The sequence below is a fragment of the Nocardia carnea genome, from assembly GCF_029869215.1.
Classification (GTDB): domain Bacteria; phylum Actinomycetota; class Actinomycetes; order Mycobacteriales; family Mycobacteriaceae; genus Nocardia; species Nocardia carnea_B.
Window position 1 is genome coordinate 1 of the sequence record NZ_JARWPM010000348.1, and the last position, 50,804, is coordinate 50,804.

Below are 50,804 nucleotides of genomic sequence, written 5' to 3' on the forward strand. Positions count from 1 at the left end.
TCGTCTTGTTCGAGAGCACCGTGGAACCTTCGGGAAGACTCCGATCGGCGTCCGGACCAAGCGACGGAACCGTGTGCGGCGAGACCCGAGCCAGTCCGCGATCGAGCTGTCCATCGGCCCGGGTACCGTCGAACTCTGCCTGGGAGCCGCCCGGGCCGGCTTCCGCAGACGAACTCTCACCCTCACTCTGAAACCGAAGCGGATCGCTGACCACCGCCACAGTCATATTGTCGATCTTCCGCTTGGCCTTCCAGTCGGTGCCACCGCGAGCCTCTTCCTGCCGTCGCCCGCCCGCCTCGCTTGCACGATCCACGAGGGCGATGGCAATGGCATCGTCGGCATCGGCAGACTGCACCGTTTCGGCTATCACGGTTGGGGTCAGTTCGTCCGATATCCCATCGCTCATCGCAATGAGGACGTCGGATTCGCCTACCTGACAGTCGTATACATAGCTCGCTGGGGAGCCCAGAACACTGCCACCGATCTGGAGGTTGGCTCCTGTGCCTGCACCTCGATTCCCGGTGAGCTGTTGGATATCGCCGGGTGCGGCACCGATCCGAAATGCGGGACTGTCGCCGATTCCGCCGATGACCGCACGGCCCGGTTCAGAACGGTGCCGTGCCGGCTCACGAACGACCACGGTCAGGGTCGTCGCAGGTGAGCTCGGGAATGGCGAATCCTCCCACTCTGCCACGAGTTCCGCCGGGAACAACAGGTTGTTCGCGACCCACACCAGCTGATCGGCATACTTGATCGCGTCCTCGACAGCCTGTCTCGGGTCGGCGCCTCCCGACAATGAGCGATTCAGGCTCACCAGCGCCCCATGGGCAGCCAACTGTGCCGCGATATGTGAACTTGTCGCTCCACCCACACCGTCACACACCACCGACACGTTGATCGGCAGGTCGTCCGTGCGGTGAATCCGGCCGGATACCACCGCATCCTGGTTGTTGTCGCGCTCGCCGCGATCGGTGAGTGCCGGCACCGGACCGTCGATGGTCCGCCGGGCCTCGGTATCGTTCAGCACGATCGCCGCGTAGTTACGCATCGCCGTGCGCAGGCGCGCCCGTGGATCCGTATCCGCCGCGGCCGGTGCCGGTTCTGTGCCGACGTCGGGTGTATCCGGTTGTTCCAGCACCGACGCCAGAAATCGCAGTCCCTTTTCAGGGTCTTCCAGCAGACCCGGCAGCAGCAGTGGTTCGATGGCCTCCGAATCCAGTCCTAAATCTGCTGCGGCCGCCCGCAGCTCGAGTTCCGCCGCTTCCGGTGTGAGAGGGGAATTTTCCGCCGGTGCCGCGATGGGAGCGACGCCGTCGTTCGAGTACAGGTCATCGTCCGCGGCCGCGAACTCGAATTCCGGCTCCGGCTGACCGAACGCCGACGGTATGCGCGCGGTCACATCGCGTTGGGTGCGCTCGACAACCAACTCCTGGGGAGGTTCACCGGCCCGACCCGATTGATCGGATCGGTGAAGATCCAGCGGATCCCACAGCTCGTCCGCATCCAGCTCGGTGAGCGCGAACAACGCCGAATCCTGAAGGAACTCCTTGGCCACGAGCAGCAGACCGTAACCATACTCACCTGCCCATGGACGATCCCATGCCAGAGATATCCGCAAGGACAGCTTCTCCCCGTCGAACTCCATCGTCATCACCGGATGGCCATCGGCATCGGTGGCACTCACGCTGACTGCGGACCCATTCGGCCCCTCACCGACATCAACAGTCGCGGTCACTTCGGGCAGGCTCAGCGCGCTACGGACGGCAGCGCATACCGCCCGGATCCGAGCCGGCGCCACATTCCACCCGGACAGAATGTCCGGCAGAGAACCACCGATCTCGGCAACTGCAGCGTCACCGACCTCGACCCGGCGTTTCGGCGGCGGGTTCTCCCCGTCGGCTGCCTCACCACGCGCACCGCCCCAGCCGCCGACCGGCGGCAGCAAGGCCGCCGCAGCGGGAGCGAGGTAATCGGCGCCGAAATTGCCGGATTTCTTATCGGATTCCGGTGTTTCGCTGGAGGTCGACGCGGCATCGTCCGGCGGGCTGTCCGCAAGGTCGAGGAATGCTTCGGCGTCGGCGAGGAGGGCGTCCGTCACAAGAGTGACGCCTTCCGCATTGTCGAGATCCCCGTTCCGGATTCGGTGACCGATCTCCAGCTCGCCGTACTCATTGTCCGCCGCGGGATACAGTTCGGTGAGATGGCCGCCGATATCGTGGCCGGTAGCGTCCATTTCCGCTCGGACGATACCGAGGAATACCACACGTTCCGCGATCGGCTCGATTCGGATCTGCCGGAGTGCCTCGTCGGGATCGACGCGGGAGTTGGAAGGATCGAATACAGCTTGATCGGGCACACCTTGCTGTGCCTCCATGACGCTCATCGCCAGAACAGATACGGCCGCCTCCGGATTGCCAACCAGATTCGCGTCGATTTCTATTGCGGAACCGCCGAATTTCACCTGGCCCGCCGAACGCATGAAACCCTCGCGGTAACCGATCTGCCAGCCATCGGATTTCCGCGCTTTGATCGCCTCGACGAGTGACGGTGTGTGCAGCACCAGGGCATCGACTTCGTCGCCGAGACCGGTGTCCACACCGCCCACGAACTCATGCCACAGCTCTCGGTAATGGGGTTCGTATTTCGTGTAATAGTAGTTCTCGGGTTGCCGCAGCATCTCCTCGGCAATCGCCGAACACGCCTCGTCATTCGTCAGGTCCCCAGCGACAACCGCCTCGTACATCGTCTGGACGAAGCCCTCCACGCCGGCGGTGTGACCACCGTATCCGATATCTGTCTGACCGTCGGTGGCCTGCAGGATCTCACGTCGGACGCGGGCTGCGGCCAGACCGGCTCGGGCCTCCCGTACGAAGCGCTGGCGAAGCTGTCGCACTACCCAGTCGCTCTTGCGTTCACCGTCGGCCGGCAGCTCCACCTGCATATCACTGTCCGTCACCGTGACCGCATGGTTCAGTTCATGGGCCAGCACGGCCACCGTCTCATGCAGATCAACACCGAGGTGGCCTGTCAGGTCGATGACCTTCGGTCCATACGCGGCGGTCGAAACGCCGTCCGGTTCTCCGTACAGGATAGTCCAGCCCTGCTCCTGCGCCTGCCACAGCATCGCACGCAGGTAAGGAGACTTCTTCACCAAGGCGTCGACCTCGGGACCGAGGCCGGTCCGCACCGGCCGCATCTCGTCGGCAACGAAATCCGCGATGCTATTGAATCCGTAAGCGCCGGCCAGGGCGCCGACGCCGAGGGCGCCTATCATTCCCAGAACGCGTTTCCTGGTCTGTCCCTCCGCGCTACCAGCTCCGGTCGAGGTACCCTTCCCCGCTCCGCCTCGGGTGTTCCCCGGCGTGGTCACTCCGGTATTCGGCGCACCGATCTCTTCGTACGAAATCCCGTCGAGGTCGAGCACAGCAGAATCCGCCGCACGCTGCGCATTCCCCGGCTCGGCGGAAGCAGCATCGCGGAAACTTCGAGCGCAGGCCTCAGTATCGGCCACAGCCCGCAACGACTGCAGACGATCGGTATCCCACACAGCCGGTTCACCGAGAACATCCGCACGGAACAGTCCGCTCGACAGGAGAATTGCGACACCCTGGTCTCGGCGCACGGAGACCGTCAACCGCTGCCTGTCCAGGTCTTCCAGTTCGGCCGAGAGGCGTGCCTCGTCCGTGCGCAGTAGGTCGATTCTCGTCGGCAGGCGAGTGAGTTGCTCGTCTCCTGGGTCCACCCACCGCCGTCGGACTTCCGGCATGGCGGCGAGCCGGTCATGTTTCTTCTTTGCCGCGACGAGATCGGCGCGGACTTCGGACCGTTCTTCCTCGACCTCTCTGTAACGTTTGTCGAGAGCAGCCAGAACGGCGGGAGCGGAGTGGAACGCGTCGGCTGCCTCCACCGATTCGACCGCGGCGTTTACGGCGTCAGCGGCGTCAGCTGTCCCCGGTACCTTCTGCAGAACCTGCGCCACCAATACGTCCCGGACGGCGGCCGCGGTCCGGCCGTTTGCCTGCGGGTCCTCTTCCACAGCACTCCGGGTTGCCGCGACGTCCGACGGCGTACCGGACCCGACGTTCGTGCGCCGGACCCAGCCGAAGGGGGACAACCAGGCTTCCGAGACTGCGCCGTCTGCGGCGACCCGCCGCAGTTCGACCGGGATGTTCGCCTCCAGTAACGCCTGCAACTCGGCAGGTTTCAGGTCAGGGTCACCAGCAGCGCTGGTGAACAGAACCAGCCGGCCACCCGAAATCTTTCCCCATGTACCGATCGCAACTCCGCCGGTGCGGTCGAATCGGTTTCGAACCGTCTGCTCCTGCTCTTCGAGCGTGCGGTCGTATTCGGCGACGAGATCGAATATCGCCTGCACAGCGGGGTCTTCCAAATCCGCCGTGAGCGCCGACAACTGAGCCCGCGCCTCAGCCACCAGTTGGCTGGTGACCAGCCGCTCCGGCTCAGGTACCACACCGGCGAGCGCCTCGGCCAGTTCGCCGGCGATCCGCAGCTGTTCGGTGGTCGGGGCGACATCCGGCGCTTCGAACGATGCCCGAATACTGAGATCGACCGCTGCCGCGAGCGACTCGACGGAGACTCCCGTGGTGGTCACCGCCTGCACCCGGTATCCGATTTCCGCCAGCGCACCGTAATCGGCCGCGGAAACCGGCTTCGACCGAAGGACCAGTTCGCGTAGTTCCCGCACCAGTCGCCGGGCATACCGTCCGGCGCTGCCTTCCGGCAGCAGATCCGGCCCGCCTGCCTCATCCGCAGATCGATCGCGCGCCGGGTCCGCGTCGTTCGTCCGCTCGCGCCCGATCCGGTCCAGTTCCCCGAGGAGTTTCTGCGCAAGTGATCGCGGATCGTCCGGATCGAGCTCAGGCGAACTCCAGCCGGTATCCGGCACCTCGATAGTTGTGCCATAGCTGGCAGATCGAATGACACCCGTGCGGCGCAGGGCTTTTCCTTCGGCGTCGACCAGCCAGAACTCCACCTCGTGGTACTCGCCCAGCCCGGCACACAAGTCAGGGTTGTCCTGGAGGACGGTCGCCAACTGCTCACGCACCGTACCCGGCGACTGCCCGCGGTCGGCGATCATCACGAGTTTGGTGGTGCCGGAGGCAGATACCGTGCCCACCTGGTTCGGTCCGCGCACCACGAACGTGTGTTTCCCTACCCCGCCGGCGTTCTCGATGCCGAAGAGTTCGGTGGCGAGCAGTTTGCGCCGGCGGGCCCGCTGGAGTGGGTCGGTGACAGCAGTGTCGATCTTGGCCAGCTCACGATCGATGAGCGCATTCATACCCGCACATTGGGCGGCGGGGTAGGAATCCGCGCGCTGTCGCAGAAGGTTCTCCGTTTCCCGCGCTTCGGCCTCGGCCGCCGCGACCGCCAGGTCGTTGATCGCCCGCAAACGCTCCGTCGGCGGCGGTAGTGGCGTCGTTTCCGGGTTACCGGAGTCCGGCAGCTCGGGCATCAGCCCACCGGCCCGGTTCTGCCATTCGTTCCAGGCGCGGGCCCGTCCCGCCAGCAATGTTCCCCGCAGCTGCCGGGCCGTACGGAAAGTGGCGCGTTCTTCCGGCGACAGCGGCGAGGCGGTTTCATCGAAGGCAACCAGTTCCACCGACGACGGCTCTGCGGCACCTATGGCAGCACCCCCGCGGCGCAGCAAACGGTGCAGGGTGGCCATGTTCTCTGCCAGTCGCGCATCGTAGCGGTTCACCGTGTCGGCGGATTCGAACAACGCCATCACCGCGGCCGCGGTATCGCGTGTCTGCGAACCCGGTTTCGAGGGGAAGTGCTGCGTGGTCAACGCCTCGGCGGCCGTCCACAGGTCCTCGCTTGGTATGTCGGCCGACGACACCGGGTGCATGGTTTCCTCGACGACGGTCCATTCCCCGTGGGTATCCCGCCGTTCGGTCACCGGTCGGCCGAAACCATCGACCCGCACTCGCAGATACTCCGGCTCGACCGAACTTCCGGCCGCCAACCCAACCTGTTCGAATGCGCCTCCCTCGGTATCCATCCCCGGATCGGACACACCAGCAGGGGCCACCCACACCATCCGGCCGGGCAGCATCACCCCCCATTCACCGAATGGCACGCCACCCAATCGTTTCCGCTCGACCCGGGCGGCAGCACGTTGAAGGTCCGCGTGCTCGCTCAACACCTGCCGCAAGAGCAGCAGACTCCTGTCCGCTGTCCCCGCACCGGCCGGATCCGAGGCCGCCACAACATTGCGTGCCTCCGCCAGTAGCTCGTCGAGTGTCAACTGCTCGGGGTGGCGGTTCAGCGACCGAGCCGGATGATCGACGAACGCCTCCAACCCGGCGATCAGGCGGCGAGCCATTTCCTGGGCATCACTCGGCCCGAATACCGGCAAACTCGCCTCCACAGCCCCCGGGGCCGCGAGCACCGCCACAATCGGGCCCCACGCCGACTCCGGAAGGTCCGCCCGGCCGACGACCCGATACGCCGCTGTCCGCAATTCCTCCGACGACATGGTCTCCGGGTCCGGTACCGAGCCCCGCATTACTTCGACCAGCGAGGGCTCGGCCGGGGCCACTGGTCCGGAATCCGGCCGCTTCCACGAACGAATACCGATCTGGCTGAAGTAACCACCGTTCGGACGTGGTGCCGCCGAGTTCGGGCCCTCCCCCTCACTCCCGCCACCACGCGTCCGGCTACCGGGCACGTTCCGCGGAGCCGCTTCGCCGGCATCGGCCGCTCCCGGACCTGTTGCCGGCATCAGTGCTTCACCGACCTGCGGATCAGTCATCCTGCCCGCACGGTCGAACCATGCCCATGAAGAGTCACTGACCAGCAGGCTGCTACCGAAAACGCCTGCCCGGTAACCCGACACCTCGGTGATCGAGCCGTCCGCGCCGAGCTCGAGGAACCTGATCGGCATCTCGATCCCGGGGTCCAACGTGGGCCAGGAGTCGAGAGTGCCGAAGACGGCCGACCGATATTCGTCCAGGTCCAGGCCGGGCTCGACCACAAGGACGAGTTCGCCATTCCGCACCCCGAACCCGGCGGTCAGCGACACCGGCTTTGCACCGGCCTCCATCAGTGCCTGCACTCCGGACAGTGGATCGGAGGCAAGTGTTGTCCCGGCGTCCGGTCGACGCGGGGTTCCGGCCAGTGCCTTGTCGAATTCCGCCTCGCTCCGGCTCGCTTCGGTGAGCGCTTCGGCCCGCTCAACGGCTCTGCGCCACCGGTGATCCCGCTTCTCGAATCCTTCCGATACCGCGATCAGATCATTGAGGCACCGTCGCCGATCCCGAAGTTCCTTGAACGACTCCCGTGGCAGACGACCCGGACCGCGCTCCGGGTCGTCTGTCTCGCTGAGAAGTACGGCATCGATTTCGTTCCGCAATCGGTACAGCTCACGAGTGGTGGCTATCCCCGGCCTCGCCGGGACGATTCCAGGCTCCAGCCGTTCCCGAATCGCAACGTAAGCGTCGACGATACGCTCTCGATCGTGGTGGGCTGCCGCAAGCTCTCGGCCCGATGCGGTAAGTGCACGGACGCGGGAATCCATCCGATGGTAGCCTTGCGCGCCCTCGACCCGCGCTTTGCCGCGCTCAATCCAGCGGTTGAGTCTACGGTTGTTCGGGTCTTCGGATGCGCGACCGTCGCTCGCACGCTGGAGTTGTCTCCAACCGGCGAGCTGGCTCTGCTCGGCCGCCAACGCAGCTGAGCCGGGCTCCAACTCCTCGACCCGGCCACCATTACTGCTCACCTGGCTCCGGTATTCGTCGCTCGCCCACTTCGCCTCGATCAACGCCTCGGCCAGTTCGACCCCGAGCGTTCCTTCGTCGGATACCGCCGGGGCATTCTGGCCTATGGACTCCGCCACGACGTTCAGTGCCCAACCAGCCTCTTGCCGGATGCCTTCCGACTGTTGATCAGTAGCGGACGACCGTCGATCAGTAGCGGACGCTGCCTCGTCCAGGGACTTACCTTCATCGATGAGTCCTGTCACGATCTGCCGATGGTCGAGTCCTGTCACGATCTGCCGATGGTCCGGCAACGACAGCCCCAGCGACCGCAACGCTTGCTCCCGGACGCGGGGCGTCGCCGCGCGGACGAGGGTTTCGAGGCGCAACCACTTCGCCAACGCGAGGCAACCGTCGCTGAAAACCTCGCTTACTTCGGAGACGTTCCGGAAACCCAAGCGCGCCGCCGTATCGCTGGGGCTCGATCCTGCCAGTCGCAAGGACACTACGTTGCGCTGCTTATCGGTCAACATCGCCAGCCAGCGATCGAACCGAGGACGGGTGTCCTCGTCTTCATACACCGCCTGGATATCCTGGATCTCGTCGCGCCTGCTCAGCCGGCGACCGATACCGGCGTTCAGCCCGAACGCGACACACTTGACACCCGCCTGTTCACGTTGGTTTGGCGTAGGCTGAACCTCGGCTTTGTCCACGGCGAACGAGTCGAGCACATTGACCATACGGCCACCAGCGACCGCTGCCATCACGGATTCGGCGCCCGAACCGGCGCCTACGAGGTGAATCCGCGGCCTCCGCCTACCCGAGGCTTCCGCTTCCCGGCCCGACTGGACGGCAACCACCTGGGCCAACGCTGCCGTAGCCGACCCGTCGTCACGCAGGCTCCCATACCCCATAGCAGCGATGACCTGCACTCGACGGCCGTCTTCCGCGGCCCGCTTCTGGACCTCGGCCGCCGCCCGCAGAAAGTCGCCGGCATCGGTGGACAACGAACCTTCACCGGTGAAGATGATGATCGATTCGGGATCCGGATCGCCGAAGGCCGCCACCATTGTCGATTTTTCCGCGTTCAGCGACACCAACAGGGGTGCCGCGTCGTCGACCCCGTTCAGCGCGTCCCGCGCGCCGATCAGCTCACGCCGTTCACGCTGGTCCTGGACTCTTGCCAGCCGATTCGACAGCCACACCCGGTTCCAGAGATCCCGGTCGGTGAACGGCATACCCCAGGCGCACCCGACCAGGTTCTCCTCAGCAAGGAACTCGTCCGACTTGTGCGCCTCGAACAGTGCACCCCCCGGCACGAACCGGCCGGAGATCCGTTGCGAGCTCGCCAGCCGGCGTGACATAACCTCCGCCGTGATGCCGGCCGCGGATTCGGGGTCCCGGCCGGACTTTTCGAACGCCGATGCGGCCAGTCGCTGTGTGAGCGCCTTCTCCCGCCTCCCGCCCTGATCTTCCAGCCCCCGCGTGATATCGGTGCCTGCTTCGAGCGGTTCGCTGACAAATACCTGGACGTCGGGCAGCGTCGTCGCAATCTGGACGCTGAGATCGGCTGGGGTTTCCGGCGTGAGAGCTCCCAACGTGACCCGCGACAGCAGGCCCTCGGGTACCGCATCAGCGGCATCAGCCAGCAACTCGGCCGCAGAGCCGAACAGTACGACATTGTCGATTTCCGGTTCGGTCGGCGCAACCTCGAGGGGCCTTTCCACCCAGCTGCCGGACTCCCATGAACTACTGCTCGTGCCCGATGCCTGTGCGGGTAAATGGATTTCCGGCATCGAACCTTTCAGCCCCGCCAGATCCTGGACCAACCGCTCACCGCTATCGGTATCGCCGGTGCACATCCGGACGATCACCGCAACCGGGCGGCCGCGGGTCTCCGCGGCCAGCCGGCGGTAACGCGCCTCGGCCTCACGCAGAACCGCATACATGTCATCAATCTCGGACGGCGTCGCAACAAGCACTTCGACCACGGGCTTCTCGGTCGATTCAGCCCTGCGGAAATCCCCGAACTGGACCTCGACCTTGCCCGGCACACCAGTATCGGTGCTATCTCGAACATAGGATTTCAGATACGCCTTGTTGTTCTCCCGGACAGCCCATCGATCCAGTTCGCGTACCAGACCGGCCACCGGCGACCGCGCACCCTCGCTCTCCACGAGCGAGCGATTCAGCATGTCCCGGTCCTCCACCGGTACACCGTCCTGATGGCGAGCCCACTCGGGATTCCTCCACGCAATCCCGGCCCGCGCCTCCATTGCCCGGTCACGCAACTGCTCTTGGATGGACTCGTACCAGCGGCAAACCTCGTCGGCGAGATCCCATGCCGCATCTGCATCGTCGGGTGGCCGGTGCCCCACACCTCCGGCGTCATTCAGGGCCCGGGCCAGATCTGCGGCCTCCGACTCAGCTCGGGAGGGCACCCTCGTCCACGAGCGTCCCGAGTTCTCCACGGCTTGCCCTGCCGCGCCGCCCGAACGGTCCGGGGGCGGCGTGCCGTCAGCAGATCCCGCAACCCCGCTTGCGGAACCATCGCCCAGGGGAACGCCCTTCGAGTCGGTCGGCGGTGCGGAATCGCCCCCGTTCTGGTCTGTCGGCTCCGAACGTCCGAATCCCTCGATCGGGTTTGCCGGACCGTATGCGGAAGCCGGGAACCACCTGTCCTCCGAGGACGGCCCCTGTGCCGGTTCCAGGGTTTGGGCCGGGTCGCGCACGGCAGATGTAACCCGTTGGACTCCGCTCCATTTCGTATCGGCATTGCTCAGCCTCCGCCAAGCTGTTTCGAGAAACTTCGTGTTCCCCGTCAACAACATCGCTCGCTGATCGTCGGTGAAATCCCCGGTATCGATGTACTCCACACCGTCCTCACCGACCCGGGTGAGTACAAGGTGAGCTGTACCTCGCTGAGGACCCTCCCCCGGCTTTTCCAGGGCGAGCACCACAACAGGCGAGTGGCCTGTCGCCGGCAGCGACTTCGACCGATATTCCGAAGCCTCGCGCGTCGCCCGCTCCAGCACCGCCTGTACACTGCCGTCCAGAACCGGATACTCGGCTTCCTCGCCCTCGACAGCACCCCGCCAACGCCACCCCGACTTCGCCGCGAACTCACCCGCTTCGCACCCCCTCTGCCATATCGAATCCTGCCCCTGCCGATCAGGTGCTTCTACGGAGGGTTCCAGCGCTTTCAGTACGTGTAGCGAGTAGCCGACGCACTGGCCGCGACCCGACGAGTGCGGCAGCAGGCCTTCGGTTGCCGACCGCTGGTAATCGGAACGAAGGAAGTCGGCGTCGATGGCTTGCCAGAAGGCCTCCTCCCAGGGCAGTTCCGGATCCTGCCCCCGGGAAGCAAAAGCCGATAGCAGGGTGCGCAAGAAGCCTCGTGGACAACGAATCTCGGGCACTCCCGGCCGGTGGAAGGCAATGCCCGGGATATTAGGGTCGTGCTCCGGCCGCGGCCAGTCGGCGATCAGCGTTCGGATGCCGAAACTGTGCGGTTCGGTGTCGTACACAACGATCTCGTCGCCTTCATCGGTGCCTTCGTTGACCACGAGGACCGTTTTGTCGTCCAGGAAGGCGAATACGAAACCGCCGGGTTTGTCCTTCAGCCATTCTTCGATGGCATAGAAGGTGTGAAAGCCACCAGGATGAAGCCGACCCCCAGTGGCGAGTTCAGCGACCCGGTGGCCGGGTTCGGATGGTATACCCGGTAGCGGGGTCCGCATCCCCTGGCCGATCCTGAGATGGATTGCTGCCAGGACCCCGTTACGGACATTGTCCGACGACATCGGAACAGCCGATCGCGGTGCGATGTCGACAGCAGCGCGTGCGGGAGACCCGTCCATGACAGCTGATTCCCGTCGCACGATTTTATTGTTGACAGACAGCTCGATCAAGAAATCACGTGCTCGCGGGTTCGGTTCCGCTAGATCGGTGATGTCGTCGACGATCAACCGAACCGTCGCATGTCCGTCTTTCAGCCCGGAGTTCAGTGCCCTGGCCAGATCCGCGAGGATGGAGTCCACCGCCCGCTCGGGCAGGGTCCGGCGCAAGCGCTCGGCAACCAAGTCGGCGGGACGGGTGTAGGCGTCGGGTTCGTTGAGCGCGACCGATACCTCGACGGTATCCCGCAACCCGAGCAGTCTCGACAGCGGTTCGGCATTGCCATTGCCGACCAGGTCCATTACCGCGTGCAGTATCTGTTGGCCGACAGGCGGGACCCGATCCCCACCTACTCCATCGGCTGCGGCCCAGTTCTCCACGGCGGCAAAGGACGTGGCGAATGCTTCGCTTATCCGGAGCACACCCTCGGCGGTCACGCAGTCCTCGCCGAAGTGCTGGGTCATCCACGCTGCGATGGCCCCGCTTTCATGAGGGGTCCCCGACCGGACACACTGGCGAATCAGGGCGGACTGTGCGATCGGGAGCGCCCGCCCGTCGATGGACGCCAGTGCGGCAACCCGGCCCAGAGCTCGGTACAGCGCCTCGGCACGCGAGCGATCATCGGGCATCGCACGCAGTACATCACGATTGGCCGCGAGCGCCATCCCACCGCTGTCGGTCCGGTACACCCAGAAGGGGTCATCCGGGTTGATCGGCTCATTCTCTTCGAGTCTCCGAAGGAAGAAGCCGGCGTAATCGGTGAGGCCGAATTCGGTGATATCGATCCAGCGATGCCGGTCGATGGTGCCCCCGAACACCTCCAGCAGTTGCGCCATCAGGGAGCGGTTCTCGGTCTCACGTTGCCGGCACAATTCGGGATCGTCGATTGCTTCGGGCTGGCTCCAGATCTTCACACCGTGCGCAGCGGCCTTTTCCGCCTCCCGCAACAACACCACATTCGCCTCTGGGTCCCCAGGAAGCTGCTCCACGTCCGCAAGCCCCTCGCGAATTTCCTCTACGGACGCTTCGAGAAGTTCCGCCAGTTCCTGCCGGTCGGCCGTCACAGGAAGACCACCGCAAAGCAAGGCCGTAATGCCTTGGGGCTCGATCCGCTTCGCCCCAGGAATCCACGGTGCGACGGCATCATCATCCCCGCGCACCACCCACGTCGAGCGCGCCTGGTAATCGGCCGCGCACCAGATTGTTTCAGGCCATGGGGCTTCGGCCACCAGATGCGGAGCCTGGTAGACCAGCGATTCGACCTTCTCCGGCATGTCTTCTCGACCAGCGGCAGCGGCGAGCGTCCCGGCGCCCCGACCGTACCCGACCACATGGAACTGCGCAGATGAGTCTCCGCGGCACTGTTCGGATTCGGCGACCATCGACGTGAGCAGCTCGTTCAGACCCGCACCATCGGGGCCGAACTCTTCGTAACCGACCGCGATGACCAGCGCCGCCGAGTGCGGCTGGGAGCCTTGGATCACAATGTCCTCATAGGTGGCGCGAGCGGCCGCCACCAAATCCAGACATTTGTCAAACTCACCGTCCCCGACCAGCACTCCGACGGTATCGGCGTCGAATTCTCCCAGCACGAAGACCGCACGACCGCTGTGGGGATCCACTGAGTGCACCCGGAGCCGCGGCCGGCCAGGCAATGCATCCGACCAAGCATCACTTTCGTCCCGGATCTCGCGCAGGCGAGTGTACTGTTCGGGTTGTATCCGCGAGCGTGGGTCTGTGTCCGAATGCGCGTTCGGGCCGAACCAGTACTTCCTGTTCAGTTCGTCACGTACCGGTATCGGCAGGCCGGCGACTTCACGCAGGTCCATGGTGTCCACCAGCTGGGCACGAGCGGCATCCGACAGTGAATCCCACATCTGCCTGAGTTCGGACATCCGGGTGGGTAGGAGCGCTGCCCCGAGCCGCGCGTCCTCCCGCCATGGCGCGGAGAGGCGCAGCCATTTGCTCATGTTCCGGATCTTGTCCATGACAACCGCATCGCGCTGCCTCTCCTCGGCACGACGCTGTTCCGCCGCAGCCTGCGCCCACACCTCGGACGGTTTATCGATTTCTCCACCGGTCGGAGGGTTGCCTCCCTCGTTCCCGGTGAACAGTGCCGAGACGCTGGATTCGGTTTCGGGAGATTCCATCCTGATGGACAGGTGACGTTCGCTTGGTCCAGCCACCTGCATGGTCGAAACCAGGTGAGTTATACCGTAATTGTGGGCCGACTCCGCCGAGTGCAGTGCCCACCGGTGCGCGACCAGCGGGTCAGTGCAGTCCCAATTGTGGGTCAACAAACCCGGCAAGAAGGCATTCGCCAGAGAGAAAGCACTAGCGAGTTCCTCGGTGGACGCGTCACCGCCGCGCACATCTGTACTCCACACCCGGCTGCCGGCACCGCTGGAGATGCGCAGTGATGCAGTCAAACCGGATTCATAGACGATCTCGACAACGAGCGCGTCGCCCTCGATACGAGACTCATATGTACCGGCGCCCAGTCCCGACATCCCACGTGTCCATTGGAAGACCTCGTCCTCCACGTCGCGCCAGGAATCAGGCGAAGAACCGAGCAGCGACACCGATTCGAAGTCATCCGCGGCTACGGCCGCCAACGATCGCGACCGCGAAGCACCCGATGCCGCGGTGTAGAGACGGACCCCATCCGCAGTGTCATGAGCGCCGAAAAGGGGTCCGCCTTCGTGTTCACGCTCGATTGCCGGTTCGGAGCCACCGCCGTTCGAGGGATCCGTTCCTGCTTCACCCGCACGACCGTCATCGTCGTGGGAATCAAAGGAGTTGTCAGGCAACGCTGCGGCGCTCGCCTTCTGTGTGCCCCTGGGACCTCCCTCCCCGGACACACCCGCCGGACGCGCACCCTCAGCACCACTCCCGAATTGGTGCAACACTTCGCCGTCGGGGCCCTCGAAATGGAAGCCCTCCGGTTGGAAAACCCGGGCGCCCCGCGGAGCAGACTTGACTGCGTCCGCCTGATCGTCCGCTGCATCGGTTCCGGAGCCGGGGTCATCCTCCCCTGCCGTGCTGCGCGGAGCGTGCCGATCCGGTGGCGATTCGACGGCGGGGCCGGCTTTATCCGCGGATCGGCTCCCGGACTGGAGTGCTGCCGGTTCGAAGCCATCCCCGAGTTCCGCCGCCGTCACCTTCTGGAAGGTCGACTCCTCGAGCACACCTGTGTGGCTTTCCGGCGCGGACGCCGCCTCGACGGCGGGCTCGGCGTGCTCGGTCTCGAGGGTTTCCAGGCAGGTGGCTGCCTCGCGGAGGGCGGGGAGGGACAGCAGCTGGTCGGTATCCCAGATGATGCCGGCGTCGAGCTGGTCCGGGTTCAGGTGGCCGCGGCCGACGAGATATGCGACCTTGTCGCCGCGGCGGGTGGTCGCCGTCCACCGCTCGGTGCGCAGCTCCTCCTGTTCCACCGCCAGATGGCTGCGTGCGACCAGCAACGCACCGATCTCGGCCTCGCGATCGAGGGTGCTCTGCGCGTCGTGAGCTGCGGGATCGGGCGGCTCGTCGCCGGATCCGGTGGCCGGATCGCCGGCGGTGGTACGGGCGGTGGTGAGCTGGGCATCGATATGTTCGAGTTCGGCTTCGACCTCCGCCAGGTGGGCGTCTATCCGTTCGAGCGTGCCGTCCAATACCGCGATCTCATTCGCGGCTTTCCCTTCCGGCGAGCCCGGCACCTTGCGGAGAATCTGGGCCACCAACGCGTTGTGTATCGCGCGCGCAGTCGATAGTGCTCCGGGAGCCGGGCGATCGTTTTCGCCAGGACCGGCCGGTGGTTTCTCGGATACCCAGCCACCGTTGTGGAACCAGGTGACGGTGACCTCGCCGTCGGCATCGACAGTGTGTTGTTCGACGAGTACCTCGGCGAACTGCAATGCTCGCAGCTCACCCGGTTCGAGGGGTGGTGAGCTGGTGGCACTGGTGACGATCACCAGTCCCTCGCCGGTCACCCGGCCCCACGAACCGACCGGGGTTCCGTCGATCCGGTCGAATTCGGCGCGGACCGCGTCTGCCCAGCGCTGTTCGTATGCTTCGCAGTGTGCGTCGTATTGCTCGACCAGCAGCTCCAGCTCGAGCCACAGCCATTGCGTGCGGTCGGCGTTCTCCAGCGCCCTCCGGGCGGCGGATGCTGCGGATTCATTCGTGCCGATTTCCACACCCAGCGCCTGCAACAGTGTGGTGAAGCGGTCGGTGAACGTGTAGGAATCGAGTGGCTGCCGGTCGGATTCGGGCACCGGATCGATTCGGGATCGTGCGGAAACCCCGAAGGACTCCACCTCGGCCACACCGTTTTCGAGGATCCGGACCCGCTCGATCTCCGATGCCGGGTCCGCACCCCGCACCGCGTCCGCCGCAGCGATCGCGTTCTCGGAAGCCTGGCGAATCGGCTCGTACTCGGCCTTCGTACGATGCGGTTTCCGCTCCGCAGTGGACAACTCGATAGCGCCGCGCAGCCGGGTGCCGGTCGTACGAGCCGCGCCGGCCAGGTCCGCCGTACTCAGGTCGGCCTCCGCACACAGGGCGCGCAGCGGCATCAGCCGGGAAATGGAGTGCGCCAGCGCTTCGGGTTCGCTGGTTCCGAGCAGATCCCCGAGTTCGGAACGAGGCCTGCTGAGCCGGTCGTACTCGGACTGCAGGCCCTCCAGTGCTTCGCGCAACCTGGCGCGTTCGGCATTACGGCGCTCCGTTTCGGCAGCGGCCTGTCGCCTCGCGGCCTCGCGGTCTCCTCCGCGCCGCAATCGCACCGGCCCCAGCCCGTCCAGCCCGGCCAGCCGTGATTCGACCACGTCCAGTTCGGCCCGCACCTGCTCGAGGCGACCGGGGTCGTTATCGGCATCCGTCAGACCGGCCACCAGACCCACCGCCGGGCCGACGGTCTCGGCACTCCTATCGAGCTCGTGGCCGACGAGGGCCTCGGCCACAACGCGGACTGCGTATTTGTGTTGCAGATGTGCCCCGGTCGTCTCCGGATCCGGCGCGATTTCGGGGCGCCCGCGCTCCCACCGGCCCTTGTTCCACCGTTCGAAGATCGGCGTACCGTCTTCGTCGCTGCCGACACGCCACTGTTCGATCGGCACCCCGCGGTCGGACACAGCCTGTTGGACGTCGGCAGCCAGTACCGGATCGTCCGCTCCCGCCGGTGCGATGATCACCAGCTTCCCGCCACACACCCGCGCCCACGGCCCGGCCGGAGTGCCGCCGATCCGGTCCAGTTCCGCCTGCCGCGCCAGATCCGGGTTCGCACGCCACTGCGCCTGGGCCAGTCGCGCGCCTTCCAGCTGCAATTCGAAACACGGGAGCGCGCTCTCGGCCCGCTGGTATCGCTCGAGCTCGGCCGACGCGTCGGTGTTCTCGGCCGGTTCGCCGCCCGTGCTGCCCGGGAATACCTCGGAGAACTGTGCCAGCAGCACGGCGCGATCCTCGAGAAGCAGGTCGGCGCCAGTGATCTGCGCGCGAATCTGCTCGATGGTTTTGTCGGCTGCCGCGCACGCCTGTTCCACGAGTTCGGCACGCCGGTCGCCGATATCGCGCAGGGCGCGCAGGGAAGCCAGCCGGCCGGCGTCCCACACGGTCGGGTTGCCGTCCTGATCCTGGTGCAGCAAACCCTGGTCGGCGAGGAGTTCTACCAGATCGTCGCGACGGGTACCGGCCAGCAGGCTCGCGGTGGTCGCTTCGGTGTGTTCGATCCGGCGCGTCCGAATCTCCGCTTCCAGCCGCTGGACGGTTGCGCTGAGCTCGTCGAGCCGAGCCCTGTCGAAGTCCGTGACTTCCTGCTGGGCCCGGAGAGTCGCGGCCAGCACGTCCCGTTCGATTTCTGTCCTACGGTGCTGCGTCGCAAGCTCGTCGAGGTCTTTCTCGGCGCGCTTGCTCCGCTCGTTCAGTGCCGCTATGTCGGTGCCGAGCTGGACTATTTCGTCTGCGGCGGAAGGGACGGAAAGTGCCGTGTGCAGCGCTTCCTCTGTGTGTTCCGCACCCAGGATCCGGTCGGCCAGGGCCCGGTGGATCGCGTCCACAGCCGAGTGCTGCGACGCGAGGTGCGCGGCCGGGGTGTGAACAACGGCCGGTCTCCCGGTGATCGGCTGTGTCGTCGCAGCCCAGCCGCCATTGCGGAACTGTGTCACCGTTACCTTGCCGTCGGCTGCCACGGTGTGGAGTTCTACGGGTATCTTCGCCTGCTCGAGGGCTCGCAGGTCGTCCGGTTCCAGCGCCGGGAGCGCGGCCTCGGCGGTGACAATGATCAGCCCGCCGTCCACCGCTCGGCCCCACGAACCGATCGGCACACCGTCCAGCTGCTCGAAATGGTTATGTGCGGCCGCCGCGCACTTCCCGGGCAGTTGCGCGACAGCCCCTGCGTAGGCGCTGGAGGCCTGCGACAGAGCGCGCCACCCGGGATCCTCGAGATCCATCGCGGGGCTTTCGAGCGCGCCATCTGCTTGTTCGGCAAGTTCGGCCGCCGTCAGTCCGACGGGCACGTCGATGCCGACGCCCGCGAGGCCGGCACGAAGCTGTTCGGCGAATGTCGCGGCATCCGGCAATGCAGGCGCGGCGGCGTAATGGCCGGCCCGGGAGTACGCGGCGGCACCGAATTCCGTGAGCTGGGAATACCCGGTCTCGAGGATGCCCAGCCGTTCGATATCCGCCGGTGTTCCGATCTCGGGGACCGCGTTCGCCGCGTCGATTGCCGTGACCATGGTCTTGTGGATGGGCCGGTATTCCCCGGCAGTCCGGTGCGTCTGTTGCTCGGTGGTGTACCGGTGGATCCGGCGGCGCAGGCTCGCACTGTGTTCGCGGGCCGCGGTGGCCACCGCGGCCGGTCCGCGACCCGCCGCTCGGCACAGCGATTGCAGCGCCGCCAGCCGCGGCAGCCGGTCCGCCAGCTGCGCTGTGCTGAGTCCCAGGTGTCCGGCGAGCTCGGCGCTGCGGGCAGGGAGGTCCGAGCGCTGCTGTGCCAAGTGCTCCTGTTCGGTGCCGAGCCGTTTGCGCTCGGCGGTCAACCGCTCGCGTTCGGTCCGGCGCCGGGCGCTTTCCGCGGCGGCCGCCTCGGCGGCCACACGCCTGGTTTTCCGGTTCCCAGCGCTCGGCACCTGGACCGGAGCCTGGTTGTCGAACGCGGTCAATTCACGGTCGACCCGTTCGATTTCCGCTTCGAGTCGCGCGAGTTCGGTGTCGAGCGTGTCGAGCCGTTCCGGATCGAGGTCGGAGTCCGAGAGATCGGCCAGGGCGCTTATCGCAAGCCCCGCGGCCGATCCGATGATGCCGAATTCCTGTTCGAGCAGCGTTTCCGCAACCACCCCGGCGGCGTACTCCTGCCACAGCCGCGCCGCCATGGTGTCCGGCGTGGTGGTGGCAGGGGCAGGGGTGGTGCCGTCCGCTACCCACCGGGTGCCGTCCCACCGTTCGAACACTGGGGAACCAGCGTCGTCGACGCCGGCTCTCCACTGTTCGACGGCGATTCCTTTGGCACCGAGGGTTTCGAGGACATCGGGGTCGACTATGGGATCCACCGCGCCGACGGGTGCGATGATCACCAGTTTTCCGTCACTCACCCGCGCCCAGGGCCCCGCCGCGGTGCCCGGGAAAGGTGCCAGAGCGGTGAGGCACGCCGACTCGGCTTGCGCGGCGCGGGTGTCCTGGGCGTGCTCCTTATCGGACGTGTCCGCGGCCACGGTGACAACCTGGCCGTTGGGCGGTGCCCATTCCCTGGTCGCCTCGGTGCTCTCCGACGCGCCGAGATGCGGAAGCTCGCCGGGGCCGAGCCCACTCAGCTGCCATCGCACGGCAGGCTCCCCGGCACCGTCGGCGAACGACATGGTCATCGATACGGTCAAACCGTGCTCGTCGAGGTGGCCGACCGACGGTTGCAGAGCCTCCGTGATATCGGCGCCCAGTGCATCCGCCTGCTCGATCAGAATGCCCAGCTGTTCCTGAGCGCCGGGTCGCACATCCCATTCCGCGGTGAGGCCGGCATCGGTGGCCGTGATCGTGCAGCCTGCCTGTTCACCGGCAGGCACCCGCAACCTCACCGCACCGTCGAGTGCGCGCCCGATCGCGACACCGGGGGCGCCATGCTCCAAGGCGATCCGCGCCGCCTCCGCGAGCTGACCGGCAAGAGACTCGGGCAACGCACCGGAAGCTTCGAGCGCGTGGGCGATCTCGACCTCGTCCGTGGCGATGAATAGTTCGCCGTCCCATAGGCCCGGTGTATTCACGCCGTAGTCGCTCAGGCCGGAACCGTCACCGGCCGGGTCCTGTTCACTGGGAGGTGCAGACGTCGCGGCGGTGGGTGCGGTGCCGACAGAGTCCGCGGAACTCGCCGTCCTCTCGGTGCCGGTGACGTTCTTCCGCGGAGGTTCTGCACGCCCGTCGATCTCCCGCAGGACCTCGCTCATCTCACGCATGGCACGCAGGTAGATGAGCTCGTCCGGCACCGGCTGATCGGGCTCGACGAGCTCCTGCGCATCGGCAAGGGCAGCCAGTACGGCCTCATCGATATCGTCACTGCCGCGGTCGATATCGATCGTGTGCGCGGCCAGAACGCCGCGCAGTGTGCGCAGGGTCTGCGCGGGTTCGACGTCACTGTCGTCGCCGGTGCCGTCCGGATGCTCGGTGAACCATTTGCCGTCGCTCCAGTACGCGACGGCTGGATCCCCGGCACCGGTTACACACCGCCGCTCGACCACCACCCCGGCCTGCTCGAGGGCATCGAGCAGCTCAGGGTCCCGCAGCCACATCACGGTGGTGTCGGTGGTGACGACGACCAGTCGATTGCCCACGATATGGCCCCAGATGCCGAGTGGCAGGCCGTCGAGACCCGCGTATTCGGCCCGGACGGATTCCGCCCGATGTTCGCGTTGCTCCGGGGTCGCCGTGATATCGGGCGCCAAGAGGGATTCCAGCCCGCGCAGGCCCTCACTCAGAGTGTGCAGGATGCGCAGGTCGGTGTCGATGGCGGTGTCCGGCACCGCATTTGCTGCGGTCGCTACGGCGCGGAGGAGGGCGGCAATCCGGCGGTGGTCTGTGGCGCCGGCGAGATCCTTCAGCCGGGCCGCCACGTTGTCCTGTCGGGTGGCGATATCGGCCGCAATCTCCTCGAGGGTACGAGGCGCCGAATCGAGCAATTCGCAGGCGGCCTGCAACTGCGCGAGCCGCCTGGGTGGGATATCCGATTCGACGGACCGTTGCTGAATCCGCTGGATCTCGATCAGCCGGGCCTTCTCGGCATATTCCGCGGTCTGCTGGGCCGTTTCGGGGATCAGGTTCCGCAGTTCCCTGTCGAGCCGCTCGATCTCCTGTGCCACTGCCACCCTCTCGGCACGGGCGGCAACGACTCGACGCAACTCCGCGGCAGCGTCGGCGTCCCCGATCGCATCTGCCGCAGGCGAACCCAGCCGGATGCCGCGGCCCTGCGCGGTGAGAATCGGCGTCAGGACTTCGCTCAGTGCACGCAACCGGCATTCATATCGGAGGTCCGCGACCTCGTCACCGGGTTTCCGGATCTCCTCGGCCACCGGTTGCCCCGTGATCCATTCGAGTTTCTCGGTGTCCCAGCGCTCCAGCTTCCGATCGACGGTAGGTCGCCACACCTCCACCTCGACGCCCTTCGCCGCCAGTGCCTGACGGACCCACACATCCAAGACCGGATCGTCGGCTTCCGGCGGCAACACCAGAATCAGTCGGCCATCGACGATCCGGCCCCAGGTGCCGATCGGCGTACCGCCGAGCTGTTGCAGTGCCGTACGAGCGGCGGCACCGAATGCCGAATCCCCTGTGCCGTTCCCGGCCCGCGCCCCGAGAAACCGAACCGGTTCAGGTCGCTGGACCCCGGGCGCCGCCTCATCCGGTTTCCCTTCGGCCGACGCAGGCGCGGTAGCTCCCTCGCGCTCGCCGTGCGACACGGGTGCGGTGGCCCCGTCATCATCGTGGAGACCCGGCGGCGACATCGACTCCGGGTCATCCGATGGCTCGTCCGCCAAACCGTCCTCGGAGGAGGCACTGGCCGCGAGCGCGTAATCGCGGCGCTTATCACGGTGCTTGTGATGGGCCTTGAACCAGCGTTCCAGAAATTCTGTACGGGGACCATCTTTTATGCCGGGAAGCGGCGCGCCGGATGCATCGGGCAGGGACACGATCTCAAAGGACAACCGGTTGGGCAACTGCGTGCCGGTTGCACGGCTCATGTGCGAGGAGGACGCGACCTCGAGCACAGCGGCGGGGGCTGTGTAGGGTTCGGGTATTTCGCCTCGGGAGAGGACATCGATCCGCAGCGAGACGGTTCGGTCCATCAAGTCATGCGATTCCTCGATCTTCCTCTCGATCTTGATTTCGAACTGGCCATCGGACCGCGCCTCCGCTTCGCGAACAGCGGCAAGCACCGCTCGCACCACCTGGTTCCGCTGTTTGTGTGGCCATTGCTCCGTGGCCGCACGCACCTTTTCGATCGCAGCCAGGAGCTCGCCGCGCTCTTTATCGGAGCGGATCTCCAACGTCAAAAGCTGCTCGGTGATGGTATTTCCCCGGGCGATCCGGCCGAGATCGTCCGCTGATACTCCGACTACCCCGGCCGGCGAAACCGGCCCGCTGCCGGCCACCGCGTACACCTCGACACCGCACCAGGGCAACCAGCCGAAGACCTTCCTGTCGATGTCCCAGATATCGGCGAACGCGTCGCCGGTGTGGATCACCGCGTGCATCGACCGCGCCGTCACGGGGTCGATCCCGTTCCGAACTGCCGCCATAGCCGCGGGATCCGTCGCGACGACGGTGATGCGCGCCCCGGGAGCCGATGCCGCCGCCTCGGCGACCGCCTTCCGGACACCGTCGGGAGAGTTGTCGCCCGGCCGGATCACCGCGGCCCGGGTCGCGCCCGCCGATTCGAGCTGTTCCCACACCCGGACCTCGCCGGCAACCGGGCCGGATGGCTCCGTGCCCGTGGGCCGGTCGCCTACGTACACCACGACGGCGTCCGCATTCGCCAGGTCACCGGCCACCACGATCGGCCCCTCGGACGCAGACTGCACGGGGTCGGCCGCGACCGGCGCACCGTTCACCGAACCCGGGCCGGAACGCGCCGCCTGCCGGAGGTCGGCGGATTCGCTGTCCGCCTCGGAATGTGCAGCGGTCCCGTCCACCGGCGCGGCAGCGGCCTGTGGCCCTGTCCCGTCGCTCGCGGTGGCCGGCACTTTCGTGGCTGCCGGGCGAGCCGCTCCGCCGGCGTACATCTCGATGCAGCGGAGGCGGTCGATTTCCGCCTCCGGTTTGGGCGCATGCCGGGTCAGAAGACCCAGGTCGTTGCGCAGGCCGGCACGTACCGCCGAGGTCCGGGCTTCGCCGAACAAGCGGTCGATGAGTTCGTCGGCCCTGGCGGCTGCCATGGTGCCCAGCTGGACACGCTGTCCGCCGAGTTCATGGAAGCGCGTGGTCGCCGCGGCTCGGACCTCGTCCGAACCAGCGCACTCGCGGATCGTATTCAGGGTGGCACGCGTACGCCGGAGTCTCAGGTCGATAGCCGCGAGCGTGGCACTGTACGGGCCGGCGGGAATCGGGGCGGGGCTGGCAACACGCGGTGGCCTGGTCATCCAGGCCGCACCGTTCCAGTACGCGACGGTTACGGTGCCGTCGGTTGCGACTGTGCGGCGCTCGACCAGCACTCCCGCCACGTCCAGGCCGGTAAGGACAGTCGGGTCGGCGAGCGGATTGTCCTCCCCGGCAGACTGCACGATCAGCAGCCGATCGCCGTCCGCTACACCCCACGGCCCGACGGCCGAGCCCCCCGCGTGGGCCCGTTGCGCCCGGGCGGCGACTGCCAGCCGGCGTCGTTCGTCAGCTGTAGTTGCCGGTGGTTCCGGTTCGGCGGGAACCTCGGTGCCGAAGGCGTTCTCGAGCCCGGCCAGGGCCAGTTCGAGCTGCCTCGACTCGCTCAGCGCGGACAGGACATCATTTCCGGGATCAGTGGCCGGCGCCGGGGCGGAGGTCGGCAACAATGCGGCCGCCAACTTCGCACCGTTCGGATAGGCACGGATCCGTTCCAGAAGTTCATCGGTCTTCCTTATCGCGGCGCCGCGAATCGTGTCGTCGCTACCGAGCTCGATGGCCGTCATCAGGGCGGAGGTCTGCTTGTACAGCGCCTCGAGATTCGACCCGGCCGGGTACGCGCTGAGCCGCTGGACAAGCTCGCCGGACTTTGCTGTCGCGGCAGCACGAATCTCGTCGTCGCTGCGAATCTCGACGGCAGCCAAGGCGTCCGCGGCGCGCTGCTTCCCGGGCTCAGCGGGGTGGGCACGGAGGATCGGAACCAGCTCCCCCCGCACAACCCCCACGGTGTATTCCTGGGCCAAGGCGTCCTGCTCCGGTGGCCACCGACGCTTCGCCGGGCCCTTGAACCGAACGTGGCCGGTATGGTCCAGCTCGGCCCTCCACTGCTCGACCTCGATACCCCGTGCCCGCAGCGCGGCGATCACCGGTTCGTCCAACACTGTGTCCGAGTCACCGGCCGGCGTGAGCAGGACCACCCGATCCCCGACGATCGCCCCCCACTTCCCGACCGGCTGACCACCCAGGGCGGCCAGCTCCACTCGTGCAACATCACCTGTGAATTCGGTACTCAGTGTGTCGAAATCAGCGAGCGCAGCCGTCAGCGATCGCTGAGAATCGCCGAGTTCAGCCGCGCGCTCGGCGGCCGATTCGGCGTCGGCAGCGGCGATCTGGTGGTCGAGCCGGAGCATTTCCAGCTCTTCCTTACGCTGCTCCAGCACTTCGGCCGGGATCGGATCAGTGGATGCCGCCTTCGGCAGTAACGGCGCCCGCGACAGTGCGATGAGATCCCTCTCGGTCCGCGCCGCTTTCACGGCCGACGTGCGGGCTCTCCGCTCGGCATCCCGCAGCTTCGCCTGCTCGGCCTGCGCCATCGCAGCCAGTTCGACAACATTCTTCGGCCCCGGGACTGCTGAATCAGTGCTTTCCTTCATCAGATCGGCCGGATCCACGCCGATCTCGATGAGCGCGGCGTGCAGTTTCTGCGCTGTGGTGCCGGGGTCGACACTCAGGCCGTGGGCCGGGACCTCGAGCCAGCCTCTGTTGCGCCATACGGTGGCGGTGCCGTCCTCCATTCCACCGGAGTCGGTGCCGGAAGTCGCACCGCGCAGGGCGGATACCTCGGGACCGTCGGACAGGGCCGGCCCGTTGTCGAAAACGTGTGCCCGCAGGCGGTCGCCGAGTAGTTCGACCTCGATCCGCGCCGCACCCTCGGATCGGTCCGCAGCGGTTTCCACAGCCCTGGCGAGCGCCTGCTTCGCGGCCGCACGCCGATCGTCGGGCCAGTCGCCCAGCACGGAGTCGGCGGCGGTCATCATCAAGGACACAGCGGTTTCCACCGCTCCTGCCTCGACCGTGACGCCGAACGACAGCAAACCCGCTATCAACGGAGCATCGTCGCCCTCACCGTCACGGAGATCGGCGAGGCTCCGCACCTCGTGCACACCATAGGCGCCGCCGATGGGGGCGATATCCGACTGCGTGCGCTCCTGCCGCCGCTGCTGCTCGGTGAGCTTCTGCTGCTGCACCATCCACGGCATCGCTTCGGTGAGATGCGCAATGAATTCTTGCGCGTCCACGTCGGTATCGGTGGCGCCCAGCTTCTCGGAGGCGGGAACCTCCACCGACAGCTTTTCGGCAGGTGTCTCCGGAACCGGAACGTCCACAACCAGCGCAGAATTGCCCGGACTACCGGCCGCAGGTTGTTCCGCAGCCGGTGCCTCCGCCACCGGCGCCGTCTCCCCCGCTTTTCCGGCGGCCCCGGCCCACTGCGGCTGCTCGCCGGCCCCGGAACTCGTGCCCGCCTCGGCGTTCGGTCTCTCCCCGGCCGGGGACGCCGTAGCCCGGGGCAGCGAGAACTGCAGAGGGGGATCCTGGCGGCCACGGCCGTCGACAACCGTGACCTCCATCTTCCCCCATTGCGATATACCCGCCCGAACCCGGACCCCGCTTCCGGTACGCCGAATAGCGGACCCCAAAGCGTTCCTGACTGCCTCCAGCATCAATCGCACCTGGGCGCCGTCGGGTGGATTGCCGGCCGCGGCGAGTACTTCGCCGAGAACACGATCGATCTCGTTCTCGCTGACTCCGAAAGCGGTGCCCTGCACGGGAATCTCGGCCTGCGCCGGCTCCTCGGCAGGTCCGGACGCCGGATCGGACGTCCCGGTCGCTCCGGCGGGTCCGGCCGCCGGGGTCGGCTGACCGACCGGGGCGGGGTTCCCTGCGTCGAACCACGTGTTCGCATTCTGTTCGAGAATCTGTAGCCGGCGCAGGTTTTCATTGGGGTCGATCGGGAGGCCGTCGGCGGTGAAATCGACACCGTCCATCATCGCCGTGACGAATTCGCGTGCCCGGTCCCGCTGGACGGCATTCCCTTCGAAGTGTTTGTCGATACGGCTGTTCACCCGTTCGAGAACCTTGGCCGCCTCGGCCCGGGCCTCGCCCGGCGGTAGATCAGGGTTCGGTGACAATCCGGCCATCGACGTTCCCCCATTGGCACGGCCGTCGAAATTCTGCTGCAGATTCTCCATCAGCATCAGCCGGGCATGCTGGTTCACCGAGCCGGCTTCGACCGCACCGTTGTTGCCCTTACCGTAGGTGTCGGGCGTGCCCCGTGGTCCCGGTACGGTGACAGCTTCGTCGATCCCGTTGATCGCATTCTCCAGTTCCCAGAGCACGAAATCGCGCTCGCGGCCCGGCGGGAACTCAGCCTCGACATGGGCCTTCATCGTCATCGCGATGATGTCGGCGTCGAGGCGCGCCTCCTCACTGCTCTTCCATCCCTTGAGCTTGTTCAGGTACTGCAGCTCCTCGCCGCTGTAACCCGACATACCGCGATACCCGTAGATCATGCTCGACGGCGCGGCCGAGACGACACTGCTCACCAACCCCCCGAGGCTGTCCTTCACCGCCTCCGCGGTGAACCCCTGCCCCGACAAACCGATCCCCACCGCGGCCCCCGCCACACCACCCGCCAAACCCGCACCCGCACCGACGACCCCACCCCGCCACATCCCACCCCAACGATCGCCACCGAAGATATCGTGCTTACCGAGCAAACGATGCAGGTAATGGCCCGCCCAGCCACCGGCAACGCCGCCCGCCAGGGAAGCCCACAAGTTTATCCTGATCGCCTCCCAATCGAACCCTTGCTGCCGCCCTTCCCAGTCGTAACCGCTGTCCTCCAGAGCGTTCAACATCAGCCACTGAACCCCCGCCTCCTCCACAAACCCCTGAAACAACTCCTCGACACCCTCTTGAATCATCTCGAAGGCATAATCCCCACCGATGATCGCCACACGCGAGAGCTTCGGCAGACCATGCGCCAGCGCATTCTTCGCAATCAGCGCACCGAGCTTCTCGATGAACCCCCGGAAAAACGCGCCCACAGCCTGCGCACGACAACGCGCCCAAATCCAGGCACGCCACTTGATCACCTCGCCCGCAGGTCCCATACCCGTCGCATAAAGAATCTCCAGAGCCAGCCATGTCGCCGCGAGAATAATTTGCCGCCGCGTCTTGTACGCTTGGTTCCCGAGTTCACCGATATAATTGGCCAGTTCCTGCGTCGACTCCCGCAGATCACCACCGAAGAACTCCAGTTCCTCGATCGCCTCGACGATCCGCTCGCCACCCGTGCCGTGCTCATACGACAGCGCGGTATCCCGCTTCCCTTCCGCCAGCTCACGGGTGTATGTCTCGTTGTCGATCTCGGCCTGCAACTCATCGGCCATCCGCCACAATTCGTCCGGATCGGCCTCGGGCCACGTGTCACCCGCGATAGCCCAGATCAACCCCTGGACGAAAGGAGGCAAACCCTCTGTACCGTCACTCACGGTCTACGGCCCCACCACTCGGTTCACCCAAGCCCCATCGAACTCCCACTCCAGCAGACCGATCCCCGCTCCATGAACGCCACCGGCCCGCAGTCCCGAACCCCGAAGCCGGGAAGGACGATCAGTCCTCCTTCTCATCGACTCCCTACCCGAATCGGTGAGCCGAGCTGTCTTCGGTAGCTTCCAGCGCCTCGACGCCGGCACGCATCGCATCGTGCACATCGGACAAGGCATCCGGCAGCACTACGCCCGAGGCAGTAGCAATATTTTCGGCGAACGGCACCATGTTGTCGGGCTTGTCTTTTCCCGCGGCAGCAGCCAAACCCGACAGGATGGCAGCAATCCGGCTACCCGATGCCTGCGCTCCCTCGTATGCGTCCCCCACCGAACGCGTCCCCTTCCGGAAACTTTCGGGGTCCACCTCAACTTGCTCAGCCATAGTGCTTTCGATCATCACATGGCCGGCTCCGATATCTCACTCAAGAAACCATCAAATCGTTGTCATGAGCCGCACTTCCGGCCACACCGATTGCGGAGTAGCGGTCCACGGGTCTGGATGTTGTCGACTGCCTTGGCCCTGCACACCGCTATTCGGTGCGGAGTTCGTCCGCCCCGCCATCCCGGTCAACGCGGCAGCATTACGCTGTTGCCCGAACGCTGCTCAACGTTCCCGCAGAACCAGCGGAAGTCCACCTCGGGGCTGACAGGTCACCACATAGCGGGTTTCCACGCGGAAACCGTCACTGACTGTAAACTGGAAATTCCGAACCAGTGCGCTGACCACCATTTGTGTGACACTCGTCGCCAAACGTTCGCCGATACACACCCGGCCACCTTTTCCGAACGGATAGTAGGCGTGACGCATCCGCGAACTGAACCGATCGGGCGCGAACCGATCTGGATCGAACGATTCCGGATCATCCCAGTATCGTGGATCACGATGAGTGATATGTGGGTTGAGGATTATCCGCGCCTTCGCCGGCAGCCGGTACGGGCCGAGCATATCGGGTTCGACGGTCTCACGGAACCAGATCGGGAACGGTGGATGCAGCCGGAATGCCTCATTGATCACCCGGCGCTGGTATTCGAGCTGGGACAGCTCGGCGAGCGTAGGTGATTCACCGGCCACCACCCGGTCCAGTTCGGCGACCGATGTCTCGGCGATTTCGGGGTGGTTGGCAAGTTCGTATGATATCCATGTTGTTCCGGTCGCGGTCGTTTCGTAACCGGCCATGAACAGAGTGAATATCTCGTCCCGTAATTGCCGGTCTGTCATCCGCTCACCGGTCTCGCTGTCCTCCGCGGCGAGCAGAAGTCCGAGCAGATCCTCGGGACAGTCGCCGCTGCCGCGGCGTTCACCGATGATGCGATACACCTCGCCGTCGAGTTCGGCGACCGCTCGCCGATACACCGTCGCACCCGGCATCGGTAGCCGGTCCGGAAGGAAGAACGTCCAGACTTTCGATGCGAGTCCCGCGAAAACCTGTGAGGTCAGTTCGCGGAGACGCTCGGCGCGCGGACCGTCGATCGATGTACCGAACAAGGCACCGAGCACGATTTCGACATTGAGTCGGATCGACTCGTCGAGGATATTCACCGGCACACCCTGTTGCGCATCTACGCGCCAGCGAGCCACGGCCCGTTCGACGCAGGCCGCGATATGAGCCTCCATTGCGTCCAGCTGCCTGCTGTGAAATGCGGGCTGCATGAGCCGGCGTTGCCGCTTCCAGTAGTCACCTTCGCTGGTCACCAAACCATTGCCCAGCGCCGCCCGGAACGGCCGCATCATCGACCCCTTCGGGTAGTTGGCGGCGTTCGTCACCAGGATCCGGCGGATGTGATCCGGGTGGCTGACCACAAAGGTGCGCAGGACACCGGGGCCTACGCGGACCAGACCCTCGTGACGGGCCGCCGCATCCATGAGATAGGCGAAAGGGTCCCGGACCAGGCCGAGTCGAAGTCCGGCAGCAGGGATCTGTGCCGTGACCGGTCGCTGCGGATGTTCAGCGGAGCCGGTCGCAGCGGGTTGGGATGAACGAGGTTGCACTGGGCCGGCACCCGAATCGTCGCGTCCTAGCACTGCAATCCTCCTGCCGCGAACGGCGACGTAATGCCTTGATATTGCGCTGTAGGCAGTGCCTGGAAGCATGCCCACAGCGACGATAGGCCGCGGTTGCGCAAGGGACCCGCTGTGCGAGCGGAATTTACATCCCGTTGTGCTAGGCGTTGCGATCACCGCAAGCCGCAGCACGCGGGCAAGACACCACTCTGATCAAAACCGGCCGCAGCCGAACTCGATCAGCGCACCGAGAGCCCTTGACCTGCCGGCATCACGACGCGGCATGCTCCTCGAATCGGGCGTAGACAAGGACACAGGGGCCACGAAGTAGGCCATCCGGATGCAACAGCCACTGCGTAGGAGCCGGTCGGTGCCGGCGGAGGTGAGGACTATCCGGGCTTCGGATCTCGATGCTTGCCCCGGAGTCGGAAGCACACATGGTTCCCGGAACCACTGCCCTGTTCCGGGATGAGAGCTTTCTACACACTGGACGACCAGGCCCGGCCGCTACTGTACGGCTTTGCCTGGCCGTTGTTTCCTACTCGAACGTCGGTCCCTCGTCACCGCGCCGGTTACCGAGGGCAGTGCCTGCGGCCAGAATCCTGTCGCCACCAAGCCCGGCCGCGGTCCGCCACCGTGGAGCCGAATCCGGTTCCTCGGCTGTCGAAATATCTACGACCTCGGCGAAGTCCATCAAGATGTCTTCTTCATCCGCACGCGCCGAAACCAGCGAGCGGGTGCACTGTACACGGACGCCCGGCGACACACTCTTCACCGGCTGCTGTGTCGGGCCGGTACCCAGCAGCCCTCCTGGGTTATTCAGGCGGGCCGGCAAGCCGGGGGTCGCATTCCTGCCCATCCGAACGCCACGGCGAGGAGCCCGAACGCGCCGCACACCGGCCAGACGCCGGCCCCGATCGTGGTCCATACCAGGACACCGAGCGTAGGCCCGAGTGTCTGTCCCAACCCGAACACGGTCTGGTGGGCAGCGATATAGCGCGCACGCACAGCGGGCGGGAACGTCGAGGGATAGGCGAATGTGGTGGGGCCCAAGATCATCAACCCGGTCACCGTCACCAGGGATGCCACGACAATCGCAGCGCCACCGTGTCCCGTGAGCGCAAATCCGGTGACGCCGAGAGCAAGAACACCGGCACCGACGGCGGCAGCCACCGGCGGACGGCAATACTTCACGTAGGCGGTGATTTTCAGCTCGAACAGGACCAGCACCGCCGAGCCGGTCGTCAGGATCGCGCTGTAGAAGGTCACCGAGTAGCCGTGGGAGGTCATGGCCAGCGGTAGCGTCGTGAAGATCTGAACCCAGATCACCGCGGTGATAAGCATCGACAGCAGGAACAGGTGGTAGCGGCGGTCGCGCAGGAGCACCCGGGCTCCGGAGGGACCCGGTGCCGCTCTGGGCTCCACGGGTGCGCCGGGCCGAGTCGCGGGCAGCTTCCGGGCCGCAATCACAGCAAATCCCAGGGCGGTGAGGGCGTCGAACCAGAACAGTAGATTCCAGTCGAGGACAATGAGCGCCCCCGCGATGAGCGGACTCAGCGCCGCCCCGATGTTGAAGGCGATCCGCTGCATCGAAAACGCCATCACTCGATGCTCGGCCGGCATGTGCTCGGCGAGCATCACCGCCGCGGCAGGACGGTAGGACGGACCGGCGAATCCGGCCACCGCGACCGCCGCGAGCAGTAGCGGCGGCCGGCCCGTAGCGACGATGGCGGGAATCACCGCCAGAAACCCGGCGGAACCGATCATGCCGGTGACGATTGTGGCGCGCGGGCCCAACCGCTGGGTGAACTCACCCCATGCCATTGTGCCGGCGATGGCGCCCGCGCTGTACGCGGTCGCCGCGAAACCAGCCAGGCTCATGCTGTATCCGCGCTGCGCTAGATACAACACGAGAAATCCCGTGACGAAGGCGCCGAGCTGGTTCACCATGGTACCGGCGAACAGATATCGCACCGTCACCGGCGTGCTTCGGAGCGTCGCGATGACGCCGAAGCGTTCGGACTGCACCGGCGGTGAACTCATCGGCTGTGCCTCGGGCACATCACTTCTGCGGGTAGCCAAGTTGCGTGGGTCAGCTCGACGCGGCCGCCAAGGCGGCGCAGGAGTTCAGGACTTCGCGCCCGGCGCCGGAGAGCTGCCCGTGGTCGAGAACGACGCGATGGGTTTCGGTGAATTTGGTGCGAGTGAGGTCGATTGTCGCGCCGAGCACGGGGCTGTCGTAGTGCGGGCGTAGTTTTTCCAGCACATGAACGACCCGGCTGAGGATGAACGCGGCATGGTAGATACCCGACATCGGCCGGGGATCGGGGCGAAGCGGCGAGGTGTAACGCTCGCCGGCATCGTTGAGTACCAGCGGATCGAGAGTCATCACCGCGTTCAGTGCGATATGGGACGCCTCGTGAACGATTCGCTCGACGAAACAGGTGGTGGGGTCGGCGAGTTCACGGTCGCCCACAGGCGGGGAGAGATGCATCAGGCCGAAACTGCGCGGTGAGGAGACCGCGCGCAGGCCGCCGCCTTCGAACAGGCGGATACCGGCGACGAGCTCGTGGATCTCACCGGACATGGCGGAATCCGCATGGTGGATCAAATGCAGCGCGCGAACGACAGTGGCGGCGTGCTCGTCGTACTCGGTGGCAGGGAGCGGAAGCATCTCACCGAGCCGGTCGCCCGCCAGGCGTGGACCGAGCGGGCCGTACAGATAGTGCGCAGTCTCGATATCGCATTCGTCCCACCGCATCGGCGACAATTCGAACTCGTCCGCGAACAGCCCGTCTTCCTCGTATCGCATCCGCAGTTTCGACAGACCCACCGCCACCCTGGTGACATCCTGATCACGGACACCGGAGGAGATCTGCCGACACAGGCTGAAAACCACCGGCGCTATCCGCCGATCGATATCGAGCGCACCGACCGCGACCGCAGCGGCCTCTGCCTGTTCGGGAAGAACCCCGGCAGCGGCGGCGAGGGCCGCGTGCAAGGTATCCCGCAGCTGAGTATTGATTGTCGTTCGCAACAGCCGAGCCCGGACCGGATCGGGTTGTGCCTCGAATACTCCGGACCCGGACTCCGCCGTCGTGGCGCTTGTGGCCATTACGCCGAGCGACCCTTGGCAAGTTTGCAAAAGCCGAACTGCGCGGCGCTCTGGACCACATCGAGCGGGGTGGTGGGCAAGGCATCGAACTTGGTGACGCCGACCTGAGCAGTATCGCGTGGTGATGCGGGCAAACTGTTGAACGATGAATCCATGACAACCTCCGGAAGAATCTGGTTTCGAACGGAATTCGATTGTTCTACTCGAAATCGGCACGCGCATCGCATCCCGGGGCATTTTACCGCTACTTGAGTAACTGCCACCGGGTGCAATCCGAGAGAAGTAGCAGAGGCTTCTCGCCGAACCTCCCGGTGAACCATCGGGAGGTTCTGCGCCCCGGACAGTCGGATTCAACCCGCGCGGCGAGAAGATTCAAAGAGCCGTAAAGAAATACAGCAGGTTCGATCGGATCCAGTGCCGCGGGCACGCACCCGGATATCGTGGCGCCAGCGGCGGGTCGCAACATTTCCTCGGCACGTCGACTACTTCGAGGTCGGCCGGCCGAGGTCGGCCGGAAGGGTGTTCCGGTGTCGGTTCCAGAGCAATTCGTCCGCTACGAGAACGCGCTGTCCTCCGGTCACGAGTTCCGGTTCGCCGGGGCCCTCGCGACCCGGGGTATCCAGAACGCACCACCCGCATACCCGTACGGATGGTTCGCCGTGGCGTTCTCCCGTGAACTCCGGCCCGGTTCCGTGACGACCCGGCCTTTCATGGATCGCGAGATAGTACTGTTCCGCACAGCATCGGGCGATGTACAGGCCATCGAGGCCTACTGCCCACACCTGGGAGCGCACCTCGGACGCGGCGGAACCGTCGAGGGCGAAGAGCTGCGCTGCCCGTTTCACGGATTCCGGTTCTCGGTCGCGGGGAAATGCACCCACTCCCCATACGGCAAGCCACCACCCGCGGCGCGCCTGGGTATTCTGCCCCTCCGCGAGATCTGCGGCGTCCTGCTGGTCTGGCACGGGCCGCCCGGACGGGAGCCCTGGGAGATCGGGCAACCACCGGCGGACGGCTGGCGGCCGCCGCGTACGAAGCGGATGCGATTCCACAGTCACCCGCAGGAAGTGACCGAAAACAGCGTCGACATCGGACATTTCGGTGTTCTGCACCGGTTCACCGATATCCGGGTCGTCGAACCGATGACCACCGATGGACCTTATCTCCGGGCTTGCTATGCGATCAAGAAACCCGTCCCGCTGCTCGGCGGGTTGCGCGGCGAATTCCGCATTCGGGCCGACGGGCTCGGATTCTCTCTCGTCGAGCTCGCTCTCGACGGCGGCTGGGCAATCCGCCAGCTGGTATTGACCACCCCGACCGGCCGGCGCGGTGTGGACGCCCATATCGCCACGCTCCTGCGCAGACGCGGTGGGTCCGTGATCGCGCGCATCGTCCGGGCTCCGATCGAAGCAGTTCTGGAACGAATCGTCCTGACGGTTGTCGCGGCCGAACTCCGCCGGGACCAGCGGATATGGGACCACAAGAAGTACCTGCGCCGACCCGCCATCGCGGCCGGCGACGGACCGATCGCCGAGTACCGGACCTGGGCCCGGCAATTCTATCCACAGGAAGAGCAATGACACGTACAGCATGGGTTTCGGCGGCCGGCGTCGCCGCAGCCGCCGCGGTAACGAAGTATTGGTTCTGGCTGCGCCGCCCGACACCCACACCGCCGGGTACGGTCGCCGCGCCCATCGCCTGGGCAGGGGCGGACAACATCCCGGTCATCGGCATCGTCACCCGGCTCGCGTCGGTGATCACGGACCCGCTCGGGTTGGTTATCCGCAACCGCGCCCGGTACGGCGACGTATTCACCCTGCGGGTGCCGAGTATCTATGACTTCACCTTCCTACTCGGTGACGAGCATTATCGGCGGGTGCTGGCACTGCCCACCGACCACGCCGGTGTCGGCGAGGTCCTGCATCGGGTACCGACCGTCGGATATTGGTTCCCGCGCGAGAAGTCCGGCCCCGAAAGCCTCCAGCGGCTGATACTCGCCGGGCGACGCGGGATGGCCGAAATGCTGCCGGCCGCCCGGGTCGACGCGGTACCGGAACTTGCGGCCGAAGTCGTCCGGCGGCGAACGGCGAACTGGGCCGACTCGGTCGACCTCACCGAGGTCCTACATCCGATCGTCTACGAAGTCTGTGGCCGGTACTTCGCCGGTGACGAGTTCTGGGATGCGCTCGGCCCGCGGCTGACGCGGTACTACCGCCATATCGGCGACGGAATCGACATACCGCGCACAACCCTGTCCATCACGCCGTACCACTATGTGATGCCCGAATTCCGGTCCACCCGCGGACTGTTCCGGATGCTGCGCAACGAACTACCCGGGTTCTCCGCCGAGGGTTCGCCGCTGTTGCAGACCGTGTCGGCCATGAATGTGGACGATGCCCCGCTTTCCGAGAAGGACCGCAGGTGGATGGTCATGTACGTGCTCTGGAACGCCATGGTGTACCCCGGGACCTACACGTACTGGGCGCTGGTCGACATCCTGACCCGCCCCGAATTGTGCGCGCGTATCCAGTCGCTGAGCAACAGGGAACAACGGCGCGAACTCATCCGGAACTGCTTCACCGAATCGGTGCGTATGCATCCCGTGTCCTCGCTCATCCGCTATCTCGAGAAACCATACGAGTTCGAAAGCGACGGCCGGACCTACCACATACCGGCCGGACAGGCCGTCGGTGTCTTTCCCGGGACACTCAACCGTGACAGGCACCGTATCCCCGGTGATCCCGACTCCTACGATCCGGACCGGTACACCCGACCGCCGAAACCCCAGCCGGCGACCTTCGGCCGCGGGCCGTTCGGTTGTATCGCACAGCATTTCAGCGAGACGGTCGCCACCTCGGTGATCGACGAACTGCTGCAGCGATTCGAGCTGCGCGTAACCGGCCGGCTGCCGGTACGCCGGGAAAGAATCCACCAGACCTATCCGAACGGCCCTTTACGCACCCTGGTGACCGCCCGATAGTAGTCCGCGAATTCTGGAGTGCGCATGATGCCCGTAGTCGAGATCGACACCTGGATCGATATCGCCGCACCACCCGAGAAGGTGTGGCACATACTGTCCGATTTCTCCAGCTACAGCGAATGGAATCCATTCTTCGTCGACGCGCTGGGCCAGGCCCGGCCGGGCCGGGAACTGATTCTCTACACACGGTTCTCGGCCCGGTTCGATCCCCGGCCGTTTACCGTGATCGTCCGGGAGGCCGACGCTCCCCACCGGCTGCACTGGGGCGGGCGGCTGGGGATTGCGCACCTCGCCGACGGCCGGCACGGATTCGACCTCACTCCCCTCCCGGATGGCACCCGAATGCGTCACCACAGCCGGCATCACGGGCTGGCCATTCCCCTGGTCCGCCCACTGATGCTCCGGTTGAAGCCCCGGTACCACGATCTCAACGAAGCGCTGCGGCAGCGGGCCGAGGATCACTGACACCTCGCCCTGCCTTGTCCGACACCGATTCGGCGGCGACGCTGCAGGAGCCTTCGACGCCAATGCCTGGCGTATCCACACATCCAGGGCCGGAGGGGCGACTTCCGCTGGCAACACAAGAATCAGTCACCGAAGTCAACGGCCGGCACCCCGCGGCGCTGCCGCCGAGGTTCACTCCGGGGTGGGCGGCCACCGTGATACCTATATTCGGCCTGACCCGCGCCGAAATCCCCCAGTGACTCCATTCGAGACGTCGAGCCGGCCCCCAGCCTTATCGGTAGAAATGATGTGACCGATCACTATATCGAGGACAATGCGGAAACCATCCCGGTCCGAACTCGAGCGATGATCAGAATCGAATCGACCTATAGGACTATCAAAGAGCGCGAAAACTTCTGATTGAGGATCGATTCCGCTACTTCCCCACGCCCGAACCATGCTTCGTAAACCAGCCGGGAAAAGAAGGTGATAAAAGCCGGCCTCGAATCCACTACTCGCCAAGAAATTCGAAGTCTGTTCGCCTTCTGAAACCACTGCCCTCCCCAGAAGGCGCCCGATATACCAATGGTCGCGGAGACACCCCCTTTGCGCTCGCTGGTCAACCGCTCCGCGTTCGGCCGCCGGCGCTTTCTGCGTCGGCCCCCCGGCGGTCGCACGCCCGGGCACAGATCCGACACCCGATCGAATGGGGTCGCCACGGTTCATCCCAGCGAAGTGCATCACTTCGGCAACATCAAAGGACTTCAAATTCTCGCCGGCGGGCCTGCACTCCAGGCCTTCCGCTTCTAGCCTGCACCTCATGGCAATTGCATTGCCTGCCCGGGCGGAAGCGCCCTTCGCCGCGGCAGGTGGTCGAATCAGGAACACGGCCTCCGAGTTTGCTCTGCGAATGCCGTTGCGCACCTGCCACCTTCGATCTCCGAACAGGCTTCGATCCACCAATGGATTCGGATGGCGTCGGATGCGCCGAGCCGGCCAGCCGCGGCAATTACAGCAGTAACAAGCAGCATAGGACGTAATCTCATGTCATACAGCGTGCCGTTCACCGAGCGCGGGGCGTATGAGCCCGCGATACTCGCCGATTACTACGACAGCCTGCATTCCTCTCAGATCTCGACTTTCCTGGACCGGAAGACCCGGCTGCACGCAGTGTGGCGCTACGATGATGTCGAGAAAATTCTCAACGGTTCCGATCCGGCCACATCCAGCCGGAACACCCTGGACCCCCTCACGCCGTTTCCGAAATTCGCGACGCACCTGAAAGCGATTCCGCACATCGCTCACCTCGCCGGGGTGCCGAAGTCCATCAACAACGCTACCAAGGCCACCCACAGTACGGTGATGAAGGCGATGTTCGCCCGTCCGCGCGGACTTTCGCTGCGGGCGGACACGACGCATGCGAACTACGGCGCGATGATCACCCGGCGGGCCGAGTCCGCGGCCCACGCCCTGGCGGCCGCCGCTCGAACCGGCGAACCGGTCGATTTCGAGGCGACTGTCGCCAGACCGTTGGCAGCGGGTTCGATCAGCGAGCTGCTCGGGTTCTCCGCGGAAGAAGAGCCCCAGATCAAGGCCTGGAGCGACGCCCATGTCGCGCTGCTGGCCCGCATCATCGGACGTCGCGACCGCGTCGCCAATATAGGTGGGCTGGCCGATCTTTCCCGTGGCTGCCGACGGCTCGTGGCCGCGCGCGCGAAAGAACCGGCCCAGGATCTCGCCAGCCATCTACTGGCCCAGGGCCTGGCCCCCAAACTCGCCGCATCGGCCCTGATGACCGTCATGGTCGCCGGCTATTCGTCGAGCTTCGGCGGACTGCTCAACAGCACCCGGTACCTACTGTCCGACAAGGGACGTGAGCACTGGGATATGTTACGCAAACCCGAACGGGTGCGAGGACTGGTAGAAGATATCCTCCGCACCGAAACCGGAGTTGTCGCTTGGCGACGCTACGCCGAACAGGACGTTTCCCTCGGCGACGGTTCGGTGATCCCGAAGGGCAGTTCGATCTTCGTCATGATCGGTGCGGCCAACCGGGATCCGGGAAAGTTCACAAACCCGCATACTGTGCTGCCCGAACGCCGAGAAGTCGACGACGTCAAGCCGATCACATTCAGCGCCGGACCACACCAGTGCGCAGGACGCGAATTCGCAAGGCTCGCGGTCGCCACAGCGCTGACGACGCTGCGCGACCGGTTCCCCGATATGCGCCTGGCGCTGCCGGACCAAGGCATCGACTACGCCCCCGACTACATGCTGCGCACCCCCCAATCCCTGCCAGTTGTAGTCTGACTCTTCCGTGGCCCGGCCTGCCCATATCGATCGATCGCCGAGCCGGGCCATGAGCACAGGGGATCGAGTCCGCCGCCACGGCTGACGGTCGAGTGCCGCGCTCAACGGAATCCAAAATATCCACGCGTTCCCGGATATCACCCCCGCCTCAACCATATACCGGTGTATTGTCCCTTTCGACGCCGGAAAGGAGGTGAGGACTATCCGGGCTTCGGATTTCGATGCATGTCCCGGAGTTCGAAGCACATTGCCGACCACATGATTCCCGGAACCACTGCCCTGTTCCGGGGTGAAGGCCTTTACACACTGGACAACCAGGCCCGGCCTACTGTACGGCCGGACCTGGTTGTTGTTTCCTATTCGAACGTCGTTCCCTTGTCACCGCACCGGTTACCGAGGGCTATGCCTGCGGCCCGAATCCTGTCGCCACTATTCCCAGCCGCGGTCGGCCACCGTGGAGCCGGATCCGGTCTCCTCGGCTCTCGAAATATCTACGACCTCGTCGAACTCCATCAAGATGTCTTCTTCATCCGGACGCGCCGAAACCAGAGATTCGGTTCGCGGAATCGACATCTCCTGCATTTCTTCCCCGGCAATCCGCTCGGCCGTCACTTCCTCGGCGGCCGCCGACAGCTGCGACTCGATTTCGGGGTAGCTCTCGAAGAGCTCCGAGAGTGTCGGCATCCGGTTCCGGCTCTCGTTCATCGGTTCGAACAATTCACCGCTCAGTTTCGTCACCTCCGCCGCCGCTTGGCGGGTGGTGGCCAGAACTGCCTCGGCGATCTCGGCAGGAGTCAGTTTTCCGATATCATCGGACAGTTCGAGACCGATCAGCTGCCCGGAAGCGTCCACCGTCGCGGTGACCCGCATGTCCGGCGTCGCCGCACTCACGGTCAGCGCAGCCCGTTGTTTCTCGATCTCCGCGAGCAGCCGCAGCTGCTCCTGCAGACTGCTGGTAATCGCCTCCATCCCGGCCCCACCCTCAGTGATACGCCCTTTCCACATCTGACCCATCTACTTATCTCAGTTCGGCGCCACTCCGCGCCGCTGCTCTGTTATCGCCGCGATCACCTCGGCGGTAAGGGTATTGATCCGATCGGAAATCTTGCTTGTGTCCACTCCCACGGCATAATGCTGTCGACCAGGAATTACCAGATAGCGACCGTCATCAACCAGATCGTACAGCCAGAATCCCCTCCGCGCACGATACTTTGGTCCCAACGGAGACAGCCCTTGCCTGACCTCCACAGCACCTGTCAGTTCTTTCGGTTTTCGGATGAATTCCACACCGGCCGCTGTCTGCGGATCGTCCGGAAGCTCGCGAACCAGTGACTCACCAGGATTCGCCTCTAAAGATTTCCCGCCCGGGATCGGGAGTGAGTCGAAGCGGCCGGGTTCCCTGTCCGGTAATCGGGCCGCAATCAGTTCCGCCAACGCAAGATGTCCACATTCGGTGATGGTGAAACCACCACTGTGCTGGACGCTTTCACCCGGCAACTGCTGCAGTAGATAGGTGCGTGGGCCGCGACGAACCGCGTGCAGCCGGATATGCGTCGCGGGGTCATTTCCAGCGCGGGGATCCCAGGCATGCAGAACGACCTGCAGGTCCGGTCTGGCCACAATGTCGAGAACGTCGCCCAATCCGTATTTGTCAACGGACTGCAGGTGAGAACGGGCATCTCGTTCTTCACGTTCCCATTCCGAGAAAGACCGCGCGTCCGAGAGATAGGTGAACGGTGCCGGAAGCGAGACCTCCCGCAAATCCTCCCACAGCACGCTGAATTCCAGCCCTGTCAGGGTCCAACTGCGACCCATCATGTGCCTTGCGAGCGGCGAACGATGACCGGCTGATCAGTTCGCCTCGGCTGCGGATGTGGCGCTGGTGTCGGCTGGTGCGGACTCGGCTGGTGAGGTTGCACCGGAGGCACCGGAGGCACCGGCCGAGCTCCGGTCTCCCCGACAACGGAGCGGGTCATGTCAAGCGGATCTCCGAGCACTTCATCCAGGTTCTGTGCATTGTCGAGGTATTTCGCCCGCTCGTGCTTGTCTTCACCTTGACCACGGCCGCCCGCCGGAGCGCCACCACCGCCCATCGGCGCACCCCCCATCGGGGCGCCACTATTCATCGGGGAGTTCGCCGCCAGCGTTGGCGCTGGTGTTCCGATCCCCGGTAGGGACGCGCGGGGGAACAGTTTCGCCGGGTCCAGACCAGGCCTGGCTGATCCAGAGGCGGTGGCATTCCCACCTGGCCCGGAACCACCGCCGAGCCCAGCCCCCAGACCTGACAGACCAGGCGGCGCAGCGGAAAGATCCCCGAGCGGCGGTAGTCCGCCAGCGGGCAATTCAGCCTGCGACTCGAGCCCGGTCATGTCTTTGACCGCACCCAACGCATCCTGGACGGCCTGCTGGGCCATACCCATGGCTTGCTGGAGGCCCTGCGCCATTTGCTGCGCTTGCTGCTCGGCCGCGGCCTCTCTTTCGGCCTCCATAGCCTCGAGCGCATAGGATTCCGTCGACTGCAACGAGGTACGGCTCGATGGGTCATCTTGCGTCGGCCAGCCGGCATCCCCTCCGGGAAACCCGTTCCCCGCGGGAAATTCGGGGGTCTCGCCCCCACCTCCACCCCCGTCGTCGGTGTCGTCATTCCCGAACGGGTCTCCAGGCGGGGGAATCTCGCTGCCCCCCTGATATGCAGGCAATTTCGGAAACACGGCAACCGTCTCGCGAAATCCGGTGGCGTAGGTTTGATTATATCTGTCCTGAAAGTTGCGCGTGGGGTCGTCGATGATCACGATGGGATGGTCTCCGCTACTGTCCGTCCTCCAAGTGAAGTCGTCGGGTATCGTGCTCGGGTCCATATATGCGTACCCGTATGTGTCCAGTTGGGCACCCGTCGGATCGTAGTACGCCGACCAGGTACCCGCCAGATTCACCGGGTGATCCGGCATCGCCTCTGCGGTCAGTTCGAGCCATATCGACGCGTAGCGGAATGCGTCACCAACTCGCCATATTGCTTCACGAAGGGCATCGAGCTGAGTCACATAGTTGTCCACCGCGAGTACAGCTCCCGCTGCCCCGTCACCGTGCCATGCGTCGCGGGTGCGGGACGTGAGATCATTCTTGAATTCGAAGGAACGGTCTCGAATCGTATCTCCCCACCGATACCATTTGGTCCCCTTCGATTCGTAGAGCCCCGCAAGACCGAATGTCTTGATGTATTCCCCCAAGCTGTACAGCTGCTCATAGGTCAGGGTCCGAGGAGGGTCCGGCTCGATACCACTGACAGACGTATCAATGAGTTCCATTGCTTCGAGCCGCTCCATCAGAAATTTCTTCGAGTGGATTTCCCCGGAGTGCTCGGTCAAAGTGACACCGGAACCCGTAGTCGAAGGCACGATGTCTTCCAGGAACCCGTCGGACGACAGGCCGTCAGCCTCCAAGTATGCCTTCCCGGCGGCGGTGAATGTCTCCAGCATGCCGTCGAGCGCCCCGAGATGTGTTCCGTCCTTGTCCGCGGTTCCGAGAATCTCGCTGAGAGCGGTGCCGAGTCCTGTGAGCCGGTAGTCGAGCGCCTCGAGCGAACTCAGTGGCGCAATGGTGGTCAGGCTCCCAGCACCTTCCATCAAGCCGTCAGCTTGCAGTGCTGCCAACGCACTCATGAGTTCGGCGCACATCGTGGCACAGGCTTCCGCTGTGCCATCGTCTATCTTCAGTCCATCCGGCGTTTCCGCCAACTCGACCAGCGAGGTCCACGAGGGCACCGTCGTCTCGTCGGTCACAGCAGCGGGGTCCTCGACTTCACCCTCTGCAAGAGTCGTCATATCGTATGCTCCCCACGGATTCGTGATCTACACCGGACTCCCGGACCGGGTTCGCGCCTGGAACCGTCGCTCGAACTCGGCAATGAACCGTGCCGGCGGAACAGAGGACGACGAAGGTTCCAGTACCCCGTCGTCGGCGATGTAGAAGATGGCCCGTCCGATTGCCAGCTCGCCGTCCGGCACCGGGACATAAACCATCCATCCACAGTCGAGGCGGTCGGCGACCAATTCGTCCAGTGGGTATCCGGTAGTGTCCAGGCCGCGCCCGGTGATGTATTGACGAATCCGCGTCAAAGCGAGTTGTTCCGGCATTTCCGCGCGGTTTTCTGTCATCAGGCCCGCGAGGCGGAACTGGTACAGCGCACCGTCGATATCGGTACCGGTGCTGCCGAATGCAGACGCGGCGGCTTCCTCGGTGACCGTACCGGCTTCGGCCGCAGCGATCAGCGCCGTGGTCTCGTCCGCATCCACCGTGCGCGGCCGCGTGACAACCCGGGAGACGATGTCGCGCACAGAATCAGTGGTCCACACTCCGGGCATCGCCGCGGCGCACTGCGCGGCGGCCGGCGATTCACCGCGATACCAGCGACCCGCCTCCCACCAATAGCAAAAGGACAGCAGGCCGGAGGTCGCCCGCGGGTTCAGGACCGGGTCGGCGACCCATTCGGGCGCTCCCGCGAAAAGCCTCGGCATTTCGCCGGTGCCGTTGTACGCGTCGTCGAGGGTCGCGGCATTCCATACACCGCCGGAGAGCACTGCGCGGTCGCCGGGCAGCAACGCCAGGGTCGACCCGCTGCGCCGGGCGCTTTCGAACCACCCCAGGGAGGGCAGAATCCTGGGACCCCACTCCGAACCCGCGGCCACGAACGCGGCGGCAAGGGTCGTCCAGCGTGCCCAGAGAATCGGTAGCGGCGGGAATTCGTTCTCGGCCAGCTCCGACCACACCGATCCGGCACGGTCGGCGCGTGCCGTGGCGGCGGCGCGTTGCGGGCTGCGGGTCTGCCGGCCCGCATGCCCGATATATGCGGCCAGCCAGATCGGCAGCCGCTCCCGCGGATAGGTCTCGATATCGGCGCGGTAGGCGGCGGGACCGAAGAGCTGGCCTTCGGGGAACGGGTCCTCACCGTAGTCGTAGTCGACCTCGATCACGCGGTCGGGCGTGACATGCAGCAGTAGCCGCCACCACGGCCCTCGCTCGTCTTCGGCCGAGACCACCCGGTATTCGCGGGCGAGCGCGACCGTCGGATCCGGTGCCGCGACGACGGTGTCGACACCACCCGAGGTGAATACCACCTGGGCGTGGTGCTCCGACACTGTTACGGCGAACTCCCCGTACAGCCGGTCCCACGAATCAGGGGCCGCTGCGATCAACGCATCGACGATCCGCTCGACGTGGTCCCGGGTATCCGCTTTGCCGGAGTCCGGTATGCGAGTGTTATCGGCCGTCGCCGTGTCGGTACCGGTGGACGTGTCGGATTCTCCCGCCTCGGCCGGAAGTTCGGATTCGCCTCGCGATTCCGACCTCGAATCCCGGTCGGGCCCCCCGGCGTCAGGAGAATCGGGCTCCCCGGCTACCGGAGCAGATTCAGCGGCATCTGCTGCTTCCGTGGCGGCGTGCAGGGTGAAAGCTACATCCGGAGAGTTCGCCGTATCGTCGCCACTGCCCTGTCCCGCCATCCCGTGGGAACCCTTTCGACACTCGCCTCGATCGGAGAGCCGCGCGTGGCCGTGCACCTGGCGCACCGCGGACGAATGCTCCGAGATTTCGAATCACAGTCCAGCGGCGGCGCGCGCCGCTGTCAATCGATGCCAATACATTCCACGAATTGCTTACAGTCGCTTGATCTCCGAGCCGCCCAACCGCGCGAAAAACTCGCCCGCCCTCGGCTCGAGGGCGGCACATACTCGGCGGACGATATCCCCGATATGGCAGTACCGAGATCCCGCGGCCGCTGCACGCCCCGACGCGACTTCGATTGCAGGATCGAAGAACCCGAGCGATCGAGCACACAGCAGATTCCCAAATGTTCCCACGGTTGAAAATATCAGAAAACTGTAAATATTCTCGTACCGAACGGCCGGTCGATCGGATTTCTTAACTTCGATTTGAGTAGAGATCTCTCCTGAAACCCGGCCACCACAGGTAATTTCGAGTTTCTACCGACAAGAGAGTTGGGGGTACGAGAATGTCCGATCTGCAGGCGACGCCAGCAGCTATTCGCAGCTATGGTGATTCCCAAGCGGGCACAGCGGTCGAGGTCGCGACCGTCGGAGCCACGAATCAGGCGGCGGTCATCGCGGCCGCGGTACCGGTATTCGGTCTGATCGGTCAGGATTTCCTGGCCGCCTTCGCGGTGGCGCAGGCGAACAACATGTTGTCGGTGAACGAGATCGCGGCCGTCCATGCCGCCACCGCGGTCGCCGCCCATCGGAGCGCGGCCGCCTACGAGTCCACCGACGGTAGGTCCGCCGCCGATTTCGGCAAGATTCGCGAGATCAGATGACGCCGCCGCTCGACCCCACCATCGCCGAGGCACTGCGGTCGAGCCCGGTCGGCCCCATCATGGACAAACCGATCGATCAGGTGCTGCGGGATATGGGCCTGCCACCGTTGCCGCAGATTCCGCCCCTCCCGGAATTCCCCCTGCCCACCCTCGATCTCTCGGCACTGACACGGCCGCTCACCGACCTGGCGAGCAGTTTCGGCACCGGCCAGTTCCCCGCCGCACCCGAGGTCGATCCGGTGCAGGTCCTCTCCCAAGCGTCTTCGGTGATGCAGACCGCGATACAAGTCGGGTCGTCTGCCATGCAGCTGGCGTCCGGCCTGTGGCAGGGGCAGGGCGCTCAGGGCGCAGCGGCCAAACAGAGCCGGGTGAACGCGGACAGTGCCGCGGTGGCAGCCCAGAGCGCACAGACGTCACTGGGTGTCGCCGCCGCCGCGGGTTCGGTGATGCGCGGCGGGCTCACCATGGCCGCCATCATCGCGAAGTACATCACTTCGGTCACGATGGCGGCCCCGTTCCTCGGTACCGGCGCCGGGCAGGTTTTCCTGACAGCCACCACGATCGAAACCATGATCGAGGCACTGGCCGTGGTCGCCCAGACCCGCGCCGAACTCACCGCGCACAGTGCCGAGATGGCCGCGACGGGCACCAAGATTCCGGTCACCGACGCGCCGGACGTCGACACCATGCAGATGCTGCAGCAGATCATGCAGGTCCTGCCGACCGTCCTCAACGCGGCAACCACCGGTGCGAAAGCGTTTGCCGAAACCAGCGCCGCCCCGTATCCGCGGACGTTGTCCGATACTGCTCTGCTACAACGTGATTCCCACACCCGGCCAAGCCACGGCCCGAAGGGTGGTGGACCAGGTGGCGGCGTCCCGGCGCTGGCCCGCGGCACCGGACCGAACCCCGTGGCCCGGCCCCTCGCACCGTGGTCCGGGGCACCGGCCGCCGGCGGCACGGGAACCACCACGGCACCGGCCGGCGCGTCGACGGCCAACAGCTCGCCCGCGGGTTCGCCGATGCGTGGCACCCCCGGGTTCCTGCCCGGGGGCCCTACCGGCGGAATGGCACGCGGGGCAGGAGAATCGGTGTCCAGCGGTAGCCCCTTGGGCGGCCAACTCGTCACCGGCCAGCACGGTAGCGAGGTCGTCGGCGACCTCCACGTCGCGACTCCGCCCGTTATCGGCGCCACGGATCACTCCGCGGACACGGCGCCCGAGGGGCCACCACCGGACAAAGCACTCACTCTGTGAAGTCGGAAACGAAACCATGGAATACAATCCAGAACTCGCGCACACCGCCGCCCGCGACCTCGACGCACTCGCCGATCGGCTCAGCGCCGCTCTCCGCGACGACGGGCCGCTGTTGCGAACCGAACCCGCCGGCGGCGACGAGGTTTCGGTACAGGCCGCGCAGACCTTGTGCCGTGTCGGCGACTCTTACAACGAAGCCGCCGATCTGGTGGTCTACGAGCTACGCAAACTGGCCGCAGTTGTGCGTGCTCAAACCACCGCGATCCTCGAGATGGACCTCCACGCCTCCGGGCACTTCGGCAGCGGCGTCGAGGTGACCGGATGATCGAACCACCGGGCTTCACCGGTGTGGTGTGGCAAGCCCGGCCCGCCGAGCAGCTGGCCCGCGACCTCAACGCCGGCGCCGGTACCACACAACTCGCCGAAACCGTGGCCGCCTGGACCCGGTTGGGGGCACAGTTCGGTACCGCTCTGCTGGATTACGACCATATCCTCACAGCACTTCGGCAAGCCTGGTGTTCCGACAACGGCACCGTCTTCCTCGAACAGATCGCCACGCTGCGCATCGCGCTGGAGGAAGCCGCCCGAGCGGCGGCGGCCAACGCTACCCGGGTTGCCGACCACATCGTGGTCTATGAGGTCGCCCGCGCCGCTATGCCCCATCCCGTAGAGCTCGCTGCCCTCGCCGAGGCCCAGCGAACGCTGGCGCAGGTGAGTGCCACGCTGGGTGCACCACTGCTGGCGACCGGTGACGAAACCGATACGCAGCAGGATGCGGCGAAGACCCATGCCGCGCGCGTGATGCGAACCTACGAAACAGCGAGCGAGCCGCTGGCCACGCCATGGCAGCACCAAACTCCCCCGGTGGTTTCCTCGGACACCGCACTGCGTGCGGAACAGACTGCCGCACGTGCGGCAACATCCCCGTCCCCGATACCGGCCCCGCGGGGCGTTACCGCGTTTCCTCGCATGCCGGCGCTTTCGGTACCCCGTGAGCTCACGGCGTCCCGAACCGCCCCGACAGTGCAATCGACTCCCTCGACGCAATACTCCCCCGCCGCCACGGCACACTCGGAGGCGGGCAACGGACGCATGATGCCCGGCGCAATGACCCCGACGGCGGCGGGCAGCGATGACGAACGCAACAGCCGCGGGTCCGTATCTCCCTATCGCGCGGATTCCGACGAGGTGGTCGGCCAGCTGCAGGCCGCACCCGCGGTCCTGGGTGTTGCCGATGTACCCGGCGACCCGTCGGGGCGCACCGCCGAGACCTCGGCCGAGGCGGCGCGATGAAAAGCCTCGGTAGCGATGCGCTACTGGCCGTCGCGGAGCGACTGAATATTCAAACGCTGCCGATTGTGCTCCAAGCGTGGCCACAACAGGATTCCTACGACGACTGGCACGCTGCTCACGGAGCGGCCATGGACGACCTGCGTGCCGCGGGCGTCATCGACTGCTACGGAGATATCGAACCCGATCTCGCCGAGGCGCTGTACATCCTGGCCAAACCGGAACGTGAACTGGTCGCCCGAGTTCACGCCGAGAACTCGGAAACTCGGGTCTGTGTGGCGCTGCGTGCCGGGCGTTGCGCGGCAGCCGTCCGCGCCGGAGCCGAGTTCGAGATCGGCCCGCTGTGGAGCGACGGGTCGGCCGCCAGCCTCACGGTTCCGGTGTTGTCCGCTCTGGGACAGTGCGACCCGGCCGACACAGCGGGATTCAGCGCTCCCACCGCAGAGCTGGCGGACCGGCTCGACAGCGCGGAAACGACCGGTGCGTTCGCCGATGCACTCTTCGCACTCGGAGCCTGCGAGCGAGAGGCCACCCTCCTCGGTGCGGCGTTCGGATCCTGTTACGCAGTCGCCGAGATCGTGGCACGCGCCTCCGCTGACGGGGTCACCACGCGCGCCAGCGGGGCTGTGGTGGTATACGACACCGATCGTGGGCGGATCGTGGCCGCTCCCATGGTCGCCCCGGATCAGCAGGTCTGGACCACCGTGAGCAGCGGAACAGGACACCGGATAACACAGGCCGTTTCCACGTTGCTAGAGGGCCTCCCCGGAGGGAGGTGGCTCATCCCGCCACACGGCAATTGACTCCACCAATCCATCGACCGGGTCGCTGCCACAGGTGTCCCGATACTTATGAGAGGTCAACACCATGAGTTTCACCAATCTCGACGATTCCATCGGCGCGGACCAGGCCGCGGTCAGCAACGTCGCCACCCGCATGAACGACGCGATCGAGAACCTTCGCACGACGTTCAACCTCATCAACCAAGAAGTGCAGGATGTCAAGCGCGGCTGGAAAGGAGACGCGAACACGGCATTCGAGAGAAAACTCGATGACTGGGACCGAGAGGCGAAGAGCCTGAACGACAAGTTCCAGCTGCTCCAGGAAGCTGTCAACAACAGCGGCAAACAGATCAGCGAAGGGGACGCGGCGAACGTCTGATCGGGTGCCGTCGCCCCGCCCCCACGATTATCCGAAACTTCTGAAAGAAAGAACCTGAGCTATGAGCGACTTCATTCAATACAGCAAGGGCCAGATCCTCGAAATGGTCGAGGCAATAAACACGTATGCCGGCACAATGGACACTCAAATCGAAGAATTGGGCCTGGCCGGACCCGCTTTCCGTGACAGCCTCGCCGGGGCCGAGGCCCAAGCCGGATTCGATGCGACACATTCGTTGCTGATGAAAGAGCTCGCGGACACCACACAGATTCTTCGTGACCTCAACGCGAGCGCCGGTTATGCACTGGACAACATGATCGCAGTCGACGGTGGAATCGGCAGGAGCTTCGATATCGTGTGACTTCCACCTTCCCGCACATCTCGACGCCGGCTGGACCAGGTTCAGCCGGCGTCGAGCACGTTCGGGCGCCGCCGGACCTACGCGGGTCGGGGCGTCGGCCACTCGGCGCTCACCACCGAACCGCATCAACTGCCACCGTTCCTGGGCAACCTGCGCCGGTTCGACCTGTCCCACAGCGCTTTACGCGGCTCGATCGGATGATCCGCGCCGAGGGTGAGCTGATACCACCCCGAGGGTGTTGCCCGTCCGGGCTGGTTCAGCCTTCCGGCGGCGGCCCGGGCGACGGGATGAACCGCAGTCCGAACAGCAGGTCGGAATTGCGGACATACTCCGGTGCTTCGAGCCCGCGGAGAAGGCCCGTCCGGCGAATCCAGCTGTGGTTCCAATGACGAGTGGCCGGGAGGGCCAGCCCGCACCGGGCAGCGGTATCCCGTAGCCGGCGCCCGGCGGCACCGAGAGCACCGGCGAAGAGCCTCGGGCCACGATCCCCGTGTGCTTCCCGATGCAGGTCCGCCTCGTGCAACAGATCCTGAGCCACGCGTGGTATCACCCAGACATACACATCGGCCGCCCGTGCGTAACCGATCGGCCCGGTGAAGATGAGTGCGTCACCCATCAGCCCCACACGGGGCACGGCACCCAGCTCGACCATCGTGGCACCGGTGAACAGCACGGTCGCCAGGGCCGCCGCGGCGACCGGGTCGGGGGCTCCGGCCCGGATCTGCTCGACCGTCCGGCTGTCGAGCCGCACGGTCGTCAAGCCGGGCCCCACCGAGTAATTGAGGTCCGGCGGCAAGTCCAGACGCATCCCGTGCAGCAGGAAGGCCGCTTGAGCTCCGCGCAACCGCACCACGGTATTCCCGCGCCCCGGGCTGCCGGCGACGAACCCACCGAGGAAACGGTAGAGCCCCAGAATATCGATCCACTCGTCGACCGAACCCGCCCCGGAACCGCCGGGCAACACGCTCCGTGCTGCGGGGCGGGGGCGTAGCACGGACCGGGCGTACTCGGCCCGGGCCACTTCGTCGCGGCCGAACCAGACCGGGTCGGCCCGCCGGTCCAGATCGTGCCGGCAGGGCAGTCCGCTGCGCGCGTTCAGCCACCGGCAGGTCGCCTCGAGGCCCGCCGTGTACACCGCATCGACCCGTGCGAATTCGGACGGGCTCAGGCGCCGGTAGGCGTCGGCGCGGAAGGTCGCCACATCGCTGTCGGGAATACGCGACAGAAGATGGTCACCAGCGGTCACGGACACCGGGACCCGCGGCCGGCGGCCGGCGTCGCGATAGCCCATCTGCCGGGTCCCCGGCTCCGGTGCCCGGTTCGGCGCGACCGGCGTCTCCGCCGCCCGGCGCGCCGCCAACCACTGTCCTAAGGTGCGCTCGGACACCCCCAGCTCCCGCGCATACGTGCGCATTTCGTCGGCGGATATTTCCTGGTTCCGGTCGAGCTGGAACAGCCGGTCCAACGGTGACGGACGCAACGTCGGACCGCTGGTCTCGGTCACGGCAACAACCTCCTGAGTAACAGGCCGGAAGGTGGTGGGTTCAGCGAGTGTGCCTAGAATTCGACCACTTCCTCCGGCTTCGATCCAGTAGATCTTTCAAAACCTCACAGAGATTTACAACCCGAGTAGGGTCTCGTTTGGTTGCGCGATGTTGGCAGACTCGCGGGTAACCCGGCCGAGTGATGCGGCACGAAGTTATTTACGCTGGAAGTGGGACCGGTACACGGACTTCTGCACTGTAGGAATGGTGGCCGATCGCTTGCCGAGGATTGTGAAATAAGGACATTCAATAATGTGATACGGGGGACTCATACCACCCGGTGCGATATACGTCGGTAGTCGGCTCGTAAAACGAGACCGGGGGGGGGGGGGGGGGGGGGGGGGGGGGGGGGGGGGGGGGGGGGGGGGGGGGGGGGGGGGGGCCGCGCCCCCGCCCCGGCGCGCCGGGGCGGGGGGGGGGGGGGGGGCGGAGGGGGGGGGGGGGGGGGGGGGGCGGG

Annotated in this window: 22 protein-coding genes; 11 read left to right on the forward strand and 11 right to left on the reverse strand. The window is 65.6% G+C overall.

The window, feature by feature from the left end:
- From QH276_RS24210 to QH276_RS24235, 6 genes are all read right to left on the reverse strand, one after another.
- On the reverse strand, positions 1-27,502 hold a 27,502-nt coding region (locus QH276_RS24210), incomplete at its 3' end, for a protein phosphatase 2C domain-containing protein (protein ID WP_280406913.1).
- Between the two features lie 145 nt (positions 27,503-27,647).
- On the reverse strand, positions 27,648-27,959 hold the full coding sequence (locus QH276_RS24215; RefSeq protein WP_280399603.1) for a hypothetical protein: 312 nt from the start codon (positions 27,957-27,959) through the stop codon (positions 27,648-27,650).
- Positions 27,960-28,163: 204 nt separating this feature from the next.
- Positions 28,164-29,651 (reverse strand): cytochrome P450, encoded by a 1,488-nt coding sequence (locus QH276_RS24220; RefSeq protein ID WP_280399602.1) that lies wholly within the window; start codon positions 29,649-29,651, stop codon positions 28,164-28,166.
- A 729-nt stretch (positions 29,652-30,380) separates the two neighbouring features.
- The gene (locus QH276_RS24225; RefSeq protein ID WP_280399601.1) at positions 30,381-31,604 is read right to left on the reverse strand and encodes an MFS transporter; all 1,224 of its coding nucleotides are present in this window, start codon (positions 31,602-31,604) and stop codon (positions 30,381-30,383) included.
- A 49-nt stretch (positions 31,605-31,653) separates the two neighbouring features.
- Positions 31,654-32,676 carry an aKG-HExxH-type peptide beta-hydroxylase gene (locus tag QH276_RS24230; RefSeq protein ID WP_280399600.1) on the reverse strand — a complete coding sequence of 341 codons (1,023 nt, stop codon included), beginning with the start codon at positions 32,674-32,676 and terminating at the stop codon, positions 31,654-31,656.
- A complete protein-coding gene (locus QH276_RS24235) occupies positions 32,676-32,831 on the reverse strand; it encodes a hypothetical protein (protein WP_280399599.1) in 156 nt (51 codons plus the stop codon). Before QH276_RS24235 ends, QH276_RS24230 begins: the two co-directional genes overlap by 1 nt.
- A gap of 372 nt (positions 32,832-33,203) precedes the next feature.
- Here QH276_RS24235 and QH276_RS24240 point away from each other — a divergent pair, with 372 nt between their 5' ends.
- From QH276_RS24240 to QH276_RS24255, 4 genes are all read left to right on the forward strand, one after another.
- Positions 33,204-34,256, forward strand: coding sequence for a Rieske 2Fe-2S domain-containing protein (locus QH276_RS24240; RefSeq protein WP_280399598.1), 1,053 nt, complete (start codon positions 33,204-33,206; stop codon positions 34,254-34,256).
- Positions 34,253-35,656, forward strand: coding sequence for a cytochrome P450 (locus QH276_RS24245; RefSeq protein ID WP_280399597.1), 1,404 nt, complete (start codon positions 34,253-34,255; stop codon positions 35,654-35,656). Before QH276_RS24240 ends, QH276_RS24245 begins: the two co-directional genes overlap by 4 nt.
- A gap of 24 nt (positions 35,657-35,680) precedes the next feature.
- On the forward strand, positions 35,681-36,121 hold the full coding sequence (locus tag QH276_RS24250; RefSeq protein WP_280399596.1) for an SRPBCC domain-containing protein: 441 nt from the start codon (positions 35,681-35,683) through the stop codon (positions 36,119-36,121).
- 1,023 nt (positions 36,122-37,144) lie between these two features.
- Positions 37,145-38,410: a cytochrome P450 gene (locus QH276_RS24255; RefSeq protein ID WP_280399595.1), complete on the forward strand. Its 1,266-nt coding sequence runs from the start codon at positions 37,145-37,147 to the stop codon at positions 38,408-38,410.
- Positions 38,411-38,839: 429 nt separating this feature from the next.
- On the opposite strand, the gene QH276_RS24260 is transcribed toward QH276_RS24255, so the two are convergent.
- Genes QH276_RS24260 through QH276_RS24275 form a run of 4 tightly spaced genes read right to left on the reverse strand, consistent with a single transcriptional unit; the run spans position 38,840 to position 43,602 of the window.
- Positions 38,840-39,379 carry a YbaB/EbfC family nucleoid-associated protein gene (locus QH276_RS24260; RefSeq protein ID WP_280399594.1) on the reverse strand — a complete coding sequence of 180 codons (540 nt, stop codon included), beginning with the start codon at positions 39,377-39,379 and terminating at the stop codon, positions 38,840-38,842.
- 54 nt (positions 39,380-39,433) lie between these two features.
- Positions 39,434-40,228, reverse strand: coding sequence for an ESX secretion-associated protein EspG (locus QH276_RS24265; RefSeq protein ID WP_348536959.1), 795 nt, complete (start codon positions 40,226-40,228; stop codon positions 39,434-39,436).
- Entirely contained in the window at positions 40,225-42,231 is a 2,007-nt protein-coding gene (locus QH276_RS24270) for a hypothetical protein (protein ID WP_280399593.1), read from the reverse strand. The genes QH276_RS24265 and QH276_RS24270 overlap by 4 nt, the downstream gene beginning before the upstream one ends.
- Positions 42,232-42,258: 27 nt before the next feature.
- The gene (locus QH276_RS24275; RefSeq protein WP_280399592.1) at positions 42,259-43,602 is read right to left on the reverse strand and encodes a hypothetical protein; all 1,344 of its coding nucleotides are present in this window, start codon (positions 43,600-43,602) and stop codon (positions 42,259-42,261) included.
- 815 nt (positions 43,603-44,417) lie between these two features.
- On the opposite strand from QH276_RS24275, the gene QH276_RS24280 reads away from it, so the two are divergent.
- From QH276_RS24280 to QH276_RS24310, 7 genes are all read left to right on the forward strand, one after another.
- Positions 44,418-44,735, forward strand: coding sequence for a type VII secretion target (locus tag QH276_RS24280; protein WP_280399591.1), 318 nt, complete (start codon positions 44,418-44,420; stop codon positions 44,733-44,735).
- Positions 44,732-45,991, forward strand: a complete 1,260-nt coding sequence (locus QH276_RS24285; RefSeq protein ID WP_280399590.1) for a hypothetical protein — start codon at positions 44,732-44,734, stop codon at positions 45,989-45,991. The genes QH276_RS24280 and QH276_RS24285 overlap by 4 nt, the downstream gene beginning before the upstream one ends.
- Before the next feature lie 16 nt (positions 45,992-46,007).
- Positions 46,008-46,316, forward strand: a complete 309-nt coding sequence (locus QH276_RS24290) for a PE family protein (protein WP_280399589.1) — start codon at positions 46,008-46,010, stop codon at positions 46,314-46,316.
- Positions 46,313-47,284, forward strand: a complete 972-nt coding sequence (locus QH276_RS24295; RefSeq protein ID WP_280399588.1) for a PPE domain-containing protein — start codon at positions 46,313-46,315, stop codon at positions 47,282-47,284. Before QH276_RS24290 ends, QH276_RS24295 begins: the two co-directional genes overlap by 4 nt.
- Entirely contained in the window at positions 47,281-48,084 is an 804-nt protein-coding gene (locus QH276_RS24300; RefSeq protein WP_280399587.1) for an ESX secretion-associated protein EspG, read from the forward strand. The genes QH276_RS24295 and QH276_RS24300 overlap by 4 nt, the downstream gene beginning before the upstream one ends.
- A 64-nt stretch (positions 48,085-48,148) precedes the next feature.
- Positions 48,149-48,442, forward strand: a complete 294-nt coding sequence (locus QH276_RS24305; protein WP_280399586.1) for a WXG100 family type VII secretion target — start codon at positions 48,149-48,151, stop codon at positions 48,440-48,442.
- A 61-nt stretch (positions 48,443-48,503) separates the two neighbouring features.
- A complete protein-coding gene (locus tag QH276_RS24310) occupies positions 48,504-48,803 on the forward strand; it encodes a hypothetical protein (RefSeq protein ID WP_280399585.1) in 300 nt (99 codons plus the stop codon).
- A 256-nt stretch (positions 48,804-49,059) separates the two neighbouring features.
- Here QH276_RS24310 and QH276_RS24315 read toward each other — a convergent pair whose 3' ends face one another.
- Positions 49,060-50,307 carry a hypothetical protein gene (locus tag QH276_RS24315; protein ID WP_280399584.1) on the reverse strand — a complete coding sequence of 416 codons (1,248 nt, stop codon included), beginning with the start codon at positions 50,305-50,307 and terminating at the stop codon, positions 49,060-49,062.
- Positions 50,308-50,804 lie beyond the last annotated feature (497 nt).

Bases quoted from the DNA above. Each gene is read 5' to 3' on its own strand.
- QH276_RS24220 (WP_280399602.1), bottom strand. From the start codon at position 29,651: ATGCTTCCAGGCACTGCCTACAGCGCAATATCAAGGCATTACGTCGCC.
- QH276_RS24225 (WP_280399601.1), bottom strand. From the start codon at position 31,604: ATGAGTTCACCGCCGGTGCAGTCCGAACGCTTCGGCGTCATCGCGACG.
- QH276_RS24230 (WP_280399600.1), bottom strand. From the start codon at position 32,676: ATGGCCACAAGCGCCACGACGGCGGAGTCCGGGTCCGGAGTATTCGAG.
- QH276_RS24235 (WP_280399599.1), bottom strand. From the start codon at position 32,831: ATGGATTCATCGTTCAACAGTTTGCCCGCATCACCACGCGATACTGCT.
- QH276_RS24245 (WP_280399597.1), top strand. From the start codon at position 34,253: ATGACACGTACAGCATGGGTTTCGGCGGCCGGCGTCGCCGCAGCCGCC.
- QH276_RS24250 (WP_280399596.1), top strand. From the start codon at position 35,681: ATGATGCCCGTAGTCGAGATCGACACCTGGATCGATATCGCCGCACCA.
- QH276_RS24255 (WP_280399595.1), top strand. From the start codon at position 37,145: ATGTCATACAGCGTGCCGTTCACCGAGCGCGGGGCGTATGAGCCCGCG.
- QH276_RS24260 (WP_280399594.1), bottom strand. From the start codon at position 39,379: ATGGAGGCGATTACCAGCAGTCTGCAGGAGCAGCTGCGGCTGCTCGCG.
- QH276_RS24265 (WP_348536959.1), bottom strand. From the start codon at position 40,228: ATGATGGGTCGCAGTTGGACCCTGACAGGGCTGGAATTCAGCGTGCTG.
- QH276_RS24270 (WP_280399593.1), bottom strand. From the start codon at position 42,231: ATGACGACTCTTGCAGAGGGTGAAGTCGAGGACCCCGCTGCTGTGACC.
- QH276_RS24280 (WP_280399591.1), top strand. From the start codon at position 44,418: ATGTCCGATCTGCAGGCGACGCCAGCAGCTATTCGCAGCTATGGTGAT.
- QH276_RS24285 (WP_280399590.1), top strand. From the start codon at position 44,732: ATGACGCCGCCGCTCGACCCCACCATCGCCGAGGCACTGCGGTCGAGC.
- QH276_RS24290 (WP_280399589.1), top strand. From the start codon at position 46,008: ATGGAATACAATCCAGAACTCGCGCACACCGCCGCCCGCGACCTCGAC.
- QH276_RS24295 (WP_280399588.1), top strand. From the start codon at position 46,313: ATGATCGAACCACCGGGCTTCACCGGTGTGGTGTGGCAAGCCCGGCCC.
- QH276_RS24300 (WP_280399587.1), top strand. From the start codon at position 47,281: ATGAAAAGCCTCGGTAGCGATGCGCTACTGGCCGTCGCGGAGCGACTG.
- QH276_RS24305 (WP_280399586.1), top strand. From the start codon at position 48,149: ATGAGTTTCACCAATCTCGACGATTCCATCGGCGCGGACCAGGCCGCG.
- QH276_RS24310 (WP_280399585.1), top strand. From the start codon at position 48,504: ATGAGCGACTTCATTCAATACAGCAAGGGCCAGATCCTCGAAATGGTC.